Genomic DNA, 54895 nt, shown 5'->3' with positions numbered 1-54895 from the left:
GCCCTTGCCTGCGGCGCCGAAGAGCATTGAGACCGCAGGCAATGATGCCGGCAAGAATATCGTGAACGTGCAATATTGGCGTGACCGCGACGGCTGGGGCGACCGCCGTGGCTGGTATCGCGGCCATCGCGGTTATCGTGATTACCGCCCGGGCTATCGTCACCACGACGGTTACTGGTTCCCGCTCGCAGCCTTTGCGACGGGTGCGATCATCGGCGGCGCCCTGTCGCAGCCGCGTGAAGTCTACCGTCCGGTTCCCGAATATCGTCCGCGTCCGGTCTATCGCGAATATCGCCCGGTCCGCCGCGGCGGGCTGAGCCAGGCGCATGTGAACTGGTGCTATGGCCGCTATCGTTCCTACGATGCCTATAGCAACACGTTCCAGCCTTACCATGGCCCGCGCCAGCCCTGCTATTCGCCTTACAGCTGATAGAATGCCAGGCTGAAATTGACAGAGCCGTCCGGTCATCACCGGGCGGCTTTTCTATTACAAAATCCGTGCCCGTTTGAGGACGAACCAGGCAAGCACGACCGAAATCACGATAAAGACGCCGGCCGACAGCGTGCCGCCCGTGCCGACGGTAAACGGCAGCTCATCGGTATTCATGCCGAAAAAGCCGGTCACCAACGATGGCGGCAGCAGGAATGCCGTCATCAGCGACAGGATATAAAGGTGGCGGTTGGTTTCGGACGAAAGTTTGGAATCGATTTCTTCATGCAGCAGCCTCGCGCGCTCCTGCAGGGCATAAACATCGTGATCGACAGCCTCCAGACGCCCCATCAGGCGTGAGGCGACATCCTCGAAACCGTCAGGCATCTCGTCATCATCGGCGGCCGAAGCCCGCCGCATCAGGGTCAGCACGGTGCGCAGATGCCGGTGCAGGCGAACCACCGTGCGGCGCAGCGGGGCAAGCCGCCGCCGCTCGTCACGGTTCTCGCTGTCATAGACCAAATCTTCGATGGCGTTCAGTTCTTCCGTCGTCTCCATCACCAGATTGATGAGTGAGCGCTGGAATTCCGCCACCAGCCCCTCAAACACATGGGACGGCGTGAGGTAGCGGTTGGAGTTCTTGTCCACTGCCGCCTTCAGCCGGTCCACCGAATGCAGCGGCTGCAGGCGGGTGGTGATGATGAAGCGGTCGCTGACCGCAAAATGCAGCCAGCCGAAATCGCGTGTTTCCTTGTCGAATTCCCGCTGGAAATCCACCAATGTGCCATAGAGCGATTTTTCATCGACCACGATGGACGGATGCGTCTCATGGGTGGTGAGGCTTGCGCGCGCTGCCGGATCGAGCCCGTCGATGGTTTCGAGAAAGCCCGCCACGCGCTGATCGGCGAGGTTGAGGTGCAGCCAGAAGAAGCCTTCGCACTCCGCCATTTCTTGAAAGCCGGCATCGGGCGCGAGCCGCCGGCAGGGGGCTGCACCGGGGTGGAATTGATAGGCCCAGACAAGGCCGGGAATAACGGGCGTTACGAGATCCATCGTGGCAGTCCTGACCGGCTGGATGGGAGGGGGAGGCGTCCGTCGTTCCGGTGTGGGAGCGGCGGCGGCGAGGCGCCTTTCAGCGCATGCTGAGCAAATTCATATGACAGTTTTATAACAATCCCGCTGAAATGACGGGAATTTTCAAATTGACGTTTACGTAAAAATCATTTAGCCCGAAGGCAGTAGCAAGATGCCAGAGCTTCGGGAGGAGGCAGCATGTATAGCGCGCCGGTGGATGATATCGCCTTTACACTCAAACACGTAGCGGGTCTTGAAGACGCGCTGTCAAAGGGTGCGCTGGGAGACCTTGGGGAAGATCTGGTCGATGCCATTCTGCACGAAGCCGGCCGTTTCGCCACCGCAGAGGTCGCGCCGCTGGCCGATATCGGCGACCGCCAGGGCGCGAAGCTTGCCGACGGCAAGGTCACGACACCGGATGGCTGGGCCGATCTCTACCGCCGCTGGGCGGAAGCGGGCTGGAACAGCCTGACGGCGCCGGAAGAGTTCGGTGGCCAGAACCTGCCGCATATGCTGAATGTCGCCGCACTCGAAATGTGGAATTCCGGCTCCATGGCGTTTGCGCTGGCGCCGACGCTGACCATGGGCGCGGTGGAAGCCCTTGTCGCCCACGGCAGCGATGACCTCAAGCGCACCTATCTGCCGAAACTCGTCTCCGGCGAATGGACCGGCACCATGAACCTCACCGAGCCGCATGCGGGTTCGGACCTTGGTGTCCTGAAGACCCGGGCGGAGCGCAATGGCGACGGCACCTATCGTATCTTCGGCCAGAAGATTTTCATCACCTGGGGCGAACACGACGCGGCTGACAACATCATCCACCTTGTTCTTGCCCGCCTGCCGGATGCGCCGGCCGGTACGCGCGGCATCTCGCTATTCCTCGTGCCGAAATTCCTGCCTGATGAGAACGGCGCGCCCGGCAGCCGCAACGATCTGTTCTGCCATTCGCTGGAACACAAGCTCGGCATTCACGGTTCGCCCACCTGCACCATGATCTTCGGCGACGGCAAATTCGGGGAAGAGAAGGGCGCTCTCGGCTGGCTGGTCGGTGAGGAGAACAAGGGTCTCGCCTGCATGTTCACCATGATGAACAATGCCCGCCTTGCCGTCGGCATGCAGGGTGTGGCGATCTGCGAAGCGGCGACCCAGAAGGCGATCGAATACGCGAAAGAACGCACGCAGGGCAAGGCGCCCGGCTGGCAGGGTTCCGGCATGAGCCCGATCATCGAACATCCTGACATCGCCAGAACGCTTCTGACGATGAAGGCGCTGACGCAAGGATCGCGGGCGATTTCCTTCAGCTGTGCCCATGCCATCGATATGGCGCATGCGAGCGAAGACGCCTCCCGGCGCGCTCACTGGCAGGAGCGCGCTGCCCTTTTGACGCCGATCGCCAAATCCTTCTCCACCGATGCCGGCGTCGATGTCGCCTCCATGGGCATTCAGGTGCATGGCGGCATGGGCTTCATCGAGGAAACCGGCGCGGCGCGTTATCTGCGTGATGCCCGTATCGCGCCGATCTATGAAGGCACCAACGGCATTCAGGCCATCGATCTGGTGCTGCGCAAGCTGCCGCTTTCCGAGGGGGCGCAGGTGCGCGGTTTCATCAGCGAATTGCGTGAGATTGCCGTCCGCACAGGCGCTTCGAACCGTGACGATCTGGGCGAGACCGCCCCTTATCTCGAAGCCAGCCTCAACGATCTGGAAACGACAACCGACTGGCTGCTGGACCGTATCAAGGCCGGCGAAACCGAAACCGCACTCGCGGGTGCTACCCCCTATCAACGTCTCTTCGGTCTGGCGCTCACCGGCGCCTATCTCGCCAAGGGCGCATTGGCCGCCGTCGATGATGGCAGGGGCGGGCACCGCGCAGCCCTTTGCCGTTTCGCGGCGGAAAACCTGCTGGCGGAAACGGCGGCGCTGAAGGATCGCGTTATATCAGGCGCGGCAAGCCTTGCCGCCGCCCGCACCTTATTGGCTTGAGGAGCTTCAGATGTCGGACGAACACATTCTCGTCGAGCGCGTCGGCCATGCGCCTGATGTCCTGACCATCCGCTTCAACCGGCCGGACAAGAAAAACGCGATCACCGATGCCATGTATCTGCGCATGGCAGACGCTCTCCACGCCGCCAATGACGACCCGGAGATTCGCGTCGTTGCCTTTCTCGGCACGGAAGGCTGCTTTTCCGCCGGTAACGACATGGCCGATTTCCTTGCCTTCGCCATGTCGGGCGGGAAGGGCAAGCTCGCCGCGCTCGAGCTTCTCAAAGCGCTCGTCGCCTTCGACAAGCCGCTGGTATCCGGCGTGGACGGGCTCGCCATCGGCATCGGCACGACACTGAACCTGCATTGCGACCTGACGGTCGCCTCCACACGCAGCCTGTTCAAGACGCCGTTCGTGGACCTGGCACTGGTGCCGGAAGCGGCCTCCAGCCTGCTCGTGCCGAAGCTTGCCGGTCACCAGCGCGCTTTTGCGCTGCTTGCCATGGGTGAGGGATTCTCGGCTGAGCAGGCAGTGCAGGCCGGCCTGATCTGGAAAGTCGTCGCCCCCGAGCATGTGGAGAGCGAAACGCTGGCGCTCGCCACCCGGCTCGCGACCAAACCGCAGCAGGCGCTGAAGATCGCCCGCGATCTGGTGCGCGGTAACCCGGCCGATATTCTCGCCCGCATCGAAGAGGAAGGCCGCCATTTCATCGCGCAGCTGCAAAGTGCCGAAGCGCGCGCCGCCTTCGAGGCATTCATGCGCCGTTGAGTGCGGGAATCGGGAAGCCCGCCACTTGTTTCTTCTCTCCGCCGGGGAGAAGTCCTCGGCAGCGGGATGAGGGGGCAAGCTCCCCGAAATCCGGCAACGTTACCCCCTCATCCGACCCTTCGGGCCACCTTCTCCCGGCGGGGGGAAGAAACGAGCGGCATCGTGGAGTTTGGAAGCCTCTGTGCTTTTGAATACGGATTATATATCGTCCATCAAACCGGTCCGGCAAAACGGATCGCACAGACTCTCCGTCCGAAGGCCACCCGCATGCGTCACCTCGTTTTCGCCCTGTCCGTCTTTCTCTCCGCCGCAACTGTTGCAGAGGCGGCAGCGATCACACGCTTGCCGGTTTCGAGCAGCAACATCATTCTGGCGCAGTCAAGCGATGACGACAGCCCGAACTATAATTCCGGCAGCAGCCGCAGCCACCAGCGCCGCGCGCGCTTCGTCTGCGTCATCACCCCGCCGGAAAGCGCCAATCGCCGCCGACCCTATATCTGCCCGATCGAGCAGGGCCGGGTTGGTGGTGCCTGCCGCTGCTCGGGTGTTGTTGGCAACGGCACGGTCGATACGGCCTGGTGATTATTTCCTGATTATTTCTCCAGCACCGCCACCGCTTCCACATGCGGCGACCACAGGAACTGGTCGACCGGTGTGACGCGGGTGATGCGATAGCCGCCCTCCGTAAGAATGGCGAGATCGCGCGCCAGCGTCAGCGGATTGCAGCTGACAGCAACGATTTTCTTCACCGCGCTGCGGGCAAGCTCCTTGCACTGGAATTCCGCACCGGCGCGCGGCGGGTCGAACACGACGGCGTCGTAATTCTTCAATTCGCTGACCATCAGCGGCCGGCGGAAAAGATCGCGTTTTTCGACGCTGACCGGTTTCAGGCCCTGCGTATTGCGGGCGGCGAAATCCAAGGCCTTCAGCGCCTTGTCTTCGGCTTCCACCGCATGCACCTTGCCGATGCGCGCCAGTCTCAGCGCAAATGTACCTGAACCGCAGAACAGGTCCGCAATGCGTTTGGATTTGCCGATATGGGCAAGCACCAGTTCCGCCATGGCGTCCTCGGCCTGTTTCGTCGCCTGCGTGAAACCGCCGGCGGGCGGCGAGACCGGAACGCCGCCGAATTCGATGATCGGCTTTTGCGGTTCGATCAGGATTTCACCTGACAGCGAGACACGCGCGATACCGCGCATGGCAAGCACCGTTTCCGTCAGCGCCCGCCGCTGCCTGTCGTTGACCGACTTGATACCCTCGACGGAAATATCCAGACCGGAAAGCGTTTCGAGAACGGTCATCCGGAACGGCTCGGCATTCGCCACCATCGAAAGCCCGATGGCGCGGATGGCATCGAGCCGCGAGACGATGCCGGGCGAGGTGACGGGACATTCCTCGATGGCGACGATGTGATGGCTGTTCGCCTGGCTGAAACCGAGCAGCAGGCCCTTTTCCGTCTTGCGGGCGGCAAACACCGCGCGGCGGCGCTCGCCGGGGCGACAGATGACGAGGTCGTCCACATCAGGCGTCAGCCCCTTCGATTTCAGCGCCGAAACCACCAGCTCCCGCTTGTAGGCATGGTAAGGCTGATCGGAAAGATGCTGTAGCGAACAGCCGCCGCAGGTGCCGTTCCTGCCCTCGGGGCCGAAGTGGCGGCAGGCGGGTTCACGGCGCTCCGCCGAGGCTTCCGTTATCGACATGACGGTGCCGTGATCCTTCACCCTGGCGATGGCGACCGTCTCGCCAGGCAGCGTGAAGGGCACATAGACCGGACCGTCGGGACAGTGCGCGATGCCATCGCCCTGCGCGCCGAGGCTCTTGATGGTGACGGTCTGTGTGCTCATGGCTTTTCGCCTCCGAGAAGAAATTCGATATTGCCGTCGCCGCCGGAAATCGGCGAGGGAATGAGGCCGAGGCTTTTCCAGCCCATGTCCTCGGTCAGCCAGCGTTCCAGCTCGGCGGCCACGGCGGGCGCCGTTTCCGGCTCCTTCAGAAGCCCGGCCTTGCTGATGGCATCGCGGCCCGCCTCGAATTGCGGCTTGACCAGCAGAACGGCAAGAGCGCCCGGTTCCGCAAGCTCAAGTGCGGGGGCAAGTGCGAGCTTCAGCGAAATGAAGGACACGTCGGAAACGATGAAGCCGATCGCCCGGTCATCGATGTCCTCGGCCGTCAGGAAACGGGCATTCAGCCCTTCCAGATTGGTCACGCGCGGATCGTTCTCGATCCTGGCATGCATCTGCCCGTGTCCGACATCGATGGCGGTGACGTGTTCGGCGCCACGCTCCAGCAGCACCTCGGTAAAACCGCCTGTGGAAGCGCCGACGTCGAGACAGTCATGACCCGATGGATCGAGCCGGAAATGATCGAGCGCCGCCACGAGCTTGAGCGCCGCGCGGGAAACATAGGCCTGTGCCGGGTCGCTGATGGCGATCTGCGCATTGCCGGCAACGGTCTGGCTCGGTTTGGTGACGGTCTTGCCGTTGACGCTCACGGTGCCGCGCGCAATCGCGTCGCGCGCACGCGAGCGGCTGGCAAAGTGGCCGAGCGACACAAGAAGCTGGTCAAGCCGTTCATTTTCAGATGTTTTGGACATGGTCCCGTTCAATGACCGTCAAACCCCGCCGATGCAAGCGATTTATCGCTGGAATGGCCCGGAATGCCGCTGCCGCCGGGCAAGGTTACATTGCACCGCAAAGTCAGAATGTTCGATTAATCCAATATAAAGGCTTGTATTGCACTTTGTGCGCAAGGCCCGTGCGGCCACCGGAACCTGCCATGACGGCATCTCCTCCAATCCACAAAATTGCGACCGTTGCAGCGCAGACGCTTGCTCCGAGGCATCGGGTCGCCGAGAGAGTTTGCGATGTCGCTGAAAAACTTCCCTATCAACATAAAGCTCATAGTCACCTTTTGTGCATTGATGAGCGTGTGTCTGCTCGCCTCCGCGGTCGTATTCTGGCAGACGCTGGGAAGCGAGCGCGTTGCGATCGACAACAACCGGACCAAGGATATCATCCAGGCGGTGGATGGTGCGACGGCCGCCATGCTGGAGCAGGCCGTCAACCAGCGCGGTTTCCTGCTGTTTCGCAGCGACAGCACCTATAATGACGTTTTCGCCCAGCGCGACCTGATGCTGAAGAAGCTCGACGAAGCCCGTGCGCTTGCCGCCGGCCAGCCGGATATCCTCAACTCCATCGACGACATGCAGAAATCCGCCACCGTGTTCTTCAAGGAACTGGCGGAACCGCAGATCGCCGCCCGCAAGACCACGGAAGCGCCGATTTCCGAAATCATCGAGATCGGCCGCAATCAGGCCAAGGGTCAGCTTGACGGCTTTCGTGCTTCCGCCGCCAAGATCAAGGAACAGCTGAACGGCCTGTCCACCGCTTACGCGGTAGAACAGCAGGCGGCGGCGCTCAATCTCAAATACGCCCTTCTGGGTGGCGGCGCCGTTGCCGGTCTGCTCGCCGTTGTGCTCATCTGGGCGCTGTCGCGCTCGATCGTCACGCCGATCGTCGGCATGACGGCGGCAATGAGCCGGCTTGCCGATGGCGACATGACCACGGAAGTTCCGGCCGTCGATCGCGGTGATGAAGTCGGCAAGATGGCGAAGGCCGTTCTGGTCTTCAAGCAGGCCGGGCTGGAAAAATCCCGCCTTGCCGGCGAGACCGAGCGTATGCGTTCGGCCACCGAAACCGAACGCCGCCACAACGAGGAAGAAAAGGCCAGGGACGAAGCCGCCAACGCCTTCGCACGCGACGAGCTGGGCAAGGGTCTGGCCGCACTTGCGGATGGCGATCTGGCCTACCGTATCGAAACGCCCTTCGTCCCGGCCATCGATCCCATCCGTATCGATTTCAACAGCGCGGTTGAAAAGCTGCAGCAGGCCCTGCGCACGGTCGGCGAGAACGCGGCTGCGATCAATGCCGGTGCTTCGGAAATGCTTTCCGCCGCCGACGATCTGTCGCGCCGCACCGAACAGCAGGCGGCCTCCATCGAGGAAACCGCCGCCGCTCTGGAAGAAGTCACCACCACGGTGCGTGACAGTGCGCGCGGCGCGGAAGATGCCGGCAATCTGGTCCAGCGCGCCCGCGCCGGCGCGGAAAAATCCGGCGTTGTCGTTCGCAGGGCGGTTGCCGCCATGCGCGAGATCGAAAAGTCCTCGGGCGAAATCGGCAATATCATCGGTGTCATCGACGATATCGCCTTCCAGACCAACCTGCTGGCGCTGAACGCCGGCGTGGAAGCCGCCCGCGCCGGTGATGCCGGCAAGGGCTTTGCGGTGGTGGCGCAGGAAGTCCGCGAACTTGCCCAGCGTTCGGCCAATGCCGCCAAGGAAATCAAGACGCTGATCGGCGCTTCCAGCCAGCAGGTCGAAAACGGCGTCAATCTTGTCGACGAGACCGGCAAGGCGCTGGAACTCATCGTTTCGGAAGTCGAAGAGATCAACGCCCATGTCAGCGCCATCGTCGTCGCGTCACGCGAACAGGCGACGGGCCTGCAGGAAATCAACACGGCCGTGAACACCATGGATCAGGGCACGCAGCAGAATGCCGCCATGGTGGAACAGCAGACCGCCGCCAGCCATTCGCTTGCCCGTGAGGCGGAAGCGCTGAATAGCCTGCTTGGCCAGTTCCGGGTGGGCGGCGCACGCGCTGCCGTTGCGAGTGCCGGTGGATATTCTGCACCGCGCCAGTCTTCGGCCAAGCCTGCCTTCCAGCCGGCACCGGCTGCACCGGCCCGCAAGGCTCCGGTAAAATCGGCCTCCGCAACCGCAAGACCGGTGGCTTCGCCGGCCCGGGCGCTTGGCCAGAGCCTCGCCCGCGCCTTCGGTGGCGCTGCGGAAGCACCGGCTGCGAAAGATCAGGACTGGACGGAGTTCTGAGCCGGATTTTCCGGATTGGATACAAAAATCGGGGGCCGAAAGGCCCCCTTTTTACATCGGCTGCTTCAGACGGGTAGCGCCGCCTAGGTGCCCTGTAGCCTGAACATCCGCTGGAAAAACACCTCGTCGGACAGGCGGTGAAGCAGGGCGGCAATGACGGCGGTTGCCGCGATGGCGAAAACCAGCCGTCCGACCAGAACGCCATAAACATCGGCCCCCAGCGACATCACCACAAGTGTGTCTTCGATCACGCTATGGGCGAAACCCATGAACACACAGGATAGAAACACCTGACGTGGTGAGATCGCTCCTGATTGCGCTTCGCGGATCAGAAAACCCGCGCCATAGGAAATTCCCAGAAACAACCCGATGGCGGTGAGATGTTCGGCCTCGCCGCGAATGCCGGCAAGCCGCAAAAGGGGCGAAAGCGCCTTCATCATCAGTGCCAGAAGCCCGGTCAGCCTGAGTATTTCGAGGCCGAGGGACAGCACGAGAAGGATGACGAACATCCAGATCATGGTTTTACCGAGACCCAGAAGATAGTCCGCCCATTCCGGCGTGGCGCTCATGGCGATCCAGGCAGGGTTCACCGGCGCAGACAACCACCCCGTTGCTTCCAGAACCTGATGCAGGAGGAAGGCATAGAGCAATCCGCCACCGATGCGCAGCGCCGTGGTGACGAGCATGCCGGGTCCTGCCTTTTCGATGATCTTCTGCTCGATGGGCAGGCCGTGCGCGAAGAGGATAAGCGCCGAAAAGACCGTGATATCCGCTCCACTGAGCGAGGAGGCGGGAACGAGTGTGAAGATAAGCGGCACGGCGCCCCAGATGCCGACCAGCATCGCTGTCAGCCAAGCGAGACCAAGCTCCGGCGGCAGCCCAATGATGTTCATGACAGGCGCGAAGGCCGGCGCCACCGCCTCGATCGCACCCATTCTCGACAATAGCTCGGTCAGGATCGCGATAGGAACAGTGATCCGCACCAGCACCCAGTAGATATCAAGCGTTTCCCGGGTTTTCTGCCAGATGGTGACGAAAATGGGCATGTGAGGCTCCTCGAAGGTTGTCCTCATCCTCTAGGCCGAACCCATTCGCATTTATGGTCAAAGATTGCAACTTCATGCAATTTTATTGCAAATCCATCCGCGAGAGATATGCTGACGGCATGGATCGGATCGACCGGAAACTTCTGAACCTTTTGCAGGGCGATGCATCGCGCACCAATGTGGATATGGCCGATGAGGTGGGGCTGTCTCCTTCCAGCTGCCTGCGCCGCCTGCAACGGCTGCGCAAATCGGGGGTGATTGACCGTATCGTCGCGATCCTCAACCCCGCAAAGGCCGGGCGCGTGATCAAGGCGCTGGTGACGGTGGAGCTGAAACTGCATGGCGAGCAGCATATGCGCCGCTTTCTGGATATTGCCATTGCCGAGGAGGCCGTGTCGCATGCCTATGCCGTGACAGGTGCAAGCGATGTCGTGCTGATGCTGCGCCTGCGTGACATGGAGGAATTCGATGCCCTGTGCGACAGGCTGTTCCGGGATCAGCACAATGTCGCACGCTTCTTCACCATGGTCGTCATCAAGACGGCGAAAGAGGAAACGGCCATCAGGCTTTGAGCGATTTTCAGGAAAGGGAATGTCCACATGGCGCCGCGCGTTAAATTGCAGGTTTTGGATGGCTCATACGGGGTGGCGCGGCTTCAGGCGTCTGATCCCATTCCGGCGTGGGCCGACGGCGGCGGATTTGTCAGCATCAGCCGAACCGATGACGAACTTTCCATCGTTTGCCGGGAAGATCGCATACCGCAGGATGTGCGGGTTGATGCCGGCTGGTCGTGTTTCAAGTTTCAGGGGCCATTTGCATTTGATGAGACGGGCATCGTCCTGTCGGTCATCGCGCCTTTGTCGACCAACGGGATTGGAATATTTGTGGTTTCGACCTTTGATGGAGACCACCTGCTGGTGAAATCGCACGATCTCGAAAAAACACGCGGTCTGCTGGCGGATGCGGGACATTCGCTCATTTAAAAACCCATGTCGCCACAATGATTTTCTGAAGAGGTACGTTTTGAAGAGTGAAATTGAACTGCCGGTGCAAAAACAGCTCGAGGCTTACAACGCCCGCGACATCGATGCATTCATGGGCTGGTGGGCGGATGATTGTCAGTATTACGCCTTTCCGGCGACGCTTCTGGCAGGAAGTGCTGCAGAGATCCGGGCGCGCCACATCGAGCGCTTCAAGGAACCTGATCTGCATGGAAAATTGCTGACACGCATTACTGTCGGGAATGTCGTCATCGACCACGAGACGGTCACGCGGAACTTCCCCGAAGGCAGGGGAGAGATCGACGTTGTCTGCATCTATGAAGTTGAAAACGGAAAGATTGCCAAGGCGTGGTTCAAATTGAGCGAACCGCGGATGTTGTCTTGAAAACTCAGGCGTTCCGGAAATAAACGCTCGCTGCGATGGATTGGGGCTATAAGGAGGTCTGAACCGGACTTCTGACCCCGCGCCGTCTGCGCGGGGCTTGTCTGTTCCTCTGCCTATGCAGCGTGATCGGCCCGCATGGGATGCCAGACGGAGATATCCCGTGGGGCTTCCAGAAGCTCGGGCAAGGCATCGTGCCATGCCTGACGATAGGGGCGGTGAATCTGGACATCGAGCACGTCCTGATGGTCGCTCCAGGTCTCATGCAGCAGGAAGCGGTTCTCGTTTTCGCCGTCCCGATGCAGGGTGGCATTCACGAAGGTCTTTTCGTGCCGCATGGCGTCGAGAAGCGCATTCAGCAATTCAAGAAAGCGCTCGCGCTGGCCGGGGCGGACCTGAAAGCCGAGGAGATAGGTGGTGTGCACGGGGTCTTACTCCTTTGTGCCTGGCATCAGGGCGGCGCGGGTTGTCGCATCGGCGGGGTAGAAACATTCCAGCACCAGTTCGGACAGCGTGACATCGGTTGCGGTTCCGAAAACCGTGGTGGTGGAGATGAAACTCAGAACGGCGCCCGAGGCCGGATCGCGCAGTTGCAGCGGTATGGCCAGTGGATCGGCCCCGGCGGCATGGGGTGAGGCCTTCGGCGCGGGATAGGCCGAAAGCTCCGCATGCAAGTGGCAAAGCATCTCGTCTCCCGTTTCCTCGACCTGACGGCGCAGGCGATCCAGCAGGTGATGCCGCCATTCGGCGAGGTTGACGATGCGCGAACTCAAACCCTGCGGGTGCAGGCTAAGCCTCAGTGCGTTGAGCGGCGGGCGAAGCAGCTCTTCGGAAACACCGGCCAGAAGCGACGTGATCGCCTCATTGGCGAGAACGACGTTCCAGTGCCGGTCGACGGCAAGGGCGGGGAAGGGCATGTGGCCCTGTACCACGGTTTCGACGGCCTGCCGGGCCGCCGCCATGTCGGGCGCATCCAGCGAGCGTTCGGAATGAACAGGCGCATAACCCGCCGCCAGCATCAGCCGGTTGGCGGCGCGGGCGGGCATGGAAAGCTGCTCCGCCAGTTTCGCGAGCATCTCGCGGCTGGGGGATGAACGCCCGCTTTCCACAAAGCTCAGATGCCGCGCCGATATGCCCGCCTCCACCGCCAGATCGAGCTGGCTCAACCTGCGGCGGGCACGCCATTCCTTCAGCACCTGGCCGACATGTTCTCGATGATGTGTCATGCCCCGCAGCCTAGCAGAACATATCGGCAATGCGATTACCTCCGAGGTAATTGTTCCGCTTCCCGACCGTCGGCATGTTTGGGCCGTCAACCAGAAGGAGCGCAATCATGACGCAACATCTCACAATCGCCCAGACCTATCTCGCAGCCTGGAACGAAGAGGACAATGAACGCCGCAGGCATCTCGTCGGTCAGGCATGGGCAGAAAATACGCGCTACGTCGATCCGCTGATGCAGGGCGAAGGCCAGCAGGGGATTGCCGCGATGATCGAGGCGGCGCGGCAGAAATTTCCGGGATATCGTTTCGTTCTTGCTGGCACCCCGGATGGCCACGGCAACTTCACCCGTTTCTCATGGCGGCTCATTTCGCCTGATGGGGACGATGTCGCTGGCGGAACCGATGTTGTCAGCCTGAATACCGAGGGACGGATCGAAAATGTCGTCGGTTTTCTCGATGGCGCGGCATCCTGAGAAAGAGGCGGGATGGTCCCGCCTCCTGTCCCGGCAATCGTGTCAGCCGGCGAAACCGACGCCGGCCTGACGCTGGCCGAGCGCATTAAACACGGTGGAAACGATGCCGGCCCGGTCAAGGCCGGCATTGGCATACATGGTTTCGGGCTTGGCCTGCTCCACCCACTGGTCGGGCAGGGTCAGCGTCCGGACCTTCGGGCCATGGTCGAGCAGGCCGGCGCTGGCCATGAAATGCAGCACATGCGCGCCGAAACCGCCGACGGAGCCTTCCTCGATCGTCACCAGAACCTCGTGATGGCTGGCCAGCTGGCGGATGAGGTCGAGATCAAGCGGCTTGGCGAAGCGCGCATCGGCAACCGTGGTCGAAAGTCCGGCCGCTTCGAGGTCTTCAGCCGCCGCCAGGCATTCCGCCAGCCGCGTGCCGAAGGAGAGCAGCGCGACCTTGGTGCCTTCCTTGATGATGCGACCCTTGCCTATCTGGAGAATCTCACCACGCGCGGGCATCTCGACGCCCACGCCTTCACCGCGCGGGTAACGGAAGGAAATCGGGCCTTCATCATAGGCCGCTGCCGTGCGCACCATATGTTTCAGCTCCGCCTCATCCGAGGCCGCCATCACCACCATGCCGGGCAGGGTGGCGAGGAAAGTCGTGTCGAAGGAACCGGCATGGGTCGGCCCGTCAGCACCGACGAAACCGGCGCGGTCGATGGGGAAACGCACGGGCAGGCTCTGGATGGCCACATCATGCACCAGCTGGTCGTAACCGCGTTGCAGGAAGGTGGAATAAAGCGCGCAGAACGGCTTGTAACCGTCAGCCGCAAGCCCCGCCGCAAAGGTGACGGCATGCTGCTCGGCAATGCCGACATCGAAGGTGCGAGACGGGAAAAGCTCGGCCATCTTGTCGAGGCCCGTGCCGTTCGGCATGGCAGCCGTCACACCGATGATCTTTTCGTCGAGCGTCGCTTCCTGGATCAGGGCCTCGGCAAAGACGCTGGTATAGCTCGGCGCATTCGGCTTGGCTTTCGCCTGCGCGCCGGTGATGACGTCGAACTTGTTGACGCCGTGATATTTGTCGGCTGCGGCTTCCGCCGGCGCGTAACCCTTGCCCTTCTGCGTCACCACATGGATGAGGACGGGGCCTTTCTGGTTGTCGCGCACATTGCGCAGCACCGGCAGGAGGTGATCGAAGGAATGACCGTCGATCGGGCCGATGTGATAGAAGCCAAGCTCCTCGAACAGCGTGCCGCCGGTCACATAACCGCGCGCATGGGTCACGGCGCGGGTAATGGCGCGGTCGATGGTCTTGCCGAGATAGGCCGTCAGTTTCTTGCCGAAATCGCGGAAGCCCATATAGGTGCGGCCGGAGGCGAGGCGTGCCAGATAAGCGCTCATCGCGCCCGTCGGCGGCGCAATCGACATATCGTTGTCGTTGAGGATGACGATCAGCCGGGCATCGAGCGCGCCGGCGTTGTTCAATGCCTCAAACGCCATGCCCGCCGACATCGAGCCGTCGCCGATGATGGCTACGACCTTGCGGTCGCTGCCATCAAGACCCGCCGCCACCGCCATGCCGAGACCGGCGGAAATGGAGGTGGAGGAATGGCCGGCGCCGAAGTCGTCATAGTCACTTTCGGCCCGCCGGGTGAAACCGGAAAGCCCGCCTTCCTGCCGCAGCGTGCGGATGCGATCCCGCCGGCCGGTCAGGATCTTGTGCGGATAACATTGATGGCCGACATCGAAGATCAGCCGGTCCTCGGGCGTGTTGAACACCTTATGGATGGCAATCGTCAGTTCCACCACGCCAAGGCCGGCACCCAGATGGCCACCGGTCTTCGACACGGCGTCAATCATCTCGTCGCGCAGTTCCCGCGCCAGTTCCGGCAGGTCGCGATCATCGATCTCCTTGAGATCGGAGGGAAAATTCACCCGGTCGAGCAATGGTGTCTGTGGCATTCCGGTCAATCGTTCGGCCTTTTCTTGTCGTCAGCAGGGCGTGCCAGAGCGTCTTTCATGTCGAAAGCCGACGGTGCAGCCCTGCATGTCGTACACTTCTATAGAATTTCAACCTTCCGGCAAAGGGACAAACTCTTCTTCGTCGCCGGGAACGATGTCGAAGCGTCCGGTTCTCCACTCCTGTTTGGCCTGCTCTATGCGTTCTTTTGATGACGAAACGAAGTTCCACCAGATGTAACGGCGCTCATTCAGCGCCGCCCCGCCGAAGATCATGATGTGACAGCCATTGCTGCCGGCCTGCAACGTGATGTCGTCGCCGGGCCGGAAGACGAGCAGTTGATCGGCGGCGAAAATATCACCGGCAACATCCAGCGAACCGGACAGAATATAGATCGCCCGCTCCTCATGATCGGCAGAGAAGGGGAATTTTACCCCCGGCTCCAGCGAAAGATCGACATAAAGCGTATCTGTAAAGGAAGAAACCGGGGAGGTGAGGCCTTCGAATTCGCCGATCACCACCCGGCCTGTCGCGCCCTTGAGGTCGATCAGCGGCATGTCTTCTTTCGCGGTGTGGGCAAAGGCGGGGGCGATTTCTTCCATGTTGTCTGGCAGGGCAAGCCAGGTCTGCAGGCCGGACATGGAAAGCGGATGGCCACGCAGATTTTCCGGCGTGCGTTCCGAATGCACGATACCACGCCCCGCCGTCATCAGGTTGATGTCGCCGGGGCGGATGACGAGTTCGGTGCCGAGACTGTCCCGGTGCTTGATTTCGCCGTCGAACAGATAGGTAACGGTGGAAAGCCCGATATGCGGATGCGGCTTGACGTCGAGCGCCTCACCCGCCTTCAGGATCGCCGGGCCCATGCGATCGAAAAAGATGAACGGCCCCACAAGCCGCCTCTGCCGGGTCGGCAGGGCGCGGCGCACGGCAAAGCCGCCAATATCGCTGGTTCGGGGAATGATCAGGTTTTCGATGGCATCGCAGGCAAAAGCATCACCCGCGACGGGATCGTTGCCGGGAAAGAAGGACATCGCAAGCTCCTCGTATCGTCTGGCGGGAGTTTAGCATAACCGAGGGGGAGGGGAGCATCGCGATATCGAACGCAGCGTCAACGATCCTTGTTAACACGACATTGTGAGAACACCTTACGGCCGGGGAAAGTTCTCAAACCTCTCCTCCGTCACCCCCGGGGCTTGTCCCGAGGATCTAAACACGTCAATAAAATCAATGCATCGCAGATCCTCGGGACAAGCCCGAGGATGACGTCGCGTGTTTGAATCGGGAGGTGGCTACCTTATCGAATCACGTCCAAACGCTCCCGCTAAATGCAGTCATTCCCCGTCGAGCGGCTCCACACCCTGCGGCTTGCCCGCACGATCGAGACGGATTTTCTCGATTCGCTTTTCGGCAGCGTTCAACAGCGTCTCGCAATGCTTCTTCAGGGCTTCGCCACGCTCATAGATGGCGATTGATTCGTCCAGCGCCACGTCTCCGCGTTCCAGGCGTGCGACAATGCTTTCCAGCTCGGCGACGGCTTTTTCGAAGGAATAACCGCTGACATCGGCTGTGTTGGCATTTTCCGTCATGTTCAACCCTTCATCATTCTCAAAATATGCATGGCTGCCGATTCCGCCAGCCCTTCCAGATCATAACCACCTTCAAGCAGGCTGACGACCCGGTTCGATGTGTATTTATCGGCCATTTCCAGAAGCCGGCCCGTGGCCCAGTCGAAATCCTCTCCCACCAGATTGATCTGCGCCAGCGGATCGCGGTGGTGCGCGTCGAAACCGGCGGAGATGAGGATGAGATCAGGCGAAAAATCGGCAATCGCCGGCAGCACCCGCGATTTGAACGCCTCGCGGAAATGTTCGCTGCCGGTGTTGGGCGAAAGCGGGGCGTTGACGATATTGTTCTTCGCGCCGGTTTCGTTCTTGTCGCCGCTCCACGGGTAAAGCGGCATCTGGTGGGTGGAACAGAACAGCACGGAAGTGTCGTTCCAGAAGATATCCTGCGTGCCGTTGCCGTGATGCACGTCCCAGTCGATGATGGCGACGCGCTCTGCGCCATGTTTTTTCTGGGCATGGCGGGCGGCGATGGCCACATTGTTGAAAAGACAGAAACCCATGGCCTTGGCGGTTTCCGCATGGTGGCCGGGCGGGCGGGCGGCGACGAAGACATTGTCGGCAGCGCCGGTAAACACGTCATCCACCGCAGCCATTGCCGCACCGATGCCGGTCAGCGCCGCCTGCAGGCTTTTCGGTGAGGCATAGGTATCCGCCTCGATGCGGTTGATCTCGCCATCCTCTTGCGGGATCTGGCGCATGACGGCAAGCAGATGCTCTTCCGGATGCGCCAGCAGCACCGCATCCTCATTGGCCTGCGGCGCTTCTTTCCGCTCCAGCCGCTCGAAATTCGGATGTTCGAGTGCGATGTTCAGCGAACGCAGGCGGTCCGGCCGTTCGGGGTGGCCGGAAGGCGTGATGTGCTCGAGGAAGATCGGGTGTTCGTATAAACGCGTCGCCATGCTTTTCCTCCCGAAGAAAGTTTGCTCAGGCGCGCTGCGGCAGAAGCGGATAACCGGCCATCACGGCACGGCCGGCCAGTGCGGCAAGCACGGCCTTCAGCGCATCGCCGGGAATGAAGGCGAGCGAACCCATGAAGGCCTTCTCGAAACCAAGCCCGACAACCAGCGCCAGATAGGTGATGCCGAAAGCATAAAGCACGACCACGCCGCCGATGAGGCTGGCGACGAAGAAACCGATGCCCTGCGCCAGAGCGGACTGGCTGCGATTGACGAGTTTTTCCGAGAGCGTGCCGGTGACGAAGACAGCCGCGATCCAGCCGATCAGGAAGCCCGTCGTCGGCGTGGTGAAAATCGAAAGACCACCGCGTCCGCCCGAGAGGACCGGCAGGCCGATGGCGGCAATCAGGATCGTCAGCAGAACCGCGAGCGTGCCGCGCTTCGCACCCAGCACGACACCGGCCAGCATGACGCCGAGCGACTGCGCGGTGATCGGCACGGGAACGAAACCGAGCGTGATCGGCGGCAGAAGCCCAAGTGCGATGATGATGGCGGAAAACAGCGAGATCAGCACAAGGTCGCGGGTCGTCATGGCTCGGAAACTCCGGATGGTTATCTGGCCGTCAGCTTTGGCCTCTGAAACCGCGCGCGTCAATGGCGTCGGCAATGGCATCGGCATCCTTCAACGTCATAATGACGAGTGGCACGATGATGGTTGCCATGCGCACGGGCAGGCCACGCGCCCGGTGTGCGTCACGCACCGCATGATACCGGTTGACGATCTCGGGCACGAACCGCACGACGAGCCCGACCGCAAGCCCGATATCGGCAGCCTTGACCAGCCCCAGCCTTTCGAGAGGGGAGGCGGCAAGCGTGATCTCATCCATGAACTGCGAGATGCTGACGGTGATGGTGACGGCGGTCGCAAGCAGCGCCAGCGCCGTCAGCCGCAAGAGATTGACTGTCGCATCATGGGCCGGGAGCAAAAGATAGCTGAAGGCCGCGACGAGGAAGATGGTCAGCATCACCGGCCGCAGCCGCAGGCCGATATCCCGCAAGGGCAGCCGCGTCTCGCGCAGGATGGCGGCCGCGAGAACCACGGCGCATCCCAGCAACAACAGATCGCGGGTAAGAAACAGTGCGATGCTGAAGCTCATCAGCGTCAGGAGCTTGAGGCGCGGCGAGACGCGGTAGAGCCAGCCCGTGCCTTCAACGTGCAGCGATTTCATCGCGCCACCGCAGCGAGATATTGCGCCACGGCCTCTTCAGGCGCGGCGTCCGCAATCAGCGCGCCGCCGTGGAAAACCAGCACACGGTCGAAGCCTTCAAGCAGCGGCAAATCATGGGTAATGACGATGAGCGACTGCGACAGCGTCACCATGGTCTTTTCCACGACAGCCCGGTTTTTGAGATCAAGCTGGTTGGTCGGTTCGTCGAGAATAAGGATGTGCGGTTCGGTAACCAGAAGCGCTGCCAACGCCGCAAGCTGCAGCTCCCCGCCGGAAAGCTCATGCGCGCGTCTCTCCTCAAGATGGGAAATGCCGAGCCGGGCAAGAACGGCCTTCACCCGGGCTTCGGTTTCCGCCTTGCCGAGACCGAGCCGTTTCAGCCCGAAGGCGACATCGTCGCGCACGATCGGCAGGATGATCTGGTTCTGCGGATTCTGGAAGATGAACCCAACCGTCTGCAAGACCGCCTTGGCGTCCGTCACGGTGTCGAGACCGTTTACCGCAACCTTGCCCTCGCTCGGCTTGTTCAGCCCGTTGATCAGCCGGGCAAAGGTGGTCTTGCCGGAACCATTGAGGCCGATCACGCCGATACGCCGTTCCGTCAATGTCAGAGACAGCGGCTGCAGGGCCTGCCGGCCCTCGAAAGCGACACCGGCGGCGTCGAAACGGATTTCCAAGCTTACATCCTCGCGCTCGTTTTCCGGTTCTATACCCCGTCATCAACAGAAGTGAAACAAGGAACAAAAAAAGAACATTGCAATCCTGAAAAAGCCGTCATACCTTCTGCCCCATGGTGATCAAGGTTTCAAACGAAGCGGCAAGACGAATTTTTCTGGCGCGGCAGGGGCTTTCCTCGCCGCCCGGCAAGGCGCTTTCCAAGAGCGACCTGCTGCAGCTGATAACCGATATCGGTTTTGTGCAGGTGGACAGCATCGGCACGGTGGAGCGCGCCCACCATCAGATCATCTTTTCCCGCAACCAGACCTACAGACGTGATCATCTGACCACGCTTTTGGAAAAGGACCGCGCGCTGTTCGAGCACTGGACACATGACGCTTCCATCGTGCCGACGGAATTTTATCCCTATTGGAAGCATCGTTTCCGCCGCCGCGAGCCGATCATTCAGGAGCGCTGGCGCAAATGGCACGGCGAGGGTTTTGACGCCGCTTTCGGTGAAACGCTGGAGCGTATTGCGGCAACCGGCCCGGTTCTGGCGCGGGAGCTGAAGGAAGAAGGGCACCAGTCCGGCGGCTGGTGGAACTGGCATCCGTCCAAGACCGCGCTCGAATATCTCTGGCACACCGGCAAGCTGGCGATTGCCGGTCGGGTGAATTTCCAGAAGGTCTATGACCTCGCCGAACGGGTCATTCCCGGCGAGCATCACGAAACCGAGGTGGAGCATGCGGAATTTGTCGACTGGGCCTGCCGGCAGGCGCTGAAACGGCTGGGTTTCGCCACCCATGGCGAAATCGCCGCCTTTTTCGATCTCGTCACCCCGCAGGAGGCGAGGGACTGGGTCAAAAGCCATCGCGATGAACTCTGTGAGGTTTCGCTTCTTGCAAGTGACGGCGACACTGCCCGCCCGTCCTATGCCTTTGCCGGTTTCACCGCCGACCTGACCGACGTGCCGGAACCCTCATCCCGCGTCCGCGTCCTCAGCCCCTTCGATCCGCTGTTGCGTGACCGCAACCGCACGGAGCGGCTGTTCGGCTTCTATTACCGCATCGAGGTCTTCGTGCCGGAGCCGAAAAGGCAATATGGCTATTATGTCTTCCCGCTTCTGGAGGGCGACCGCATGATCGGTCGCATCGACATGAAGGCGGATCGCAAGCGCGGTACGCTGGATGTTCGGCGCCTGTGGCTGGAACCGGGCGTGCGTGCCTCGGCGGGTAGGCTGGAGAAGCTCGACGCCGAACTGGCGCGGCTCGCGAAATTTACGGGGGTGGAGAGCGTGAATTATCTGGAGGGCTGGCGGGAGAACGGATGAAGGTCTTTTCGTGGTGCCCGAATGTAGTGGCTAGCCGCGAAACCCGACGTCATCCTCGCCCTTGAGGCGAGGATCCACAAGCCGCGGAAACAATGGCTTCAGTGCTCATGACTCCATGTGTCTGGAACATCTCAAGCATGTCACGTCGGGAACTGCGGGATGGATCCTCGGCACAAGGCCGAGGATGACGCCGAGCGGACGGAGAGCACACCAACCGAAGCGCTCTCGCAAACCCCCAAAATCAGCAGATATCCGTCGCCGAAATCTGGATGCCGAAGCCTTCAAGCCCGACATAATGCCGTTCGCGGGTGGTCAGCAGCTTGATGGAGCTGATGCCGAGATCCTTGAGGATCTGCGCGCCGAGACCGATTTCCAGCCATTCGTTTTCGCGCGAACGGGCCTGGGCGTGCGCTTCGTCCGGGTCACGCGCCTTGCGGCGTCCGGCAACCTGGCCAACGCCAACGGAGCCTTCGCGCAGATAGACGATGACGCCGCGGCCTTCCTCGGCGATCTTCTGCATATAATGCCGCACCGGCTGGCGGTCGCCGAAAACGTCGTCGGCGACGTTTTCGGGGTGCAGGCGAACGGGAATGTCAATGCCATCGCGGATATCGCCGAAAATCACCGCCATGTGCTGCATCGGATCCCAGGGCAGGGAATAGGTCTGCGCCTTGGCCGGCCCGAAGGGCGTTTCGATGGTGAAGGAGGATTCCATCTCCACCAGCGTTTCCTTACGCTGGCGATAGGCGATGAGATCGGCGACCGAAACGTGTTTCATGCCGTGTTTGTCGGCGAAATCCAGAACCTGCGGACCGCGCATCACGCTGCCATCATCATTCACCAGTTCGCTGATGACGCCGATGGGCGGCAGGCCGGCGAGACGGCAGAGATCGACCGCCGCTTCGGTATGGCCGGAACGCATCAACACGCCGCCCTCGCGGGAAATCAGCGGGAATATATGGCCCGGCCGGGTGAAATCGGAAGCGCCGACATTGGGATTGGCGAGATTGCGCACCGTCAGTGTGCGGTCATCGGCGGAAATACCCGTCGTTGTGCCGTGCTTGAAATCGACGCTGACGGTGAAGGCCGTCGTATGGGCGCTGTCATTTTCCGCCACCATGGCGTTGAGGTTCAGCCGCTTGGCCTCCTCGCGCGGCATTGGCGCGCAGACGATGCCCGAGGTATGGCGCACGATCAGCGCCATTTTTTCAGGCGTGCAGTGAACCGCCGAAATGATCAGATCGCCTTCATTCTCGCGGTCGTCATCGTCGGTCACGACAACGATTTCACCGGCTTCGAAAGCGCGGATGGCGTCCACGACGCGTTTCTGGTCATAGGCCATGACGATCCCCCTTATTTCAAACGGCCGGTCTGGCCGCGATCCCTCAGATAATGGTCGGCAACGGTGCAGGCCACCATTGCCTCACCAATCGGCACCGCGCGAATGCCGACGCAGGGGTCGTGGCGGCCCTTGGTGCGCACATCCACATTATTGCCGTCGGTATCGATCGACAGGCGCTCCGTCAGAATGGAGGAGGTGGGCTTGATGGCGAAGCGGGCGATGACGGGCTCACCGGTCGCGATGCCGCCCAGAATGCCGCCGGCGTGGTTGGACAGGAAGATCGGCTTGCCGTCATTGCCCATGCGCATCTGGTCGGCATTTTCCTCGCCGGAAAGCTCGGCCGAGGCGAAACCCTCGCCGATTTCCACGCCCTTGACGGCGTTGATCGACATCAGGCTGGAGGCGATATCCTGATCGAGCTTGGCATAAATGGGAGCGCCGATGCCGGCGGGAACGCCTTCCGCCACCACTTCGACAACCGCGCCGATGGAGGAGCCGGCTTTGCGGATGCCGTCGAGATAATCCTCCCAGACTGGCACCATGGCGGCGTCAGGGCAGAAGAACGGGTTCTGGTCGACCTGATTCCAATCCCAGTTATCGCGGTTGATCTTGTGCTTGCCGATCTGCACCAGCGCGCCGCGCACATTGAGGCTTGGCACCACCTTGCGGGCGATCGCACCGGCGGCGACACGCGCCGCCGTCTCTCGCGCGGAAGAACGCCCGCCGCCGCGATAGTCGCGAATGCCGTATTTCAGATCATAGGTGAAATCCGCATGGCCGGGGCGGAATCGCTTGGCGATCTCGCCATAATCCTTGGAACGCTGGTCGGTGTTTTCGATCAGCATGGAAATCGGCGTGCCCGTCGTTATCATCGTCTCGCCGTCCTCATCCAGCATCACGCCGGAAAGAACCTTGACGATATCATCCTCGCGACGCTGGGTGACGAAACGGCTCTGGCCGGGTTTGCGCTTGTCCATCCAGTGCTGCACTTCGGCAAGGGTAAACCGCAGGCCGGGCGGGCAGCCGTCCACCACGCAGCCGAGTGCCGGCCCGTGGCTTTCTCCCCAGGTGGTAACGCGAAATAGATGACCGAAGCTGTTATGCGACATAGTTCTCAAAACCGGAAAACAGGGCGCCTGTGGACAGCGCCGTTTGAAACAAGCGAATTTGTCTTAGTGGAAAATCCGGGCAAGGCAAAAGCCTTTCTTTCTCAGTGGCCGGATAAGTGCGGTGCGGGCTATGGCAGCTCTCTGCCCTCATCCCTGTGGCACGCACATTACTGAGGTTGGGGGCGGCGATTCGCACCGGGCGAAGATGTTTTTCGAAATGACGAAAATGTAAAAGCGCCGTCGTTTTCCACGCTAATCCGCAGTTTTCCAATATTGCTGCGAAATGCGGTGTAAAAATCACTAACGGCTTGAACACGATCCCAAATCCGTTCATCAATTGGGCCGAAAATGTCATGGTTGCGGGCAATTTCCGCCACATTCGAAAGGCAATTCTTCATGCATGTAAGGTTTTCACGCAAATCCACGAAAGCTAGATCGATGCGTATGATGATTGCCGCCCTTCTGGCCACCGCCAACCTGCTGATGCCCATCAACAGCTTCGCCCAGAGCGTCGACGTGGAAGGCACGATCAGCAAGATCGATGCGAACGGGCTGAGCATTACGCTCAACGACGGCAAGACCTATCGCGTGCCGGAAGAGTTCAACTTTGAAGGCCTGAAGGCGGGCGTGAAGGTCGTGGTTTTCTACACGGAAGTGGATGGGAAACGCGTGGTCGACGATCTTCAGGTCGTTGAGTAAGACCAGCCCCTTACTCAGCCCTTGTGCCAAACCTCCGTTGTGAAACGAGCGGGTGCATCTAGCTTTCTTCTCCCCGGCGGGGAGAAGAAATGAGTGGCGACGTTTAGCCAAATAAAAGCGTATCAGGGAGGACGGTGCGGAGGGTTATGCTCCGTAGACCCTCACGACACCCACTCCGCACTATTCCGGTCGATCTCAACCTTCAAAATCCGGTCCTGCGGGATTTGCGTGCGTGATGCCTCATCCTTGTCCATGCCTGACACCAGCCGGAAGATCGAGCGGATGACGCCGCCGTGGCAGACGCAGACTGTCGGCCTGTCCACGGAGGAGAGCCATGCGCCGATGCGCCAGGAGAGGATTTCATAGCTTTCGGCGTCCTGGCCGGGGGGGATGAAATCCCACTTGTTGGCCTTGCGCGCCTTCACCCGGTCAGGAAACTCTTTTTTGAGTTCCGGCAGGGTCTGCCCCTCCCAGTCGCCGAAGGAAACTTCGATCAGGCGGTCGTCGGTGCGGTAGGCAAGGGGGTCGAGGCCCATCGCGCCGCGCATCAGTTCCATGGTTTCGCGCGTGCGCCCGAGCGGGCTTGCCACATAGTCGAAATCCGTGGCCTGCTCGCCGAGCAAATGGGCGAGCAGTCTGCCATTGCCGACCGCCTGCTGGCGGCCGAAATCGTTGAGCGGAATGTCTTTCTGGCCCTGAAGCCGGCGTATCGCATTCCAGTCCGTTTGTCCGTGCCGGATCACATAGACGAGCAAGGCGATACCCCTGTTTCAAGCATCCCTGATGGTCAGTCCTTCACCACCGAAATGTCAGGCGCATCCACCGCCTTCATGCCGATGGTGTGATAACCGGAATCGACATGGTGGATTTCACCGGTCACCGCGGTCGAAAGATCGGACAGCAGGTAAAGTGCCGACTTGCCGACTTCCTCGATGGAAACCGTGCGCTTCAGCGGCGCATTATATTCGTTCCACTTGAGAATATAACGGAAGTCGCCGATGCCGGAAGCGGCAAGCGTCTTGATCGGGCCAGCGGAAACGGCGTTGACGCGGATGCCGCGATTGCCGAGGTCGACGGCGAGATAACGCACGCTGGCCTCGAGAGCGGCCTTGGCCACGCCCATGACGTTGTAGTTCGGCATGACCTTCTCGGCACCGTAATAGGTGAGCGTGATGATCGAGCCGCCATCATTCATGACAGGCTCGGCACGCTTGGCGACGGCGGCCAGCGAGAAGACGGAAATATCCATCGTGCGGTTGAAATTGTCGCGGCTGGTGTCGAGGTAACGGCCCGTCAGCTCGTCCTTGTCGGAAAACGCAATGGCGTGCACGACGAAGTCGATCTTGCCCCAGTGCTTTTCCAGCGAAGCAAAAACGGCGTCGATCGTCTCGAGATCGGTCACGTCACAGTGGCCGGCCATGAAGGCGCCGAGTTCCTGTGCGAGCGGCTCGACGCGCTTCTTCAGCGCATCGCCCTGCCAGGTGAGTGCGAGTTCCGCACCTGCATCCGCGCAGGCCTTTGCAATGCCCCAAGCGATTGAACGATTATTGGCGACGCCCATGATGAGGCCGCGTTTGCCAGCCATGAGGCCGGATGCCTGAGCCATTTTATGCTCCCTGATACTTTCGATTGATCCTGCCTATGGCATAGGCTGCAATCCTGTTCAAGATTGCCAAAGATCATCAACTGTTAGGGAGCGTAACAAAGGGTGCGTTGTCCCGGCTATTTGCAAAACTTTCACAAATAGAGGCCTTCGCGCATGTGCCGCATGAGGTCGGTCACCTTCTCGTCCGGCTTTTCAAGCAGGATGATGCGCAATTCTATGACAAGATCGCCCTGTCCGCCCGTGCCGTCGGCAAGGCCTTTGCCGGCAAGCCGCAGCACGCGATCCGAACCCGACCAGGCCGGAATGGTGAGATTTTCTTCGCCAAGCGGCGTGCGGACTTTCGTTTCGCAGCCGAGAACCGCATCGCTGAGCGAGAGCGGGAGCGTGGTGTGAATATCGAAGCCACGAAGGGAAAAGGTGTCGTCGCGGGCCGAAAGCAGGGTCACGGCCAGATCACCACGGGCCATGTTGGGGAGCTTCAGCCCCTGTCCCTTCAGCCGCACCACATGGCCGTCCGTCATGCCGGCTTCAAGCTGGAAACGCACTTCACGTTCGTCGGCAAGCGCCACCGTGATCCATCTGCGCTCCAGAAAATCGGCGACCGTGACGGTGGCTTCCGCCGTGATGTCGGGTGCCTTTTCGGGAACCGGCTGTGGTGTGCGGAACCGGCGCACGAGTGCGCTGAAAAGATTGGCGGCAAGCGAGGAGGGGACGGATTTGTCGTCACCCGCGCCGGGCTGAAGCGTCTCGCCGCTTGCCGGCGCGTCGCCTTTCGCTGCGCTGGCCGCGGCCTTCGCCGCTTCCGCCGCCTGCTGCACCTTGGGATCGTTCTGCGCCTCGGCGCCGAAAATCCGCTCGACCACATCCTCCGCCGTTTCCGCCTTCGCGTCGGCCCTCTGGCCGTTTTGCGCCCGGTTGCGGGCATCCGCGCGGGCCAGTTCCTCCATCAGCTTTTCAGCGGCCTTGGCGCGTTCGGCAGCCTCGCGCGCCGCTTCCCGCTGTTGCATGATGGTTTCGCCGCGTTGCTTCTTCTCGGCCGCCTTGCGGGCCTGATCGTAAAGATCGCGCTTCTTGGGGTCTTTCAGGAGATCATAGGCCTGCCCGATCTCGGCGAATCGCGCCGACGCATCGGGGTCGTCGCGATTGGCGTCCGGATGGACGGTTTTCGCCTTCGTGCGCCAGGCGGCCTTGATTTCCTCATGGCGGGCGTCACGTTTCACGCCGAGGATCGAATATGGATCGCGCATGCGAAACACCAGTTACGTTGGCTCAGGCGCCTGCCGCCTTTCATGGCGCAATCCTGAAACTAACCCCTCCGAAAAGGGATGCCCGCGATCATTCGCCTGCACGCCCTCGGTTTAATCAACGTCGACTGTTGCAATAAGTTGCTAATCACTCCTTTACGCAGGAAGCGCGCCGCGCAGCACCCGGCTTTATTCCATGCGCCAAGGTAAATAGATTATTTCTGTTCGAAGCGGGTGAGCAGCCATTCGCCGGTTTCCGACAGGCAGGCCTGGCCGGCATAAGCCGCGACGCCCTCGAAGGAGTGGCGTGTCGTCCTGAAATCGCGGCAGACGAAGCCGCTGGACTTGTCTTCGTGAATGGCGGTGACAACGCCGGCACTGCCGGTGGCGGCATTGGCCCAGGGCAGCGGCTGATCGGCAAGCTTGGCAAGATCGGCCGATGTCACCGCGTTGCGGATGGTCGCATCGTCGGTCTGTGCGGCATTGTTGGGCTGGTTGGGAACGGAAGCCGTGGAAAGCGAGCGGTCGACCTTGTCGCCGCCGAACAGATCGAGGCTGACACATCCGCTCAGCACCACAAGCATTGACACGACGGCGGAAACTTCCGCTATCGACGAAAGGAGGCTCTTTGTTCGACTGTTCGACTTTGCTATGACGGTCACCATCTTTCACCAGAGATCATCTCTGGGGTCCAAATCAGCTCGGGAGCATTTTAGTCAATATGTCGGAAACGGAGTTAACATCCAGTGACTTCACGGAAGAAAATGAACCTTTCACCCTTTTTGCCGAATGGCTGAAGGATGCGACGGCTTCCGAAATCAACGATCCGAACGCGGTAGCGCTCGCAACCGTCGATGAAAACGGCCTGCCGAATGTGCGCATGGTGCTGTTGAAGGACGTCGACGATCGCGGTTTCGTCTTCTACACCAATTTCGAAAGCCAGAAGGGCCGGGAGATTCTTGGCCAGAAAAAAGCGGCCATGTGTTTCCACTGGAAGAGTCTCCGCCGGCAGGTGCGCCTGCGCGGCGAGGTGGAAATCGTCACGGATGCGGAGGCGGATGCCTATTACGCCTCCCGCCCGCGCGGCAGCCGCATAGGCGCCTGGGCCTCCAAACAGTCGCGACCGCTGGAAGGCCGTTTCGCGCTGGAAAAGGCGGTGGCCGAATATACCGCCAAATATGCCATTGGCGATATTCCGCGCCCGCCCTACTGGTCCGGTTTCCGCATTCGCCCGGTCAGCATCGAATTCTGGCACGACCGCAAGTTCCGCCTGCACGACCGCGTCGAATTCCGCCGCGAGACGCCGGATGCGGCATGGTCCAAGGTTCGTATGTATCCTTGACGGCGGGGAGGGCAGGCCGGTGCGGCCTGCCTATTTCAACAGCGAATCGAACAGCGGCAGGCCGATGACGGCGGAAATGGCGATCAGGCCGTAACAGATGCGCCTGAACGCCGCCTCGTCGGCAAGGCCATGCAGGCGCGCGCCGGCATAGAGGCCCGCCGCGTAAAACGGCAGGGCCAGCAGGAAAAAAACGAAGACATCGGCGGTGAAAAGACCACCGAAAAAATAGCTTGCCGTCGAAATCACGGTCGAAACCGCGAAATAAAGAATGACATTGGCGCGCACGAAGGCGCCTTTGAGCGCCCCGCCAAGCCAATAGGCAACCACGGGCGGCCCGCCCAGTTGTGCCGCACCCGAAAACAGCCCGGCCAGAAACCCGGTAAACAGGGTCAGAGGCGTCTTCGGCCGCCCGCTATACCGCCAGCCGGACAGCAGAAACAACAGAAGCACAACGACCACGGTGGAAATGATCCAGCGCAGGGTCAACGGATCGCCATGGGAAAGCAGCAGGGTTCCAAGCGGCACGCCGACAAGTGCGCCTGCCGCCATGGTGAAAACCTCGCGCCGGTCCGCCATGCGAAACGCTGGCGGTATCATGCCAAGCGTCAACACGCCGTCCACCACCAGCAGAACCGCTGATGCAATGCGCGGCCCGACGATCGCGCTTGCCAGCGGAATGAAGATGAGTGCTGCGCCGAAGCCGGAAAAGCCGCGGGCAAGGCCGGCGAGAAACGCCGCACCCGCAAACATGGCCAGCAGCGACGGGCTATGGGCGGTGATGAGGGACGAGAAAAAATCGAGATAAGGCATGGGTGACGGCACTGTTTCGAATGACTGTTCCTATCGCGACGGCGGGCATCTGTCGCGGAGATTTCCGTTCAAGGCCGCGAAACATCCTTTCGGATCGACGCGGCCGGAGAATCGTGGTTAGAGTTGTAACGCACGAACAAAGGATGAACAAATGTTTGCTGACATGATGCGTCGGTTTGAAGAGGCCTCGCAAAAATATGCTGCTGAAAACGGAATATTCCGCGACCCGGACTGGTACATGCTGAAGCTTCAGGAAGAGATTGGCGAGGTCACGCAGGCCTGGAACCGGCTGACGGGGCGGGGGCGCATCAAGGGCAGGAGCAAAGAGGAGATGAAGCGGGATCTGGCCGACGAAACCGCCGATCTCCTCGGCCATGTGCTATTGCTGGCCCATTATAACGGTCTCGATATTGAAGGAGCGATCGAGCGAAAATGGCGTTTCCGGCCGGGAGGCTGACTGCTGCGTGAGATCACTGCGATTACGACAGCGCGACGATCAAAAACAGGATTGTAAGAATGGCAGCCGCTGGCGTCATCACCAGCCGTTCTGGACGGCTGCGGGACATGGCGTTCAGCGGTATGCCAAGCGCCAGATATCCCGTCATGATCCAGATGCCGGCGCCAATCCATGATTCAGGCCAAAAGGAGAAAAGAGCTGCCTTTTGCAGCAAAATCGATGTGATGAGTGCATATATCGTGATGGCGAACAAGCTGGATATCCGCAGGACGACCGGCAACACCCTGTGTTGACCGCCCCACGCGAAATGCCCGAGGGGCACGCCGGCCAGGAGCGCCAACTGAAACCCGGTGAGTGCGAGTAATATGACCGTTGCGAGGATGGCGGCTGAGGCGAGCATGGTTGGGTTTTTGTCTCCAGCGCTGCTTGCTCTATAAAACACATACATGAAAATCTTGTATCAAGAAAAACAAGGGCCAATTTCATCTAAGGATGAAGTAGTGCGGGGAAATGCCGATGTTCGATTTTAACCGTCTGGAGCAGCGTGCAAAAGAATTATTTGGTTCCGGCAACATCGCAGACGCCATAAAAATATATTTGTTTATGGCCGATGGAGATCCTTCTCTGGATGCTGGTTATCTGGGTGAAAAGCTCGGCGAGTGCTACGAAAAGCTTGGGGATTTGCACGCCGCCAAATATTGGTACGGACGGGCGGTGGAGGAAAATCCGGAAGTAAGGCTGCTGTCGACGGAGAGTCGTAAACGGCTTCAGCGGGTCGGCATAGACGATATCGTGTAGCGGCGTGATTGAAGCGTTTTACTGGATTCTCCCTGTTTCCTCAGCTTACACGACCCGCAGCAACAGACTGGCCACCGCATGGAGATCGCCCATGACGGCAACGCACTTTTCCCGCATTTCCTCGGTCGGCGGCGCCACATCCGGCACCATGATCGTCATCATGCCGGCCGAAGAGGCTGAGCGGACGCCGGAATAGGAATCCTCCAGCGCAAGGCAGCGGCCCGGCTCGAGGCCGAGGCGCTTTGCGGCGGTGAGATAGGGCATGGGTGCGGGTTTCGGTTCGGTATAATCGCCGCGCGCCACGATGGTGTCGAAGCGCCTGAGAAGATCGTAAGGGCCGAGATGGCGTGTGACCGATGTGTGCTGGGAAGATGTTGCGATGGCGCGGCGGATATCCAGCCGGTCGAGAAGATCGAGGATTTCGGCGACGCCAGGTTTCAGCGCCACACCCTCCGCCATCATCACACCAAGATGCCGCAGCCACGCGTCGCGAAAAGCATCCATGGGAAAATCCGCGCCGTAATCGGCAAAGATGGTGCCGGTGATGACATCCCAGGGACTGCCACAGACTTTCTGGTAGGTTTCGACCTGCATTCCATGGCCGCCTTCCTCCGAAGCCGCCAGAAATGAATCGCGATAAAGCACCTCGCTTTCAATCAGCAATCCGTCCATGTCGAAAACAACCGCATGCGGGCGAAAGGGCAGCATGGGCTTAACCGAACCGGAAGGGGCGTTCGCCCAGGCTCTCGAACGGGCGGATGAGATAACCGTCCGGATCGGCGACGATGAATTGCCGATTGCCGACCTCGACCGTGCCGCGCCTGTACCACTTCTCTTCCGGCGCCAGGACGAGGTCGATCGAAGACCGCTCCAGCCGCGTGAGAATGGGTTGCAGGGAAGGAACGGCGAGCTGCAGGTTCATGCCGCGACCCAGCGGAAATTCCAGCCTGGCATTATCAGCCACGAAGGTCCGGGTCGCACCGATCTGGTCGATCATCACCTGCGCCTCATCGAGCGCGAGATAGGCGAAGCCCTCCTCGGGACGCTCATAAACCACATGAAAACCGATCAGGTCGCAATAAAAGGCGCGGCTTTTCAGCCAGTCGGTGACGGCAAGTTCCGGGACGAGGGCATTGCGTATGATGGTCATGGTCTCCTTGTGCCGCGCAGGCCCGACGGGGGAGGAGGGCCTGCCGTGAGGGTGATCTTATCGTCTTCTCGGTGAGGTGCCAGAGGAAACCTCATCATGGCAGCCATGTGGAAGGTTATGGGCTGGGATTGCTGCGGCAGGCTCAACATTTCGCGTGACCGCAACTCTCTCTGCCGTCATGCCGGACCAGATCCGGCATCCAGCCAGCCCAAGTCCTTGGGCGGACAACACGCTTCTCGCCGCGCAGACGCGCGTCGGCTGGATACCGGCTCAGGGCCGGTATGACGGAATTTGGGACAGACCGCAGTGATCCAACTCCGAATTCCTTACGCCTTCGTACCGCCGACGGTGATCTGGTCCATGCGCAGATGCGGCTGGCCAACGCCGACCGGCACCCATTGCCCGGCCTTGCCGCAATTGCCGATGCCCGTATCCAGTTTGGAATCATTGCCGATCATCGAGACGCGCTTCATCGCATCAGGCCCGTTGCCGATCAGCATGGCGCCCTTCAACGGCGCGCCGATCCTGCCGTTTTCGATGAGGTAAGCCTCGGTGCAGCCGAATACGAATTTGCCTGAGGTGATATCCACCTGTCCGCCACCGAAGGACACGGCATAGATGCCCTTTTTGACCGAGGCGATGATCTCTTCCGGTGTCTTGTCGCCGGAGAGCATGTAGGTATTGGTCATGCGCGGCATCGGCACATGGGCATAACCCTGCCGGCGGCCGTTGCCGGTGGCCTTCGCGCCCATCAGCCGGGCATTCTGGCGGTCCTGCATATAACCTACCAGCCTGCCATTCTCGATCAGTACATTATAAGCGGATGGCGTTCCTTCGTCGTCGATGGTGAGCGAACCGCGACGGCTGTCGATGGTGCCGTCATCCACGACGGTCACGCCGGGGGCGGCCACCATCTCGCCCATCAGGCCGGCAAAGGCCGAGGTCTTCTTGCGGTTGAAATCGCCTTCCAGACCGTGACCGACCGCTTCATGCAGCATCACGCCCGGCCAGCCGGAGCTCAGCACCACATCCATGGTGCCGGCCGGTGCATCGATGGCGGTCAGGTTGACGAGCGCCTGGCGCAGCGCCTCATCCGCGCCGCGCTGCCAGCTTTCCGTGGTAATGAAATCGCCGAAGCCGACGCGGCCGCCAATGCCGTAAGAGCCGCTTTCCTGCCGGTCGCCTTCGCCGGCGACGACGGAAATATTGATGCGGGTCATCGGGCGGATATCGCTGACGCGATGCCCATCGGCGCGCAGAATATCCACCACCTGCCAGCTTGCGGAAATCGTCGCCGTCACCTGCCGGACGTTCGGGTCCTTATCACGCAGATAGGCATCGATATCGGTGAGCAGCTTCACCTTTTCCTCAAAGCTCGGGCTGCCGATCGGGTTTTCGTCGCCATAGAGCTTCTTGTTGGTACGCTGGGGTGCGGCGGCATAGGAACCGGAATATCCGCGCGTGACGGCGCCCACCGCATCCGAAGCGCGCTTCAGCGCACCTTCGGAAAGCTCACCGGCATGGGCGTAACCCACCGTCTCGCCGGCAACGGCGCGCAGGCCAAAACCCTGATCGGTGTTGAAGGAGCCGCCCTTGAGCCGGCCATTGTCGAAGGTCAGTGATTCGGCCTGGGCATGTTCGATGAAGAGTTCGCCATCGTCGGCGCCGGCAAGCGCCTCTGCGACGAGCTTGCGCAATTGCGTTTCATCGCAATCGAAGAGTTTTACAAGATCGTCGGTCATGGGAGGCTCCAGTCATTATCGTTCAATGACCGATTTAGGCACTGGAGCGGGCAGACGCAAGGCTGCCCGTTACCGGCGAGGCCTTAAGGAAGCGCGTCGTAGCCTTCGGCAAAGCCGGTCAGCTCGATCGGAATGCCGACGCGGTCCTGATCGACGGATTCACGCAGCGCAAAAACGGCGGCCTTGCCAGCGCGCAGAACCTTCAGCAGCTCGTCGTCAATATCCACTTCCACATAGCAGCCTTCTGAGAAGCAGCGGGTGAAATAGGCGCGGCCGATATTATTATTGTCGATATAGAGCTCCATGCCATCCTTCAGCAGCACGCCAAGCGGCGCGAGGATACGCAGGATGCGCGACTTGCGGTCGGCGGTCTTCAGCACCACCACCGAAAGCCCCACTTCCGGGCGGTCGTCGGCAATCACGTTCTGCATCAGGGCGCATTGCTCTTCGGATGCGCCGGCCGGCTTGTCGCAGATGACAGACCATGCGCCATGCGTCGACTTCGGCGTGCCGGGCGGCTGCTGTTGCGCCAGCGCCGCTGCGGCGGGGGCGATGATGGCAAGACCGGCGGCGGCAAGAAAAGTGCGCGCGAGCGGGGAAAGACGCATGGATACCTCTGGGATTCGAATCAGTGCGGCTATTTTGACGCCATAATCCGGAAAAAAAAGCCTCGGGCCTTCAATTCCAGCGGAGTTGGGCGGAAATAGGACCTTTCCGCTTTGTTCATGTGCGTAATTTCTCCGCCCGCCACCCCACCTCCGGCCTGGGCTGGCAGGCTGCAAAACCCTCTGAAAGAAGGGCTTGTGCCGCATTCTGACTGTTTGAAAGCGGTCGCGGCCTATCCATCGGGGTGCGGAGTGCGGGAAAGTCGACCGCCAATTGACCAATGGCAAAATTGGCTGACATCCGTGTCCCGACGCATATTGCGGCAGAGGACAAACTGTGGTTTGAAGTTAGTACCATAAGCATGGATTCTGCGTCTGTGATTGATCTAGATCAGACGCGTGAGGGAGAGGGTACCGTGAGGAATAGGATTTACGCAGCACTGGCGGGGATGACCTGTCTGCTCACGGCTGTCGGCGCCCACGCCGATCAGCCGGTGCATTGGCAAATGGGCATGCAGGAGGCCGCCACGCCGATCATGCACGAAATACGCTGGTTCGAACAATATACATTGTGGTTCATTGTTCCGGTTACGCTTTTCGTTCTTGCGCTGCTCATCATCGTTGCCCTGAAGTTCCGCGCCGCGAAAAACCCGGTGGCTTCCAAGACCAGCCACAACACCACGATCGAGGTGGTGTGGACGCTCGCGCCTGTTCTCATTCTCCTGTTCCTCGCTTTCCCCTCGTTCAATCTTCTGAACGCGCAGCTGACGCAGCCGGAAAACCCGGACCTGACGCTGAAGGCAACCGCCACGCAATGGCTGTGGAGCTATGAATATGCCGCGGCCGAGGGCGCCGAGCCGCTCTCCTTCGACAGTTACATGCTGAAGGATCAGGATCGCGCTGCCGCGGGCAAGGAGGACAAGGCCCGCTATCCGCGTCTTCTCGCGGTCGACAATGAAATGGTCGTTCCTGTCGGCAAGACCGTGCGCCTTCTGGTGACGGCGGCGCCGACCGACGTCATCCACGCCTTCGCCATGCCGGCTTTCGGCGTCAAGATCGACGCCGTTCCGGGCCGCCTCAACGAAACCTGGTTCAAGCCGGAGAAGGAAGGCCTTTATTACGGCCAATGTTCCGAGCTTTGCGGCAAGGACCACGCCTTCATGCCCATCGCCATTCGGGTGGTTTCCGAACAGCAGTATAACGCCTGGCACGCCGCCGCCGCTTCCGATCTGAACGGCGCGAACCGGGCACTGATGGCCTCCGTCGACGGCGCTCCGCGCACGGTTGACGTTGCCGCCAACGAAACCAACTGACGACTTGGAGTGAGGACAATGGCTGGACCTTCCGCACACGACGATCATCACTCGCATGGTCATTCCGCTCATGACGATCATTCGCATGACGCGCATCATTCCCATAAGCCGGGCTTTTTCGCCCGCTGGTTCCTGTCGACGAACCACAAGGACATCGGCACGCTCTATCTGATCTTCGCGATCATCGCCGGTATTGTCGGCGGCGGGCTTTCCGTCGTCATGCGCATGGAGCTGCAGGAGCCGGGCATCCAGATCTTCCACGGTCTGGCCTCCATGGTTTACGGCTTCGAGGGCGATGCCGCCATCGACGGCGGCAAGCACATGTTCAACGTGTTCACCACGGCGCACGCGCTCATCATGATCTTCTTCATGGTCATGCCGGCCATGATCGGCGGTTTTGCCAACTGGATGATCCCGATCATGATCGGCGCTCCTGACATGGCTTTCCCGCGCCTCAACAATATTTCCTTCTGGCTGATCGTTCCGGCCTTCATCCTGCTGCTCCTGTCGCTCTTCGTCGAAGGCCCGGCGGGTGCTTATGGTGTAGGCGGCGGCTGGACCATGTATCCGCCGCTATCGACGAGCGGTATGCCCGGACCGGCGGTGGATCTTGCGATCTTCTCGCTGCACGTCGCCGGCGCATCCTCGATCCTCGGCGCGATCAACTTCATCACCACCATTCTCAACATGCGCGCCCCGGGCATGACGCTGCACAAGATGCCGCTGTTTGCCTGGTCGGTTCTGGTCACCGCGTTCCTGCTCCTGCTGTCGCTGCCGGTTCTGGCGGGTGGCATCACCATGCTTCTGACCGACCGCAACTTCGGCACGGCGTTCTTCTCGCCGGAAGGCGGCGGTGATCCGATCCTCTACCAGCACCTGTTCTGGTTCTTCGGCCATCCGGAAGTGTACATCCTGATCCTGCCCGGCTTCGGCATCATCAGCCACATCGTGTCCACCTTCTCCAAGAAGCCGGTCTTCGGTTATCTCGGCATGGCCTATGCCATGGTCGCCATCGGCGCGGTCGGCTTCATCGTCTGGGCGCACCACATGTATACGGTCGGCCTGTCGCTCGAAGCGCAGCGCTACTTCGTCTTCGCCACCATGGTCATCGCGGTGCCGACGGGTATCAAGATCTTCTCGTGGATCGCGACCATGTGGGGCGGTTCGCTGACCTTCTCGACCCCGATGGTCTGGGCGATCGGCTTCATCTTCCTGTTCACGGTCGGTGGCGTCACCGGCGTGCAGCTCGCCAATGCCGGTCTCGACCGTTCGCTGCACGACACCTATTACGTCGTGGCTCACTTCCACTACGTCCTGTCGCTCGGCGCCGTCTTCGCGATCTTCGCCGGCTGGTATTACTGGTTCCCGAAGATCACCGGCTACATGTACAGCGAGTTCATCGGCAAGCTGCATTTCTGGGTCATGTTCGTCGGCGTGAACCTGATCTTCTTCCCGCAGCACTTCCTCGGTCTCGCCGGCATGCCGCGCCGCTACATCGATTATCCCGATGCCTATGCCGGCTGGAACATGGTATCGTCCTACGGTTCCTATATCTCGGCCGTTGCCGTGGGCATCTTCCTCTTCGGCGTCTGGGAAGCCTTCGCCAAGAAGCGGATCGCCGGCAACAATCCCTGGGGTGAAGGTGCGACGACACTCGAATGGCAGCTGTCTTCGCCGCCGCCTTACCACCAGTGGGAACAGCTTCCGCGCATTCGCTGATGCGCGGGCCGGAAGGCGCAGGCAAGGCTTGTGCATTCCGGTTGCTGAAAAGCGGGACGGCATGGTTTCGTCCATGCCGTTTCCGAAGGTGGGTAGGTCCGTTGCTGCGTGACATTTTGTCCAAGCGAAGCGCGTCGTCCGACATGATACATGCGCGGATGTGATAAATGCCAAGTTTGGCCTTTATGAATAAGCAGGCGCAGACGAATGGCGGAATGGGCGTGGCGAAACGCCGGCGAAAGGCATCGGTTCGACCCGATGTCGACCGTGTCGTGACATTCGGACCCATGAACTGACGCGCCGCGCATGCCGGAAACCATCTTCGTTTTTCGGGCCGGTGCAAGAGATGCCGCGGCAAGCGTCATCTGAAAGAAAACAGGACAGGAAATGACCGTTATCGACAATCGCGACATGCTTGGCGCAGAAGGCTCCGAACTTTCGGAAGCCGGCGCACGCGATTATTTCGAATTGCTGAAACCGCGCGTCATGTCGCTCGTCGTCTTCACGGCCTTTGCGGGTCTCGTGCTGGCGCCCGGCGAAATCAACCCGGTTCTCGGCATCATCGCGATCCTCTGCATCGCCGTCGGCGCCGGCGCCTCCGGTGCGCTCAACATGTGGTACGATGCCGATATCGACGCCGTGATGAGCCGCACCGCCAGGCGGCCGATCCCCTCGGGCCGCATCGCGCCGCGTGAGGCCCTGGCCTTCGGGCTGACGCTGTCGGCCTTTTCGGTGGTCATCCTCGGCCTTGCGGTCAACTGGTTCGCCGCCGGTCTGCTCGCCTTCACCATCTTCTTTTACGCCGTCGTTTATACGATGTGGCTGAAGCGCTCGACGCCGCAGAATATCGTCATCGGTGGTGCTGCCGGCGCTTTCCCGCCCATGCTCGGCTGGGCCTGCGTCACCGGCGGCGTTTCGCTTGACAGCGTCATCCTGTTCCTCATCATCTTTTTGTGGACGCCTGCGCATTTCTGGGCGCTGGCGCTGTTCAAGATGCGCGATTACGGCTCCGTCGGCATTCCGATGATGCCGAACGTTGCGGGTGAGCGCTCCACCAAGAACCAGATGATCGTTTACGCCGTGCTGACGGCGGCCGCTGCCGTCGCGCCTTATTTCACGGGTCTGGCAAGCGCCGGTTACGGCATTTTCGCCGCGGTGCTGAGCGCGATCTTCGTTTATTGTTCGCTCGATGTCCGGCGCATGCCCGAGGGTGACGAGAAGATGCTGCCCGCCAAGAAGATGTTCGCCTATTCGGTGCTTTACCTCTTCGCCATCTTTTCCGGCCTTCTGGCCGATCATTTCGCTCCGGCCCTGAAGGCCGTGATTTCGGGAGTTCTGTGATGGAAACGGTGGAACTGAGCGCGGCGCAGAAAAAATCGAGACGCGGACGTAACATCGCGCTCGGCGTCCTGCTCGCCGGTCTGGTGGTGCTGTTCTACATCATCACCATCATCAAGATCGGCTCGCATTAAGGGCTGATCGAGGGGAGAGGAGGAGGACATGGCGAATATGGAAACGCAGACGGCAGGAACCGGCAGGCAACGGGTGAGCAATCGCTCCATCCTGGTGCTCTGTCTCGTATTTTTCTGCGCCATGATCGGCATGGCCTATGCCGCCGTCCCGCTCTACACGCTGTTTTGCCGCGTCACCGGCTATAACGGCACGACCCAGCGCGTCGAGCAATATTCCGACGTCATCCTCGACAAGACCATTAACGTCACCTTCGACGCCAACACGTCGAACGGCCTCAACTGGGATTTCCAGCCGGTCGACAGGATGGTCAAGCCGAAGATCGGCGAGACGGTGCAGGTCACCTTCAAGGCGACCAACCGCTCGCCCGTGGCGACCACGGGAACGGCGGTCTTCAACGTCACGCCGATGGAGGCGGGCGCCTATTTCAACAAGGTGGAGTGTTTCTGCTTTACCGAAACGACGCTGCAGCCGGGCGAAACACTGGAAATGCCGGTGGTTTTCTTTGTCGATCCCGACATTGCCACGGCGCGCGAAACCAAGAGCATTCATACTTTGACGCTGTCCTATACGTTTTATCCGGCCAAAACCGAAAAACCGGTTGCGTCCTTGCCGGTAAAGACTGAATCTGGCGAAAGCAAATTGTGAGAGGAGATCTGGCCTTTTTGGGACCGGATCAGGGAAGAGATACCAGGGGATTGTCGCAATGGCAGACACGCATCAGAAGAACCACGACTACCACATCATAGACCCAAGCCCCTGGCCGCTTCTGGCCTCGATCGGCGCTTTCATCCTGACCTTCGGCGGCGTCTGTTACATGCGTTACCTGTCGGGCGGCTCGTTCAAGCTGTTCGGCGCGGAACTCGCCAATCCCTGGCTTTTCTATATCGGCCTCGTCATCGTGCTTTACACCATGTATGCGTGGTGGGCGGATACGATCAAGGAAGCCAATGAGGGCAGCCATACCCGCGTCGTGTCGCTGCATCTGCGTTACGGCATGATCATGTTCATCGCTTCGGAAGTGATGTTCTTCGTGGCGTGGTTCTGGGCCTATTTCGATGCCAGCCTCTTCCCGCATGAGGCCATTCAGGCGTCCCGCCTTGAATATACCGGCGGTCAATGGCCGCCCAAGGGTATCGAGGTCATCGATCCCTGGCACCTGCCGCTCTACAACACCGTTATCCTGCTGCTGTCCGGCACCTGCGTCACCTGGGCGCACCATGCGCTGCTGCATAATGACCGCAAGGGCCTGATCAGCGGCCTCGCGCTCACCGTGGCGCTCGGTGTTCTGTTCTCCACCGTGCAGGTTTACGAATACATTCACGCCCCGTTCGATTTCAAGAACTCGATCTATGGCGCGACCTTCTTCATGGCCACCGGTTTCCACGGTTTCCACGTCTTCGTCGGAACGGTCTTCCTGCTGGTCTGCCTGTTCCGCGCCATTGCCGGCGGTTTCACACCCAAGCAGCACTTCGGTTTCGAGGCTGCCGCCTGGTACTGGCACTTCGTGGACGTCGTCTGGCTGTTCCTGTTCTTCGCCATCTACATCTGGGGTGGCTGGGGCGCGCCGGTGCACGGGTAACCGACGCCGGATAGAGCCTTGCCCTGAGCAAGGCATTGCCTATGGAGCGAATGGGACCCACTTGTTTCTTCTCCCCGCCGGGGAGAAGTCCGCGGCAGCGGGATGAGGGGGCAAGGGTGAAGATAAGCCGATAGCTCGCCCTCTCATCCGACCCTTCGGGCCACGTTCTCCCCGGCGGGGAGAAGAAAGTCGCGGCGCCGTCGAACAACAAACAGGTGCCCGGGTTTTGAGGCAAGCTTCCAACAGATTGGACGTCATCCCCGGGCTTGACCGGAGGATCCATAACCCGCTGAAATCGTGGGTCCTCGGGTCAAGCCCGGGGATGACGGACGAGGGGTTAGGCAATTTCGCGGGAGGTCATCATGTCAGAACCATCAAACGGCAATTTCGCACCTGTTGATCCCATCAAGGTCGGTCTGAAAGGTTGCTGCCCGCGTTGCGGCAATGGCCGGCTTTTCGACGGTTTCCTGACCCCGAAACCGGCTTGCAGCGCCTGCGGGCTGGATTACGGCTTTGCCGATGCGGGCGATGGCCCGGCCGTCTTTGTCATGCTGATCGTCGGTTTTCTGGTCATCGGGCTGGCGCTCTGGGTCGATCAGCGTTTTGCCCCGCCCGTCTGGGTACATGTCATGCTCTGGTTGCCGTTTACGGTAATTGTCTCCCTCGTGCTGCTGCGCAAGCTGAAAGGAATCATGATTGCGCTGCAATACCGCAACAATGCAAGCGAAGGCAGGCTTGATCGTGAATGAGGTGTCCCACATGAAGGCGGCGGACAGACGGGTCTGGTTCGCCGCGCCGCTGGTGCTGCTGGCGCTTGCCATCCTTCTCGGCCTCGGCACCTGGCAGGTGAAGCGGCTCTACTGGAAAGAGGCCCTGCTGGCCGATATCGAAGAGCGGCGCAACGCCAGCCCGGCCACGATTGCCGATATCGAGGCGATGACGAAAAGCGGCGACGATATCGAATATCGCAAGGTCAGTCTTTCCGGCACCTTCGATCATGCCCGTGAGCGGCATTTCTTCGCCACCCATCAGGGCCAGACCGGTTATTACATCTATACGCCGCTGACGCTTGCCGATGGCCGCATCCTTTTCGTCAATCGCGGCTTCGTGCCCTTCGAGCTGAAAGATCCGGCCAAACGGCCTGACGGGCAGGTTTCCGGCGAGGTCACGATAACAGGGCTGGCCCGCGCGCCGCTGGTTGCAAAACCGTCCTCGCTGCTGCCGGACAATGATATCGCCAAGAACATCTTTTACTGGAAGGATCTGGCGGCGATGGCATCCAGTGCCGATATCCCGCCCGACCGGCTGGTCAATCTCTTCGTGGATGCTGATAATGCGCCAAATCCGGGCGGCTGGCCGCAGGGCGGCGTGACGCTGATAGATTTGCCCAACAATCACCTGCAATATGCGATAACGTGGTATGGCCTGGCGGCGGCCCTTGTCATCGTCGCCGGTTTTGCCTATTTCCGGAACGGTAAGGCGCAGGGTGAATAAAGCGCGCCCCGTCCGGTAGGGCCGTTTATCGGGCAAGACCACGGAGCTGGCCAAGGAGCTGGAATGAACATCGCTGTTTCCAAACCCCCTTTGACGATAAGGCTGTGCGGACCGCGCGGCTTTTGCGCGGGCGTGGACAGGGCGATCCAGATCGTCGTGCTGGCGCTGAAGGCCTATGGCGCCCCCGTCTATGTCCGTCACGAAATCGTGCATAACCGCTATGTGGTGGAAGGGCTGGAAGCCAAGGGGGCGGTTTTCGTCGAGGAACTGCACGAGATTCCCGCCGAGCACCGCGAACAGCCGGTGGTCTTCTCGGCCCATGGCGTGCCGAAATCCGTGCCGGAGGATGCGCAGGCGCGTAATCTGTTTTATCTCGATGCCACCTGCCCGCTGGTCTCCAAGGTCCATAAGCAGGCCATGCGCCACCAGCGCCTCGGCCGCCATGTGGTGCTGATCGGCCATGCCGGCCACCCGGAGGTCATCGGCACCATGGGCCAGCTTCCCGAAGGAACGGTCTCGCTGATCGAGACGGTGGAAGATGCCGGTCGTTACGAGCCGGCGGACCGCGAAAATCTCGGCTTCGTCACCCAGACGACGCTTTCGGTCGATGATACCGCCGGTGTCATCGCCAGGCTGCAGGAACGTTTCCCGGCCATTCAGGCGCCCGCAGCCGACAGCATCTGTTACGCAACCACCAACCGGCAGGATGCGGTGAAACAGGCGGCCCCCGGCTGCGACCTCTTCATCGTTGTCGGCGCACCCAATTCCTCAAATTCCAAGCGGCTGGTGGAAGTGGCGCTGCGCGCCGGTGCCAAGCGCTCCGTGCTGGTGCAGCGGGCCTCGGAAATCGACTGGAATGAAATCGGCGATATCCGCACCGTCGGTCTCTCGGCTGGCGCATCGGCGCCTGAGGTCATCGTTGATGAGATCATCGAGGCCTTCAAGGCGCGTTTCGATACTACGCTCGATCTCGCCGTGACGGTTGAGGAGACGGAACATTTCCTCGTCAATCGCGAGTTGCGCAGCATCGAGCTGACGACCGACGACATGGCTTTCGTCAACGGCAATGCCAGCAACGCCCTGCCGCCGAAAAGCGCCGCCGGTATTTAAAGCGGGGTGGTGCTGATGTGGGCGGTTTTCCCCACATGCGCCATCCTCACCCGAGATTTCCATTCCATCCTTCACCAAGAGATTTGAAATTGGCAGTTTATACGGACATCACCGAAGATGATCTGAGGAATTTCCTCACGCAATATGACGTCGGCAGCCTGACCTCCTACAAGGGCATTGCCGAAGGCGTCGAAAACTCCAATTTCCTGCTGCACACCACTAGGGATCCGCTGATCCTGACGCTTTATGAAAAGCGCGTGGAAAAAAACGATCTGCCCTTCTTCCTCGGCCTCATGCAGCATCTGGCTGCCAAGGGCCTGTCCTGCCCCCTGCCGCTGCCGCGCAAGGATGGCGAGTTGCTGGGCGAACTGTCGGGCCGCCCGGCGGCGCTCATCTCCTTCCTCGAAGGCATGTGGCTGAGAAAGCCGGAGGCAAAACATTGCCGTGAAGTCGGCAAGGCGCTGGCGGCCATGCATTTGGCCGGCGAGGGGTTCGAAATCAAGCGCCCGAATGCGCTCTCCGTCGAAGGCTGGAAGGTGCTGTGGGACAAATCCGAGGACCGCGCCGATGAGGTGGAGAAGGGCCTGAGGGACGAGATCCGTCCCGAGATCGATTATCTCGCCACCCATTGGCCGAAGGATCTGCCCGCCGGCGTCATCCATGCGGATCTGTTCCAGGACAATGTGTTTTTCCTCGGCGATGAACTGTCCGGCCTGATCGATTTTTATTTCGCCTGCAACGACCTGCTCGCTTATGACGTGTCGATCTGCCTCAATGCCTGGTGCTTCGAAAAGGATGGGGCCTACAACGTCACCAAGGGCAAGGCGCTGCTGGAAGGTTACCAGTCGGTGCGGCCGATGAGCGAGGCGGAACTGGAAGCGCTGCCGCTGCTGGCGCGCGGTTCGGCGCTGCGTTTCTTCCTCACCCGCCTTTATGACTGGCTGACGACGCCGGAAGGCGCGCTGGTGGTGAAGAAAGATCCGCTGGAATATCTGCGCAAGCTGCGGTTCCACCGCTCGATCGCCAATGTCGCCGAATATGGGCTGGCGGGCGAATGAAACACGTCGATATTTTCACCGATGGCGCCTGCTCCGGCAATCCCGGTCCGGGCGGCTGGGGTGCCGTGCTGCGTTACGGTGAGGTGGAGAAGGAACTGTCCGGTGGTGAGGCCGAGACCACCAATAACCGTATGGAGCTGCTGGCGGCGATTTCGGCGCTCAATGCGCTGAAGAGCCCCTGCGAGGTCGATCTTTATACCGACAGCGCCTATGTGAAGGACGGCATCACCAAGTGGATTTTCGGCTGGAAAAAGAAGGGCTGGAAAACCGCCGATAACAAGCCGGTCAAGAATGTTGAACTATGGCAGGCGCTGGAGGCGGCGCAGCAACGCCACAAGGTCACTCTGCACTGGGTCAAGGGCCATGCCGGCCACCCGGAAAACGAGCGTGCCGACGAGCTGGCGCGCAAGGGCATGGAGCCCTTCAAACGCCGGTAACGCAAGCCTGCTTTAGTTCCGCCTGGTTCAGTCGGGGTTGATTTGACCCAGCCTCCATTGATCAGGGTTGTGAAAACCGAAACCCGACTTATCTTGTCGTCAAGGGCGTCCCCGGGGCGCCCAATGGAGGAGAGGAATCCGGATGATCCTGCATTGTGTATTTCTACGGTTCAAGGCCGCGACGGCGTCTTCTGAAAAACACGCGATATTCGAGGCGATCGCTGCCTTGAAGGACGTGATACCGGGCATCGTCGATGTGAAATACGGTCAGAATGTCTCACCCGAAGGGCTGAATGGCGGTTTTGTCGATGGCTTCATCGTGACGCTGGAAAGCCCCGAGGCCCGCGACGACTATCTGGCCCATCCACAGCATATGGAAGTGGGGGAGCGTCTCGTGTCGCTCACCGATGGCGGCCTGGCCGGGCTTCTGGTGTTTGATATGAATGTTTGAGAGAGCGGCTTTTCGCCGCTCTCTTCCGTCATGCCCGGGCTTGCCCCGAGCATCTGCAATGTCTCGATTGAACGGGGCGCGATGTCATCCTCGGCACAGGGCCGGGGATAACGCCTTATCGAGGGCCAAGAGGCCTTCTTCTTAACGTCAAAGCTGCTCGATCATCGCCGCGGCGGCCGAAACCGTCGCCTGACCGGGGTTTTCTTCGACGTTGAGCGACTTCACCACGCCGTCTTCCACCAGCATCGAATAACGCTTGGAGCGCACACCAAGCCCGCCTGCGGAAAGGTCGGCGTCGAGGCCGAGCGCCTTGGTGAAGGCGGCGTCCCAGTCGGCGAGGAAGTGGATTTTGCCCTGGCCGCCGGAAGACTGCGCCCATGCGCCCATTACGTGCCAGTCATTGACGGCGACGATATCGTCGACGCCCTTGGCGAGAATGGCATCGCGGTTTTCGAGATAACCCGGCAGGTGGTTCAGCGAGCAGGTGGGGGTGAAAGCGCCGGGCACGGCGAAAAGAACCACCTTCTTGCCGCTGAAAAGCGCGTCCGTGGTGGTTTCCACCGGGCCGTCGGCCGTCTTTTCCTTGAAGGTTGCGGAAGGCAGTTTTTCGCCGATCTTGATGGTCATGTCCATGCTCCTGTGGTCGTTCGGTTCGCGCGACTATAGAGCACGGAAATGAAATCTGTCATGCGGTTTTCGAGGTAAATTCGAGAGCGAAACACCGGCTCGGCGATGCTCGAGGAAGCGCTCAGGGTTTCGGGAAATTCAGCATCGTTTCCATGGCCCGGTCGCCGGATTTGACCAGAATGGGCCAGCTGTTGCCCTGTACCTGATAGGTTTTCGGCAGCCCCTTGATGTTCATGTAGAAGGAGAGCTTGCGCTTGTCGCGCACCAGGTTCTGCGGCTCGTAATAGGCAAAGCCCGAGGGGCCGGCGATGAAGATCTCTGTCTCCTTCGGCGCGTTTTCCGGCAATTGCAGCTGCACGCCGAGCATGGTCTTGTCGGGCGTGATGTGGAAGTCGATCACCTTGAAATCGTCGGATGCCGCTTCGGGCAGCGTTTCGCGCGCCTCCTCCAGCAGGCGCCGTTCCTCGCGGTCGTCATCGCCCGCATTGCCGCGGTCGATCGAGAATGTCGCCTCGAAGGGGATACAGATATTCTGGCACACACCGATGAAGGCGGTGAGGTCGATCTTCCCGCCTGCCGTCGGGTCGGTTGCTTTCAGCTGGAACGGAAGGCTGACGGCGTGGTCATAGCCGATATCGGTGATATCGCCGTTCTCGATCAGCTTTGGAACCGGATAGGCCATGGTGGTGAGCGTCACACCGCTTGCCGCATCGGGTGTGATCTTGGGCGGTATGCCGGCTTCGCCCGGTTCGCGCCAGTAGGTTATCCACCCGTCCTTCGGCTCGATCTGCAGCACCCCGCGCACCACGCCGTCGGCATCCATGGCAAGGCTCGCCACGCGCATCTGGCCGCCTTCGCTTCTCGCCCAGTCGGTAATCTCGGCCCGGGCAGCCTGCATGCCGCCGAGGAAGGCGGCAAATGCGACCGCAAGGTGAAGATGTGAAAATCGAAAGAATATCCTGACGCTCATGCTTCCCGTCTAACCCAACATCGGCCGGCGGACCAGTTACGAATTCGTGCGGCCCATCATTTTCGGTTGATTGATGGAACGCTATGCCGCATCCTGTCCTTTGTCGAAGTGCGAACGCCGTTTTCCGTCGAGCGACGGAATTCGGTCTGCTGGAGGCGCCGGTGAGCTTTTCAACCCTGATGGACAAACGCGAACGTGGCTTTCTCGATGGTCAGTTCCTCATCGCGATGCCGGGGCTGGACGACGGCAATTTTGCCCGTTCGGTGATCTATATCTGCGCCCATTCGGATGCCGGCGCCATGGGTTTCATCATCAACCGGCCGCAGCAGATCACTTTCACCGATATTTTGCTGCATCTGAAACTGGTCGATAGCAACGATGCCATCATGCTGCCCAACCGCACGCGTGAATTTCCGATCCAGTGCGGCGGCCCGGTCGAATCCGGCCGGGGTTTCGTGCTGCATTCCGACGATTATTTAAGCGAATCCAGCATCCCGGTCAGCGATGACATCTCGCTGACGGCGACGCTCGATATCGTTCGTGCCATCTCCAACGGCCGTGGCCCGCAAAGGGCCACCATGATGCTCGGTTATGCCGGCTGGGGGCCGGGCCAGCTGGAAAACGAAATCGCCAATAATGGCTGGTTGAATTGCCCGGCTGCGGAAGAGCTGATCTTCGACCGGGGGCTGGACAATAAATACGAGCGGGCGCTCGCCCTGATGGGCGTCGATGCGCGGATGCTCTCCACGGATGCCGGTCACGCTTGAATCTGGCACGCCTGAATTTTCCGCTGCCCGCCCATCCAATTATGGGCTGGAACCAAATCCCGCCCCCTGACGTTACTCACCCGGAAAGCCGGGCAGACAGTACGGTTCAACCAGGGAGTAGTAACATGGGTAGCACATCAGACAAGATCGCCGGTAAAGCCAACGAAGTTGCTGGCAAAATCAAGAAGAGCGTCGGCGAAGCGACGGGCAATAATGAATTGCGCGCCAAGGGTGCCGCCCAGGAAACCAAGGGCAAGGTTCAGACTTCTGTCGGCAAGGCGAAGGACGCCGTCAAGGGCGCCGTCGACCGCATATAATCCCGCCTGACGGGACTGCGCCTTTCCACGATGCGGCGCCTGGAGCGCATGTGTTACCGCACATGCGCTCTTGTCGTGTGATGCAGATAACTTTCCGTCAGAAGCGGAGTTTCGCGGAGCACGATTGAACGGGACCGCCGGCAATCCAGCCGGGCGTCATCAACAGGAACTGAACTGTCCACTGCTCTTCCCAACTCCGTGATCCATCGCAAGGGTTTCATCAATGAAGCTTTTCTCCTGCGCTTCCTGCGGCCAGCCGGTCCATTTCGACAATCGTTTCTGCGTCTCCTGCGGCCATCGTCTGGCCTTCGTGCCGGAGCGGCTTTGCATGGAAGCGCTTGCGCCTGCCGGCGAGCCGAACTGGCAGATCGTCGCGGAGCCGGAAAAACAGGTGCGTTTCTGCGCCAATGAGGTGAACGACATCTGTAACTGGTCGGTGCCGGCGGAAAGCGATAGCGCCTTTTGCCCGGCTTGCAGCCATAATCGTTTGGTGCCTGACATCGCGACGGAGCAGGGGATCGAACAGTGGCGCCGCATCAGCCAGGCGCAGCGGCATCTGTTTTATTCGATCCTTCGGCTGGGCCTGCCGCATCCCAACCGTGATGTTGATCCGGCCGGCGGCCTCGTCTTCGACTTTCTGGTCGATGCGGTGGCGCCCGACGGTTCCGTCATTCCGGCTATGACCGGGCACGATGAAGGCCTGATCGCAATCCGCGCTGCCGAAGCCGACGATGTGACGCGCGAACAGGTGCGCGCCAACATGAATGAGCCGTATCGCACCCTGCTCGGCCATTTCCGCCATGAGGTCGGGCATTTCATCTGGAACAAGCTGGTGCGCGACGACAACCGGCTGGAAGCCTGCCGCGCCGTCTTCGGCGATGATCGTGAGGACTACGGCGCGGCGCTGCAGCGCAATTATGAACAGGGACCGCGTCCTGACTGGCAGGAAAGCTTCATAAGCTCCTATGCCTCGGTTCACCCCTGGGAGGACTTCGCCGAATGTTTCGCCCACTATCTGCATATCGTCGATACGCTGGAGACGGCACGCGCTTTCGGCGTGGCGGTCGACCCGGACGGACATGAGGAAATGGCGGCGGAGGTGACGTTCGATCCCTATAACGCCCGCAGCGCCGCACAGCTGGTCAAGGCCTGGATCCCCCTCAGTGTCGCCATCAATTCCATTCAGCGCAGCATGGGGGAGGCGGACCTCTACCCCTTCGTGCTGACGCCGCCGGTGGTGGCGAAGATGGAGTTCATTCACGACCTCCTGCATGGGAGGGTGGCGTCGATGGTAGAGCAGAATTCGGTAGTGCAATGAATGCCGGGGAAGAGGAGAGTCCTGATCAGGGGAATCATCGTTTCCTTCTCCCGTCATACCGGCCTTGAGCCGGTATCCAGCCAGCCCAAGTCCTTGGGCTGAAAGGAGCCTTTCCGCCGGGCAGACGCCCGTCGGCTGGATTTCGGCTCAAGGCCGGAATGACGAAAAGGGGTTGTTTTCGTCAAGAGGGACAAGTCTGACCGTCGAGGAGAGGCGCATCACTGTGCCCCTCGCTTCCATTTGTCCCAATATCCCGTCACGAAGCCCGCTTCGTCGGCTGGAAGCGTTCGCGCAGAAGCTTCAGCGCCGTATCGCCCGAGACCGGGGTGCCGAACAGGAAGCTCTGGCCGAAATGGCAGTTCATGCGTGCCAGTTCCGCCGCATCTTCAGGCGTTTCGATGCCTTCCGCAACCACCTGCATGTCGAGCGCCCGTGCCATGGCGATGACGGAGCGCAGGAGCACGTTGCGCTTGTCGCTGGTATTGGCCACCAGCGCCTTGTCGAGCTTGATCGTGTCGAAGGGGAAGCGGGTGAGATAGGCGAGTGATGAATAGCCGGTGCCGAAATCGTCCATGGCGAGGCTCAAGCCGGTTTCCTTCAGCTTGGAAAGCACAAGCCGCGCCTGTTCCGGATTTTCCATGACGACGGATTCCGTCAGCTCCAGCTTCAGCTGCTGTGGATTGCAGCGCGTGCGGCTCAGCATGCTGCGCACGTCATTGTACAATTCGTTGTTCAGCAGCTGTGCGCTCGAAATATTGACGGAGATGAAGATCGGCATCTTCTCGATGGCGTGTTGCCAGTCCATCAGGTCGGTCGCCGCCCGTTCCAGTGCGAACATGCCGAGTGGCTCGATCAGGCCGGAGGCTTCCGCGATGGGAATGAACTCGCTCGGCGGAATATTGCCGCGCTTGGGGTGCTCCCAGCGCATCAGGGCTTCAAAGCCGGCCAGCTCGCCATCGTCGAGCTTCACGATCGGCTGGTAGGCGAGCGACAGCTCCTTGCGCTCGATGGCGCGGCGCAGGTCGCTTTCCATCTGCAACCGGTCGGTGCCTGACGTGCGGAAGGCGGGGCGGAACGGCTCGACGCGGTTGCCGCCGGCGCGCTTGGCGCGGTACATGGCAAGCTCCGCATCGCTCAAGAGGCCGGCAGCACTTTCCTGCTGGTCGATCCATGAGACGAGGCCGATGGAGGCGGTGAGGATGATTTCGCGGTTGGCGAAATTGATCGGCACCATGATCGCCTTGTTCACCGCATCGGCGAAATCGGCAACCCGCTGCGGATCGCGCTCGGACGTCAGGATCAGGCCGAATTCGTCGCCGCCAAGACGCGCGAGCGTATCCTGCGGCTTCAGCAGACGGCGCAGACGCCGGGTCAGCGCGATGAGGATATTGTCGCCCGCGGCAATGCCCAGCGTATCGTTGACCAGCTTGTAGCGGTCGATATCGATCGCCATCACCGTCGGCTTCACCCCCTCGCTATCGGAGGAAAGGTTGAGGATCGATTGCAGGCGGTCGAGGAAGACCTGCCGGTTCGGAAGTCCGGTCAGATTGTCGTTCATCGCATCCTGCAGCAGCCGCTCGACGGAATTCTTCTGCTCGGTAATATCGGTGATGGTGCCGACGCAGCGGATGATTTCGCCGTTGGAGCCGAGAACCGGACGGGCGCGGATTTGCAGCCAGTGGAAGTGGCCATCTTCGGCGCGAATGCGGAATTCGTGATTGAGGCGGCCCTTGCGATGGTCGAGCAGCACGTCGAGCGTCGCCTTGAACCGGTCGCGATCATCAGGGTGCAGACGCGGCAGCCAGTTGCGCGCCGCCCCATGCATGGCACCGGGCTCCAGCCCCAGCCGGTTGGAAATATCGGGCGTGGTGACGATGCGGTCGCGCGTCACATCCCAGTCCCACACGGTATCGCCGCTGCCCGTCAGGGCCAGCGACTGACGTTCGAGATCGGAGAACAGGCCCTGCTGATAGGCGCTGCCGGCAAAGGCGTGCTGGATGACGGTGAAGCCGATCAGCAGCACGATCAGCACCAGCCCGCCGCCGAGCGCCGGCTGCACGATGTCGTTGTCCAGTTGCCCCGTTACTGTCAGCCAGCTGCCGAACAGCCAGACGAGGATCAGCGCCCATGAGGGCACCAGGAGAATGGCTCGGTCATATTTGTTGAAACCGAGATAGATGATGAGCGCGATGCCGGCGGTTGCCGTCAGCGCGAAGGACACGCGGGCAATGCCTGATGCGACCGAGGGATCGTAGATCGCAACACCGAACAGCAGCGCCAGCCCCACCACCCAGGCAAAGGTCGCATAACCCAGATGCGCATGCCATCGGTTGAGATTGAGATAGGTGAAGAGGAAGACCACGAAACTGGAGGCGAGCGCCACTTCGGCGCCCGCCCTCCATATTCGCTGGTCGCTTGAGGTGACCGTGATGAGTTTTTCGAGAAAACCGAAATCGACGCAGATATAGGCAAGCACCGCCCAGGCGAGTGCGGCCGAGGCTGGCAGGACCGAAGTGCCCTTGACCACGAAGAGGATGGTCAAAAGCACGGCCAGCAGGCCGGCAATGCCGAGCACGATGCCGCGATAGAGCGTAAACGCGTTGATCGTGTCCTTGTAGGCTTCCGGCTCCCACAGATAGAGCTGCGGCAGCTGCGGCGTGGAAAGCTCGGCGACGAAGGTGATGACGGAGCCGGGGTTGAGCGTGATGCGGAACACGTCGGCATCCGGGCTCGGCTGCCGGTCGAGCGCAAAGCCCTCACTCGGCGTGATCGCCATGATGCGCTGCGAGCCGAGATCGGGCCAGAACAGCTTGGAATTCACGAGGCGGAAATGCGGGGCGACGATGACGCGCTCCAGCTGCTCTTCCGACACGTTGGCAAGCGCGAAAACCGCCCAGTCGCCCTGATGGTCCGTGGAACTGGCGCGCACCTCGATGCGGCGGCGGATGCCGTCGGGGCCGGGCGCGGTCGAGACCTGAAAGGCTTCGCCCTGATTGGCATAGATATCGGTGGTGGCGGTGAGATCGAGAGCCGTGTCGTCACGGGAAATCTTCACCGGCTCGAAGGCGTAGGAATAAGAGGCAAAAAGCAGGAAAAGAAGGAAAAACGGCGCAGCCAGCGCGATTGCCGCCAGACGTTTCGCAAGGCGAGGCGCAGTGTGAGTGTAGGTCATGTATCGTACTTCGTTCCGCCGGAGCTTTGCTTGTCGGCAAGAAGGGAAAACATCATATGATCCCGCCATTGGCCATTGATTTTCAGATATTCCCGCAGGAGGCCTTCCCGCTGGAACCCGGCATTTTCGAGGAGCCGGATGCTTTTGAAGTTTTCCGGAATACAGGCTGCCTCGATACGGTGCAACTGAAGTCCGTTAAAGATGTATGGTATTACCAATTTTAATGCGGCAGACATATGGCCTTGGGCGGCGTGGCGTTCGCCGATCCAGTAGCCGATCATGCAGCTTTGCGCGGCACCCCGGCGGATGTAACCGATGGTGATGCCGCCGACCAGCAGTGTCTCCTTCTCGAACAGCAGGAACGACACCGCCGTGCCGGAGGAAAATTCCTGGCCGTTGCGCACCACGCGCAAACGGAAAGAGGATTCGGTCAGTTCGTCCGGGCGCCATGTGGGTTCCCACGGCTGCAGAAACTGCCGGCTTTCCGAGCGCAACACATGCCATTGCTTGAAATCGCTGTAGCGCGGCAGTCTGAGAAGATGATTGGCGCTGCGCAGTTCGGGCGTATCATTGTGTCGGGAAAGAAAACGCAGCATTCACGATCCCTGTGCGGCAGATATCGCCATCCGTAAGCAGGATGGCGAAAAAAGTGAGCGGTTTCTGTCCTCAAATCCCGCTCTCATATCGGTTTATCCGTTCGCCTTTATCCTTGCGGGCTGCTGCGCGGAAAGTGCGGCAGTGACGTCTGAAAGAGGTGGCAGATGTTCGAGCGGGCCAATTGCGGACAATGTCGGAACTGTATCGAAAAACAGCCGTCCCGCAAGATCGGTCAGGCGTTCGCGCGTGATGTCGCCGAGGCGCTCCATCATCTCCTCATTGGGGATGGGCCGGCCGTAAAGCATCATCTGCCGGGCCATCTGGCCGGCGCGGGCGGCGGGGCTTTCCTGGCCCATCAGCAATTGCGCGCGAATTTGCGCCCGGGCGCGGTCGATTTCTTCCTGATGGATGGTCTGCGAGGACTTGCGCAGCTCATCGAGAATGACGGGAACCAGTTCCGGCAGGTCGTTTGCGCCGGTGGCCGCATGCACGCCGAAGATGCCGGTATCGGAAAAGCCCCAGTGGAAGGCATAGACCGAATAGCACAGGCCGCGATATTCGCGCACTTCCTGAAACAGGCGGGACGACATGCCGCCGCCGAGAATATTGGCGAGAATCTGCGAACAATAGAAATCGCGGGCGTGATAGGCCTTGCCCTCGAAGCCTAAAAGCACCTGCGCGTCCATCAGGTCGCGGGTCTCGCGGATTTCGCCACCGGTATAGATCGCCTTTTCCATGACCGGCGTTGCCGCGGGCACCAGCGGCAGCGAGGCGAAACGCTCCTCCACCTGCTTGACGAAGCTTTCGTGGTTCACGGCACCGGCCGCAACGACGAAGATGCGATCCGTTGTGTAATTGCGGGCGAGATAGTGCCTGATCTGGCCTGTCGTGAAGGATTGCACGGTGTCCGGCGTGCCGAGGATCGGTCGGCCGATGGTCTGGTCGCGATAGGCGACACCGGAGAAATTGTCGAAGATCACATCGTCAGGCGTATCGGTCGCAGCGCCGATTTCCTGCAGGATGACGTTTTTCTCGCGCTCCAGCTCGTCTTCATCGAACAGCGATTCCGTCAGGATGTCAGCAAGAATATCGACGGCGAGGGGGACGTGGTCTTTCAGGACGCGGGCGTAGTAGGAGGTGGTTTCCGTCGATGTCGCGGCGTTGACTTCGCCGCCGACATTTTCGATCTCTTCGGCGATCTGCCGGGCGGTGCGGCGTGCCGTGCCCTTGAATGCCATATGCTCGAGTAGATGGGCGATGCCGTGTTCGGCAGTCGTCTCGTTGCGGGACCCGGATTTGATCCACACCCCAAGAGCAACGCTTTCGAGATGCGGCATTCTTTCCGTCACAACGGTCAACCCGGACGAAAGCCGGGTCACATTAACTCTCATACTCAACGTCTTTCCGCGTCTCTATTTGCTGGCGCGTGCATGTTGGCCGATGAAGGTTTCCACGGCTTTCAGCTCTGCGTCCAGAATGTCGAAACGCTCCTCCCGGTTCATGATATCAGCGAGCCATACTGGAAGCGCCGGGTCGATTGCGCAAGCGGATTTTACAGCGGCCGGGAATTTAGCCGGGTGGGCAGTCGACAGAACAACCATCGGGCTTCCCGCTTTTTCGTGCTTTTCCGCCACGAAAACACCGGTCGCCGTATGCGGGTCGATCAGGTATCCGGTTTTCGCAAGCGTCTCGCGGATGGTGGCTGCAACCTGCTTTTCGGTGGCGCGGCCGGCGCGGAAGTCCTTCTTGATGAATTTCAGTGCCTTCGGCGGAATTTCAAACGCGCCGGACTGCTTCAGACCATCCATCGATGCCTTCACCGCAGCGGAATCGCGGTCATAGGCTTCAAACAGCAGGCGTTCGAAGTTGGACGAGATCTGGATGTCCATCGAAGGCGAGGTGGTGGGCTTGACGCCGCGCATCTCGTAACGGCCGGTCTTCAGCGTGCGCGCCAGAATGTCGTTGTCATTGGTGGCGATGACCAGCTTGTCGATCGGCAGGCCCATCTTCTTGGCGACGTAACCCGCAAAGATATCGCCGAAATTGCCGGTCGGAACGGTGAAGGACACCTTCCGGTCAGGGCCGCCGAGCGACAGCGACGCGGTGAAATAATAGACCACCTGCGCCATGATGCGCGCCCAGTTGATGGAGTTGACGCCGGAAAGCTTCACGCCATCGCGGAACTTCACGTCGTTGAACATTTCTTTGACCAGCGTCTGGCAATCGTCGAAATTGCCGTTGATCGCCAGCGCATGCACGTTGGAGGCGGTGGAGGTCGTCATCTGGCGCTGCTGCACCGGCGAGACCTTGCCGTTCGGGAAGAGGATGAAGATGTCGGTGCGCTCGCGCCCGGCAAAGGCGTCGATGGCCGCACCGCCCGTGTCGCCCGAGGTTGCGCCAACGATGGTGGCGCGTTCGCCGCGCTCAGCCAGCGTATAGTCCATCAGGCGGGCGAGAAGCTGCATCGCCACGTCCTTGAAGGCGAGCGTGGTGCCGTGGAAAAGCTCCAGCACGAAAGTGTTAGGACCGGTCTGCGTCAGCGGCGCGACGGCAGGGTGGCGGAACGTCGAATAGGCGTCGTCGATCATCGCCCTGAACTTGTCGGCCGGAATTTCGCCGCCGGTGAAGCGGT

At 60.6% G+C, this 54895-nt stretch carries 61 protein-coding genes (2 of these 61 only partly in view); 29 read left to right on the top strand and 32 right to left on the bottom strand.

Going from position 1 to position 54895, the window contains the following annotated elements; all coding sequences use genetic code 11:
- Positions 1 to 430, top strand: partial view of a BA14K family protein gene (locus JZX88_RS00875; protein ID WP_065115012.1) — the 3' portion only. Its footprint begins 86 nt before the window's first position; 430 of the gene's 516 nt are visible here — the last part of the coding sequence; the start codon falls outside the window, past its left edge; the stop codon is at positions 428 to 430.
- A gap of 57 nt (positions 431 to 487) precedes the next feature.
- Here the strand turns inward: JZX88_RS00875 and JZX88_RS00870 are convergent, their stop codons facing one another.
- Complete coding sequence (locus tag JZX88_RS00870) at positions 488 to 1483, bottom strand: transporter (RefSeq protein WP_206912266.1); 996 nt, start codon at positions 1481 to 1483, stop codon at positions 488 to 490.
- 219 nt (positions 1484 to 1702) lie between these two features.
- Between JZX88_RS00870 and JZX88_RS00865 the strand changes: the two genes are divergently transcribed.
- The 3 genes from JZX88_RS00865 to JZX88_RS00855 all read left to right on the top strand — a co-directional run bounded on the left by JZX88_RS00865 (position 1703) and on the right by JZX88_RS00855 (position 4838).
- A complete protein-coding gene (locus JZX88_RS00865; protein WP_206912265.1) occupies positions 1703 to 3487 on the top strand; it encodes an acyl-CoA dehydrogenase in 1785 nt (594 codons plus the stop codon).
- A 10-nt stretch (positions 3488 to 3497) separates the two neighbouring features.
- Positions 3498 to 4256 (top strand): crotonase/enoyl-CoA hydratase family protein, encoded by a 759-nt coding sequence (locus JZX88_RS00860; RefSeq protein WP_206912264.1) that lies wholly within the window; start codon positions 3498 to 3500, stop codon positions 4254 to 4256.
- Positions 4257 to 4523: 267 nt separating this feature from the next.
- Complete coding sequence (locus tag JZX88_RS00855; protein ID WP_065115016.1) at positions 4524 to 4838, top strand: hypothetical protein; 315 nt, start codon at positions 4524 to 4526, stop codon at positions 4836 to 4838.
- A gap of 11 nt (positions 4839 to 4849) precedes the next feature.
- Here JZX88_RS00855 and JZX88_RS00850 read toward each other — a convergent pair whose 3' ends face one another.
- Positions 4850 to 6100 carry a class I SAM-dependent RNA methyltransferase gene (locus JZX88_RS00850; protein ID WP_065115017.1) on the bottom strand — a complete coding sequence of 417 codons (1251 nt, stop codon included), beginning with the start codon at positions 6098 to 6100 and terminating at the stop codon, positions 4850 to 4852.
- The gene (locus JZX88_RS00845; RefSeq protein WP_142855397.1) at positions 6097 to 6849 is read right to left on the bottom strand and encodes a TlyA family RNA methyltransferase; all 753 of its coding nucleotides are present in this window, start codon (positions 6847 to 6849) and stop codon (positions 6097 to 6099) included. The genes JZX88_RS00850 and JZX88_RS00845 overlap by 4 nt, the downstream gene beginning before the upstream one ends.
- A gap of 270 nt (positions 6850 to 7119) precedes the next feature.
- On the opposite strand from JZX88_RS00845, the gene JZX88_RS00840 reads away from it, so the two are divergent.
- Complete coding sequence (locus tag JZX88_RS00840) at positions 7120 to 9141, top strand: methyl-accepting chemotaxis protein (protein WP_110757289.1); 2022 nt, start codon at positions 7120 to 7122, stop codon at positions 9139 to 9141.
- Between the two features lie 83 nt (positions 9142 to 9224).
- Here the strand turns inward: JZX88_RS00840 and JZX88_RS00835 are convergent, their stop codons facing one another.
- Positions 9225 to 10187, bottom strand: a complete 963-nt coding sequence (locus JZX88_RS00835) for a nucleoside recognition domain-containing protein (protein WP_110757291.1) — start codon at positions 10185 to 10187, stop codon at positions 9225 to 9227.
- Between the two features lie 119 nt (positions 10188 to 10306).
- Between JZX88_RS00835 and JZX88_RS00830 the strand changes: the two genes are divergently transcribed.
- Genes JZX88_RS00830 through JZX88_RS00820 form a run of 3 tightly spaced genes read left to right on the top strand, consistent with a single transcriptional unit; the run spans position 10307 to position 11573 of the window.
- Positions 10307 to 10759, top strand: coding sequence for an Lrp/AsnC family transcriptional regulator (locus JZX88_RS00830; RefSeq protein WP_065115021.1), 453 nt, complete (start codon positions 10307 to 10309; stop codon positions 10757 to 10759).
- 27 nt (positions 10760 to 10786) lie between these two features.
- Positions 10787 to 11170 (top strand): ACT domain-containing protein, encoded by a 384-nt coding sequence (locus JZX88_RS00825; protein WP_065115022.1) that lies wholly within the window; start codon positions 10787 to 10789, stop codon positions 11168 to 11170.
- A gap of 40 nt (positions 11171 to 11210) precedes the next feature.
- Complete coding sequence (locus JZX88_RS00820) at positions 11211 to 11573, top strand: nuclear transport factor 2 family protein (protein ID WP_142855399.1); 363 nt, start codon at positions 11211 to 11213, stop codon at positions 11571 to 11573.
- A gap of 113 nt (positions 11574 to 11686) precedes the next feature.
- On the opposite strand, the gene JZX88_RS00815 is transcribed toward JZX88_RS00820, so the two are convergent.
- Both JZX88_RS00815 and JZX88_RS00810 read right to left on the bottom strand, forming a co-directional pair.
- Positions 11687 to 11995, bottom strand: coding sequence for an antibiotic biosynthesis monooxygenase (locus JZX88_RS00815; RefSeq protein ID WP_206912262.1), 309 nt, complete (start codon positions 11993 to 11995; stop codon positions 11687 to 11689).
- A gap of 6 nt (positions 11996 to 12001) precedes the next feature.
- Positions 12002 to 12796, bottom strand: coding sequence for a helix-turn-helix domain-containing protein (locus JZX88_RS00810; RefSeq protein ID WP_206912259.1), 795 nt, complete (start codon positions 12794 to 12796; stop codon positions 12002 to 12004).
- A gap of 107 nt (positions 12797 to 12903) precedes the next feature.
- Between JZX88_RS00810 and JZX88_RS00805 the strand changes: the two genes are divergently transcribed.
- Positions 12904 to 13266, top strand: a complete 363-nt coding sequence (locus tag JZX88_RS00805) for a nuclear transport factor 2 family protein (protein WP_110757303.1) — start codon at positions 12904 to 12906, stop codon at positions 13264 to 13266.
- A 42-nt stretch (positions 13267 to 13308) separates the two neighbouring features.
- On the opposite strand, the gene dxs is transcribed toward JZX88_RS00805, so the two are convergent.
- The 7 genes from dxs to JZX88_RS00770 all read right to left on the bottom strand — a co-directional run bounded on the left by dxs (position 13309) and on the right by JZX88_RS00770 (position 19647).
- Entirely contained in the window at positions 13309 to 15228 is a 1920-nt protein-coding gene (gene dxs, locus JZX88_RS00800) for a 1-deoxy-D-xylulose-5-phosphate synthase (RefSeq protein WP_065115027.1), read from the bottom strand.
- 99 nt (positions 15229 to 15327) lie between these two features.
- Positions 15328 to 16251: a pirin family protein gene (locus tag JZX88_RS00795; RefSeq protein ID WP_206912258.1), complete on the bottom strand. Its 924-nt coding sequence runs from the start codon at positions 16249 to 16251 to the stop codon at positions 15328 to 15330.
- Between the two features lie 300 nt (positions 16252 to 16551).
- A complete protein-coding gene (locus JZX88_RS00790) occupies positions 16552 to 16806 on the bottom strand; it encodes an exodeoxyribonuclease VII small subunit (RefSeq protein ID WP_003503059.1) in 255 nt (84 codons plus the stop codon).
- A 2-nt stretch (positions 16807 to 16808) separates the two neighbouring features.
- Positions 16809 to 17744, bottom strand: coding sequence for a histone deacetylase family protein (locus tag JZX88_RS00785; protein ID WP_206912257.1), 936 nt, complete (start codon positions 17742 to 17744; stop codon positions 16809 to 16811).
- A gap of 25 nt (positions 17745 to 17769) precedes the next feature.
- Positions 17770 to 18333 (bottom strand): biotin transporter BioY, encoded by a 564-nt coding sequence (locus JZX88_RS00780; protein ID WP_137452278.1) that lies wholly within the window; start codon positions 18331 to 18333, stop codon positions 17770 to 17772.
- Positions 18334 to 18364: 31 nt separating this feature from the next.
- Complete coding sequence (locus JZX88_RS00775; protein WP_206912256.1) at positions 18365 to 18970, bottom strand: energy-coupling factor transporter transmembrane protein EcfT; 606 nt, start codon at positions 18968 to 18970, stop codon at positions 18365 to 18367.
- Positions 18967 to 19647: an energy-coupling factor ABC transporter ATP-binding protein gene (locus JZX88_RS00770; protein WP_206912255.1), complete on the bottom strand. Its 681-nt coding sequence runs from the start codon at positions 19645 to 19647 to the stop codon at positions 18967 to 18969. The genes JZX88_RS00775 and JZX88_RS00770 overlap by 4 nt, the downstream gene beginning before the upstream one ends.
- 113 nt (positions 19648 to 19760) lie before the next feature.
- Between JZX88_RS00770 and JZX88_RS00765 the strand changes: the two genes are divergently transcribed.
- Positions 19761 to 20957, top strand: coding sequence for a winged helix-turn-helix domain-containing protein (locus JZX88_RS00765; protein ID WP_206912253.1), 1197 nt, complete (start codon positions 19761 to 19763; stop codon positions 20955 to 20957).
- Between the two features lie 241 nt (positions 20958 to 21198).
- On the opposite strand, the gene ribB is transcribed toward JZX88_RS00765, so the two are convergent.
- The 3 genes from ribB to JZX88_RS00750 are packed head-to-tail and all read right to left on the bottom strand — an operon-like array spanning position 21199 to position 23763.
- Entirely contained in the window at positions 21199 to 22299 is a 1101-nt protein-coding gene (gene ribB / locus JZX88_RS00760) for a 3,4-dihydroxy-2-butanone-4-phosphate synthase (protein WP_065115034.1), read from the bottom strand.
- A gap of 11 nt (positions 22300 to 22310) precedes the next feature.
- Positions 22311 to 23408, bottom strand: coding sequence for a chorismate synthase (gene aroC / locus JZX88_RS00755; protein WP_206912252.1), 1098 nt, complete (start codon positions 23406 to 23408; stop codon positions 22311 to 22313).
- Positions 23398 to 23763 carry a hypothetical protein gene (locus tag JZX88_RS00750; protein WP_206912251.1) on the bottom strand — a complete coding sequence of 122 codons (366 nt, stop codon included), beginning with the start codon at positions 23761 to 23763 and terminating at the stop codon, positions 23398 to 23400. Before JZX88_RS00750 ends, aroC begins: the two co-directional genes overlap by 11 nt.
- Before the next feature lie 83 nt (positions 23764 to 23846).
- Between JZX88_RS00750 and JZX88_RS00745 the strand changes: the two genes are divergently transcribed.
- A complete protein-coding gene (locus tag JZX88_RS00745; protein ID WP_006309807.1) occupies positions 23847 to 24107 on the top strand; it encodes a DUF1344 domain-containing protein in 261 nt (86 codons plus the stop codon).
- Between the two features lie 161 nt (positions 24108 to 24268).
- Here JZX88_RS00745 and JZX88_RS00740 read toward each other — a convergent pair whose 3' ends face one another.
- The 4 genes from JZX88_RS00740 to JZX88_RS00725 form a co-directional block, all read right to left on the bottom strand.
- Positions 24269 to 24862 carry a histidine phosphatase family protein gene (locus JZX88_RS00740; protein WP_065115036.1) on the bottom strand — a complete coding sequence of 198 codons (594 nt, stop codon included), beginning with the start codon at positions 24860 to 24862 and terminating at the stop codon, positions 24269 to 24271.
- Positions 24863 to 24894: 32 nt separating this feature from the next.
- Positions 24895 to 25713: an enoyl-ACP reductase FabI gene (gene fabI, locus JZX88_RS00735; protein ID WP_065115037.1), complete on the bottom strand. Its 819-nt coding sequence runs from the start codon at positions 25711 to 25713 to the stop codon at positions 24895 to 24897.
- Between the two features lie 131 nt (positions 25714 to 25844).
- Positions 25845 to 26960 (bottom strand): DnaJ C-terminal domain-containing protein, encoded by a 1116-nt coding sequence (locus tag JZX88_RS00730; RefSeq protein ID WP_206912250.1) that lies wholly within the window; start codon positions 26958 to 26960, stop codon positions 25845 to 25847.
- A gap of 212 nt (positions 26961 to 27172) precedes the next feature.
- Positions 27173 to 27622, bottom strand: a complete 450-nt coding sequence (locus tag JZX88_RS00725) for an RT0821/Lpp0805 family surface protein (RefSeq protein WP_065115038.1) — start codon at positions 27620 to 27622, stop codon at positions 27173 to 27175.
- 56 nt (positions 27623 to 27678) lie between these two features.
- Between JZX88_RS00725 and pdxH the strand changes: the two genes are divergently transcribed.
- A complete protein-coding gene (gene pdxH, locus JZX88_RS00720; protein WP_206912249.1) occupies positions 27679 to 28299 on the top strand; it encodes a pyridoxamine 5'-phosphate oxidase in 621 nt (206 codons plus the stop codon).
- A 30-nt stretch (positions 28300 to 28329) separates the two neighbouring features.
- Here pdxH and JZX88_RS00715 read toward each other — a convergent pair whose 3' ends face one another.
- Complete coding sequence (locus JZX88_RS00715; protein WP_206912248.1) at positions 28330 to 29109, bottom strand: sulfite exporter TauE/SafE family protein; 780 nt, start codon at positions 29107 to 29109, stop codon at positions 28330 to 28332.
- Positions 29110 to 29260: 151 nt separating this feature from the next.
- On the opposite strand from JZX88_RS00715, the gene JZX88_RS00710 reads away from it, so the two are divergent.
- Positions 29261 to 29566 carry a MazG nucleotide pyrophosphohydrolase domain-containing protein gene (locus JZX88_RS00710; RefSeq protein ID WP_142855409.1) on the top strand — a complete coding sequence of 102 codons (306 nt, stop codon included), beginning with the start codon at positions 29261 to 29263 and terminating at the stop codon, positions 29564 to 29566.
- 22 nt (positions 29567 to 29588) lie between these two features.
- Here JZX88_RS00710 and JZX88_RS00705 read toward each other — a convergent pair whose 3' ends face one another.
- The gene (locus JZX88_RS00705; protein WP_246753414.1) at positions 29589 to 30014 is read right to left on the bottom strand and encodes a hypothetical protein; all 426 of its coding nucleotides are present in this window, start codon (positions 30012 to 30014) and stop codon (positions 29589 to 29591) included.
- Between the two features lie 68 nt (positions 30015 to 30082).
- Between JZX88_RS00705 and JZX88_RS00700 the strand changes: the two genes are divergently transcribed.
- Positions 30083 to 30364: a tol-pal system YbgF family protein gene (locus JZX88_RS00700; protein ID WP_246753413.1), complete on the top strand. Its 282-nt coding sequence runs from the start codon at positions 30083 to 30085 to the stop codon at positions 30362 to 30364.
- 45 nt (positions 30365 to 30409) lie between these two features.
- Here JZX88_RS00700 and JZX88_RS00695 read toward each other — a convergent pair whose 3' ends face one another.
- The 4 genes from JZX88_RS00695 to JZX88_RS00680 form a co-directional block, all read right to left on the bottom strand.
- Positions 30410 to 31072 (bottom strand): HAD family phosphatase, encoded by a 663-nt coding sequence (locus tag JZX88_RS00695; RefSeq protein ID WP_206912245.1) that lies wholly within the window; start codon positions 31070 to 31072, stop codon positions 30410 to 30412.
- Between the two features lie 4 nt (positions 31073 to 31076).
- Positions 31077 to 31514 carry a VOC family protein gene (locus JZX88_RS00690; protein WP_206912244.1) on the bottom strand — a complete coding sequence of 146 codons (438 nt, stop codon included), beginning with the start codon at positions 31512 to 31514 and terminating at the stop codon, positions 31077 to 31079.
- 326 nt (positions 31515 to 31840) lie between these two features.
- Positions 31841 to 33256, bottom strand: coding sequence for a metalloprotease TldD (gene tldD / locus JZX88_RS00685; RefSeq protein ID WP_206912243.1), 1416 nt, complete (start codon positions 33254 to 33256; stop codon positions 31841 to 31843).
- A gap of 83 nt (positions 33257 to 33339) precedes the next feature.
- Entirely contained in the window at positions 33340 to 33864 is a 525-nt protein-coding gene (locus tag JZX88_RS00680; protein WP_003494243.1) for an invasion associated locus B family protein, read from the bottom strand.
- Between the two features lie 446 nt (positions 33865 to 34310).
- On the opposite strand from JZX88_RS00680, the gene coxB reads away from it, so the two are divergent.
- The 12 genes from coxB (at position 34311) to JZX88_RS00625 (ending at position 44495) form a co-directional block, all read left to right on the top strand.
- Positions 34311 to 35174: a cytochrome c oxidase subunit II gene (gene coxB / locus JZX88_RS00675; protein WP_210347371.1), complete on the top strand. Its 864-nt coding sequence runs from the start codon at positions 34311 to 34313 to the stop codon at positions 35172 to 35174.
- Between the two features lie 18 nt (positions 35175 to 35192).
- Positions 35193 to 36893, top strand: coding sequence for a cytochrome c oxidase subunit I (ctaD, locus tag JZX88_RS00670; RefSeq protein WP_065115047.1), 1701 nt, complete (start codon positions 35193 to 35195; stop codon positions 36891 to 36893).
- 387 nt (positions 36894 to 37280) lie between these two features.
- Positions 37281 to 38234: a heme o synthase gene (locus tag JZX88_RS00665; RefSeq protein ID WP_065115048.1), complete on the top strand. Its 954-nt coding sequence runs from the start codon at positions 37281 to 37283 to the stop codon at positions 38232 to 38234.
- Positions 38234 to 38365, top strand: coding sequence for a hypothetical protein (locus JZX88_RS26280; RefSeq protein ID WP_003521105.1), 132 nt, complete (start codon positions 38234 to 38236; stop codon positions 38363 to 38365). The genes JZX88_RS00665 and JZX88_RS26280 overlap by 1 nt, the downstream gene beginning before the upstream one ends.
- Positions 38366 to 38393: 28 nt before the next feature.
- Positions 38394 to 39011, top strand: coding sequence for a cytochrome c oxidase assembly protein (locus tag JZX88_RS00660; RefSeq protein WP_065115049.1), 618 nt, complete (start codon positions 38394 to 38396; stop codon positions 39009 to 39011).
- 58 nt (positions 39012 to 39069) lie between these two features.
- Complete coding sequence (locus JZX88_RS00655; RefSeq protein WP_046798508.1) at positions 39070 to 39945, top strand: cytochrome c oxidase subunit 3; 876 nt, start codon at positions 39070 to 39072, stop codon at positions 39943 to 39945.
- A gap of 362 nt (positions 39946 to 40307) precedes the next feature.
- On the top strand, positions 40308 to 40694 hold the full coding sequence (locus JZX88_RS00650) for a DUF983 domain-containing protein (protein WP_065115050.1): 387 nt from the start codon (positions 40308 to 40310) through the stop codon (positions 40692 to 40694).
- Between the two features lie 10 nt (positions 40695 to 40704).
- Positions 40705 to 41439 (top strand): SURF1 family protein, encoded by a 735-nt coding sequence (locus tag JZX88_RS00645; RefSeq protein ID WP_206912242.1) that lies wholly within the window; start codon positions 40705 to 40707, stop codon positions 41437 to 41439.
- A gap of 63 nt (positions 41440 to 41502) precedes the next feature.
- The gene (gene ispH, locus JZX88_RS00640; RefSeq protein WP_065115052.1) at positions 41503 to 42549 is read left to right on the top strand and encodes a 4-hydroxy-3-methylbut-2-enyl diphosphate reductase; all 1047 of its coding nucleotides are present in this window, start codon (positions 41503 to 41505) and stop codon (positions 42547 to 42549) included.
- Positions 42550 to 42638: 89 nt separating this feature from the next.
- The gene (locus tag JZX88_RS00635) at positions 42639 to 43607 is read left to right on the top strand and encodes a homoserine kinase (protein ID WP_206912241.1); all 969 of its coding nucleotides are present in this window, start codon (positions 42639 to 42641) and stop codon (positions 43605 to 43607) included.
- The gene (gene rnhA / locus JZX88_RS00630) at positions 43604 to 44044 is read left to right on the top strand and encodes a ribonuclease HI (protein ID WP_065115053.1); all 441 of its coding nucleotides are present in this window, start codon (positions 43604 to 43606) and stop codon (positions 44042 to 44044) included. The genes JZX88_RS00635 and rnhA overlap by 4 nt, the downstream gene beginning before the upstream one ends.
- Before the next feature lie 142 nt (positions 44045 to 44186).
- Positions 44187 to 44495, top strand: a complete 309-nt coding sequence (locus tag JZX88_RS00625; RefSeq protein ID WP_065115054.1) for a Dabb family protein — start codon at positions 44187 to 44189, stop codon at positions 44493 to 44495.
- 147 nt (positions 44496 to 44642) lie between these two features.
- Here the strand turns inward: JZX88_RS00625 and JZX88_RS00620 are convergent, their stop codons facing one another.
- Both JZX88_RS00620 and JZX88_RS00615 read right to left on the bottom strand, forming a co-directional pair.
- Positions 44643 to 45122 carry a peroxiredoxin gene (locus JZX88_RS00620; RefSeq protein ID WP_206912240.1) on the bottom strand — a complete coding sequence of 160 codons (480 nt, stop codon included), beginning with the start codon at positions 45120 to 45122 and terminating at the stop codon, positions 44643 to 44645.
- 121 nt (positions 45123 to 45243) lie between these two features.
- On the bottom strand, positions 45244 to 46092 hold the full coding sequence (locus JZX88_RS00615) for a protein-disulfide reductase DsbD domain-containing protein (RefSeq protein WP_206912239.1): 849 nt from the start codon (positions 46090 to 46092) through the stop codon (positions 45244 to 45246).
- A gap of 161 nt (positions 46093 to 46253) precedes the next feature.
- Here JZX88_RS00615 and JZX88_RS00610 point away from each other — a divergent pair, with 161 nt between their 5' ends.
- From JZX88_RS00610 to JZX88_RS00600, 3 genes are all read left to right on the top strand, one after another.
- The gene (locus tag JZX88_RS00610; RefSeq protein ID WP_003521117.1) at positions 46254 to 46859 is read left to right on the top strand and encodes a YqgE/AlgH family protein; all 606 of its coding nucleotides are present in this window, start codon (positions 46254 to 46256) and stop codon (positions 46857 to 46859) included.
- 125 nt (positions 46860 to 46984) lie between these two features.
- Entirely contained in the window at positions 46985 to 47176 is a 192-nt protein-coding gene (locus tag JZX88_RS00605) for a CsbD family protein (protein WP_206912237.1), read from the top strand.
- Between the two features lie 223 nt (positions 47177 to 47399).
- Positions 47400 to 48494, top strand: coding sequence for a putative zinc-binding metallopeptidase (locus JZX88_RS00600; protein WP_174028944.1), 1095 nt, complete (start codon positions 47400 to 47402; stop codon positions 48492 to 48494).
- Between the two features lie 256 nt (positions 48495 to 48750).
- Here the strand turns inward: JZX88_RS00600 and JZX88_RS00595 are convergent, their stop codons facing one another.
- From JZX88_RS00595 to thrC, 4 genes are all read right to left on the bottom strand, one after another.
- Positions 48751 to 51666 (bottom strand): sensor domain-containing phosphodiesterase, encoded by a 2916-nt coding sequence (locus JZX88_RS00595; RefSeq protein ID WP_206912236.1) that lies wholly within the window; start codon positions 51664 to 51666, stop codon positions 48751 to 48753.
- Entirely contained in the window at positions 51663 to 52262 is a 600-nt protein-coding gene (locus JZX88_RS00590; RefSeq protein ID WP_065115060.1) for a GNAT family N-acetyltransferase, read from the bottom strand. The genes JZX88_RS00595 and JZX88_RS00590 overlap by 4 nt, the downstream gene beginning before the upstream one ends.
- Positions 52263 to 52355: 93 nt before the next feature.
- Positions 52356 to 53654, bottom strand: a complete 1299-nt coding sequence (locus JZX88_RS00585; protein ID WP_206912603.1) for a pitrilysin family protein — start codon at positions 53652 to 53654, stop codon at positions 52356 to 52358.
- 21 nt (positions 53655 to 53675) lie between these two features.
- Positions 53676 to 54895: the 3' portion of a threonine synthase gene (gene thrC / locus JZX88_RS00580; RefSeq protein ID WP_206912235.1), read on the bottom strand. Its footprint extends 178 nt past the window's final position; the window shows 1220 of its 1398 coding nt (coding positions 179-1398); its start codon lies beyond the right edge, outside the window — the gene reads right to left on this strand; it ends in the stop codon at positions 53676 to 53678.

This window comes from Agrobacterium sp. OT33 (assembly GCF_017313365.1).
In the GTDB taxonomy this organism is placed as follows: Bacteria; Pseudomonadota; Alphaproteobacteria; order Rhizobiales; family Rhizobiaceae; genus Agrobacterium; species Agrobacterium rhizogenes_A.
The sequence above is the reverse complement of the archived record's forward strand: the minus strand, read 5'-3'. Positions and strand labels throughout refer to the sequence as shown.

Coding starts and splice junctions, on each gene's coding strand:
- JZX88_RS00870 (WP_206912266.1), bottom strand. CDS start 1,483: ATGGATCTCGTAACGCCCGTTATTCCCGGCCTTGTCTGGGCCTATCAA.
- JZX88_RS00865 (WP_206912265.1), top strand. CDS start 1,703: ATGTATAGCGCGCCGGTGGATGATATCGCCTTTACACTCAAACACGTA.
- JZX88_RS00860 (WP_206912264.1), top strand. CDS start 3,498: ATGTCGGACGAACACATTCTCGTCGAGCGCGTCGGCCATGCGCCTGAT.
- JZX88_RS00855 (WP_065115016.1), top strand. CDS start 4,524: ATGCGTCACCTCGTTTTCGCCCTGTCCGTCTTTCTCTCCGCCGCAACT.
- JZX88_RS00850 (WP_065115017.1), bottom strand. CDS start 6,100: ATGAGCACACAGACCGTCACCATCAAGAGCCTCGGCGCGCAGGGCGAT.
- JZX88_RS00845 (WP_142855397.1), bottom strand. CDS start 6,849: ATGTCCAAAACATCTGAAAATGAACGGCTTGACCAGCTTCTTGTGTCG.
- JZX88_RS00840 (WP_110757289.1), top strand. CDS start 7,120: ATGTCGCTGAAAAACTTCCCTATCAACATAAAGCTCATAGTCACCTTT.
- JZX88_RS00835 (WP_110757291.1), bottom strand. CDS start 10,187: ATGCCCATTTTCGTCACCATCTGGCAGAAAACCCGGGAAACGCTTGAT.
- JZX88_RS00830 (WP_065115021.1), top strand. CDS start 10,307: ATGGATCGGATCGACCGGAAACTTCTGAACCTTTTGCAGGGCGATGCA.
- JZX88_RS00825 (WP_065115022.1), top strand. CDS start 10,787: ATGGCGCCGCGCGTTAAATTGCAGGTTTTGGATGGCTCATACGGGGTG.
- JZX88_RS00810 (WP_206912259.1), bottom strand. CDS start 12,796: ATGACACATCATCGAGAACATGTCGGCCAGGTGCTGAAGGAATGGCGT.
- JZX88_RS00805 (WP_110757303.1), top strand. CDS start 12,904: ATGACGCAACATCTCACAATCGCCCAGACCTATCTCGCAGCCTGGAAC.
- JZX88_RS00795 (WP_206912258.1), bottom strand. CDS start 16,251: ATGTCCTTCTTTCCCGGCAACGATCCCGTCGCGGGTGATGCTTTTGCC.
- JZX88_RS00790 (WP_003503059.1), bottom strand. CDS start 16,806: ATGACGGAAAATGCCAACACAGCCGATGTCAGCGGTTATTCCTTCGAA.
- JZX88_RS00785 (WP_206912257.1), bottom strand. CDS start 17,744: ATGGCGACGCGTTTATACGAACACCCGATCTTCCTCGAGCACATCACG.
- JZX88_RS00780 (WP_137452278.1), bottom strand. CDS start 18,333: ATGACGACCCGCGACCTTGTGCTGATCTCGCTGTTTTCCGCCATCATC.
- JZX88_RS00775 (WP_206912256.1), bottom strand. CDS start 18,970: ATGAAATCGCTGCACGTTGAAGGCACGGGCTGGCTCTACCGCGTCTCG.
- JZX88_RS00765 (WP_206912253.1), top strand. CDS start 19,761: ATGGTGATCAAGGTTTCAAACGAAGCGGCAAGACGAATTTTTCTGGCG.
- ribB (WP_065115034.1), bottom strand. CDS start 22,299: ATGGCCTATGACCAGAAACGCGTCGTGGACGCCATCCGCGCTTTCGAA.
- aroC (WP_206912252.1), bottom strand. CDS start 23,408: ATGTCGCATAACAGCTTCGGTCATCTATTTCGCGTTACCACCTGGGGA.
- JZX88_RS00750 (WP_206912251.1), bottom strand. CDS start 23,763: ATGACATTTTCGGCCCAATTGATGAACGGATTTGGGATCGTGTTCAAG.
- JZX88_RS00745 (WP_006309807.1), top strand. CDS start 23,847: ATGCGTATGATGATTGCCGCCCTTCTGGCCACCGCCAACCTGCTGATG.
- fabI (WP_065115037.1), bottom strand. CDS start 25,713: ATGGCTCAGGCATCCGGCCTCATGGCTGGCAAACGCGGCCTCATCATG.
- JZX88_RS00730 (WP_206912250.1), bottom strand. CDS start 26,960: ATGCGCGATCCATATTCGATCCTCGGCGTGAAACGTGACGCCCGCCAT.
- JZX88_RS00725 (WP_065115038.1), bottom strand. CDS start 27,622: ATGGTGACCGTCATAGCAAAGTCGAACAGTCGAACAAAGAGCCTCCTT.
- pdxH (WP_206912249.1), top strand. CDS start 27,679: ATGTCGGAAACGGAGTTAACATCCAGTGACTTCACGGAAGAAAATGAA.
- JZX88_RS00715 (WP_206912248.1), bottom strand. CDS start 29,109: ATGCCTTATCTCGATTTTTTCTCGTCCCTCATCACCGCCCATAGCCCG.
- JZX88_RS00710 (WP_142855409.1), top strand. CDS start 29,261: ATGTTTGCTGACATGATGCGTCGGTTTGAAGAGGCCTCGCAAAAATAT.
- JZX88_RS00705 (WP_246753414.1), bottom strand. CDS start 30,014: ATGTATGTGTTTTATAGAGCAAGCAGCGCTGGAGACAAAAACCCAACC.
- JZX88_RS00700 (WP_246753413.1), top strand. CDS start 30,083: ATGTTCGATTTTAACCGTCTGGAGCAGCGTGCAAAAGAATTATTTGGT.
- JZX88_RS00695 (WP_206912245.1), bottom strand. CDS start 31,072: ATGCTGCCCTTTCGCCCGCATGCGGTTGTTTTCGACATGGACGGATTG.
- JZX88_RS00690 (WP_206912244.1), bottom strand. CDS start 31,514: ATGACCATCATACGCAATGCCCTCGTCCCGGAACTTGCCGTCACCGAC.
- tldD (WP_206912243.1), bottom strand. CDS start 33,256: ATGACCGACGATCTTGTAAAACTCTTCGATTGCGATGAAACGCAATTG.
- JZX88_RS00680 (WP_003494243.1), bottom strand. CDS start 33,864: ATGCGTCTTTCCCCGCTCGCGCGCACTTTTCTTGCCGCCGCCGGTCTT.
- coxB (WP_210347371.1), top strand. CDS start 34,311: ATGACCTGTCTGCTCACGGCTGTCGGCGCCCACGCCGATCAGCCGGTG.
- ctaD (WP_065115047.1), top strand. CDS start 35,193: ATGGCTGGACCTTCCGCACACGACGATCATCACTCGCATGGTCATTCC.
- JZX88_RS00665 (WP_065115048.1), top strand. CDS start 37,281: ATGACCGTTATCGACAATCGCGACATGCTTGGCGCAGAAGGCTCCGAA.
- JZX88_RS26280 (WP_003521105.1), top strand. CDS start 38,234: ATGGAAACGGTGGAACTGAGCGCGGCGCAGAAAAAATCGAGACGCGGA.
- JZX88_RS00660 (WP_065115049.1), top strand. CDS start 38,394: ATGGCGAATATGGAAACGCAGACGGCAGGAACCGGCAGGCAACGGGTG.
- JZX88_RS00655 (WP_046798508.1), top strand. CDS start 39,070: ATGGCAGACACGCATCAGAAGAACCACGACTACCACATCATAGACCCA.
- JZX88_RS00650 (WP_065115050.1), top strand. CDS start 40,308: ATGTCAGAACCATCAAACGGCAATTTCGCACCTGTTGATCCCATCAAG.
- JZX88_RS00645 (WP_206912242.1), top strand. CDS start 40,705: ATGAAGGCGGCGGACAGACGGGTCTGGTTCGCCGCGCCGCTGGTGCTG.
- ispH (WP_065115052.1), top strand. CDS start 41,503: ATGAACATCGCTGTTTCCAAACCCCCTTTGACGATAAGGCTGTGCGGA.
- rnhA (WP_065115053.1), top strand. CDS start 43,604: ATGAAACACGTCGATATTTTCACCGATGGCGCCTGCTCCGGCAATCCC.
- JZX88_RS00625 (WP_065115054.1), top strand. CDS start 44,187: ATGATCCTGCATTGTGTATTTCTACGGTTCAAGGCCGCGACGGCGTCT.
- JZX88_RS00620 (WP_206912240.1), bottom strand. CDS start 45,122: ATGACCATCAAGATCGGCGAAAAACTGCCTTCCGCAACCTTCAAGGAA.
- JZX88_RS00615 (WP_206912239.1), bottom strand. CDS start 46,092: ATGAGCGTCAGGATATTCTTTCGATTTTCACATCTTCACCTTGCGGTC.
- JZX88_RS00605 (WP_206912237.1), top strand. CDS start 46,985: ATGGGTAGCACATCAGACAAGATCGCCGGTAAAGCCAACGAAGTTGCT.
- JZX88_RS00600 (WP_174028944.1), top strand. CDS start 47,400: ATGAAGCTTTTCTCCTGCGCTTCCTGCGGCCAGCCGGTCCATTTCGAC.
- JZX88_RS00595 (WP_206912236.1), bottom strand. CDS start 51,666: ATGACCTACACTCACACTGCGCCTCGCCTTGCGAAACGTCTGGCGGCA.
- JZX88_RS00590 (WP_065115060.1), bottom strand. CDS start 52,262: ATGCTGCGTTTTCTTTCCCGACACAATGATACGCCCGAACTGCGCAGC.
- JZX88_RS00585 (WP_206912603.1), bottom strand. CDS start 53,654: ATGAGAGTTAATGTGACCCGGCTTTCGTCCGGGTTGACCGTTGTGACG.